This is a genomic window from Micromonospora sp. ZG13 (assembly GCF_059359355.1).
Window position 1 is genome coordinate 508,873 of record NZ_JCADBQ010000001.1, and the last position, 55,415, is coordinate 564,287.

The 55,415-nt window shown below is 71.1% G+C and carries 55 protein-coding genes (2 of these 55 only partly in view); 17 read left to right on the forward strand and 38 right to left on the reverse strand.

Annotated features, from left to right (window positions below):
• Positions 1-427, reverse strand: the beginning of a protein-coding gene (locus AC5L34_RS02445; RefSeq protein ID WP_441176059.1) for a DUF8832 domain-containing protein. 590 nt of this gene lie to the left of the window's left edge; only the first 427 of its 1,017 coding nucleotides appear in the window; its start codon is at positions 425-427; the stop codon falls past the left edge of the window.
• Between the two features lie 165 nt (positions 428-592).
• Positions 593-2,728: a RecQ family ATP-dependent DNA helicase gene (locus AC5L34_RS02450; RefSeq protein WP_441176060.1), complete on the reverse strand. Its 2,136-nt coding sequence runs from the start codon at positions 2,726-2,728 to the stop codon at positions 593-595.
• 141 nt (positions 2,729-2,869) lie between these two features.
• On the opposite strand from AC5L34_RS02450, the gene AC5L34_RS02455 reads away from it, so the two are divergent.
• Positions 2,870-3,721 carry a hypothetical protein gene (locus AC5L34_RS02455; protein WP_441176061.1) on the forward strand — a complete coding sequence of 284 codons (852 nt, stop codon included), beginning with the start codon at positions 2,870-2,872 and terminating at the stop codon, positions 3,719-3,721.
• 131 nt (positions 3,722-3,852) lie between these two features.
• Here the strand turns inward: AC5L34_RS02455 and AC5L34_RS02460 are convergent, their stop codons facing one another.
• The 6 genes from AC5L34_RS02460 to AC5L34_RS02485 form a co-directional block, all read right to left on the reverse strand.
• Entirely contained in the window at positions 3,853-4,980 is a 1,128-nt protein-coding gene (locus AC5L34_RS02460; RefSeq protein ID WP_441176062.1) for a branched-chain amino acid ABC transporter permease, read from the reverse strand.
• A complete protein-coding gene (locus tag AC5L34_RS02465; RefSeq protein ID WP_441176063.1) occupies positions 4,977-5,867 on the reverse strand; it encodes a branched-chain amino acid ABC transporter permease in 891 nt (296 codons plus the stop codon). The genes AC5L34_RS02460 and AC5L34_RS02465 overlap by 4 nt, the downstream gene beginning before the upstream one ends.
• Entirely contained in the window at positions 5,867-6,631 is a 765-nt protein-coding gene (locus AC5L34_RS02470) for an ABC transporter ATP-binding protein (RefSeq protein ID WP_088998287.1), read from the reverse strand. The genes AC5L34_RS02465 and AC5L34_RS02470 overlap by 1 nt, the downstream gene beginning before the upstream one ends.
• The gene (locus AC5L34_RS02475) at positions 6,631-7,374 is read right to left on the reverse strand and encodes an ABC transporter ATP-binding protein (RefSeq protein ID WP_088998286.1); all 744 of its coding nucleotides are present in this window, start codon (positions 7,372-7,374) and stop codon (positions 6,631-6,633) included. Before AC5L34_RS02475 ends, AC5L34_RS02470 begins: the two co-directional genes overlap by 1 nt.
• Before the next feature lie 5 nt (positions 7,375-7,379).
• Positions 7,380-8,579, reverse strand: a complete 1,200-nt coding sequence (locus tag AC5L34_RS02480; protein WP_441176064.1) for a substrate-binding domain-containing protein — start codon at positions 8,577-8,579, stop codon at positions 7,380-7,382.
• 1,112 nt (positions 8,580-9,691) lie between these two features.
• Positions 9,692-10,816: a glycerophosphodiester phosphodiesterase gene (locus AC5L34_RS02485; protein ID WP_441176065.1), complete on the reverse strand. Its 1,125-nt coding sequence runs from the start codon at positions 10,814-10,816 to the stop codon at positions 9,692-9,694.
• A gap of 141 nt (positions 10,817-10,957) precedes the next feature.
• On the opposite strand from AC5L34_RS02485, the gene AC5L34_RS02490 reads away from it, so the two are divergent.
• Together AC5L34_RS02490 and AC5L34_RS02495 are read left to right on the forward strand one after the other, a co-directional pair.
• On the forward strand, positions 10,958-12,292 hold the full coding sequence (locus AC5L34_RS02490) for a TrkH family potassium uptake protein (RefSeq protein WP_441176066.1): 1,335 nt from the start codon (positions 10,958-10,960) through the stop codon (positions 12,290-12,292).
• 28 nt (positions 12,293-12,320) lie between these two features.
• Positions 12,321-12,953 (forward strand): potassium channel family protein, encoded by a 633-nt coding sequence (locus tag AC5L34_RS02495; RefSeq protein ID WP_441176261.1) that lies wholly within the window; start codon positions 12,321-12,323, stop codon positions 12,951-12,953.
• Between the two features lie 11 nt (positions 12,954-12,964).
• Here AC5L34_RS02495 and AC5L34_RS02500 read toward each other — a convergent pair whose 3' ends face one another.
• The 7 genes from AC5L34_RS02500 to AC5L34_RS02530 all read right to left on the reverse strand — a co-directional run bounded on the left by AC5L34_RS02500 (position 12,965) and on the right by AC5L34_RS02530 (position 21,724).
• Positions 12,965-14,653, reverse strand: a complete 1,689-nt coding sequence (locus AC5L34_RS02500) for a serine/threonine-protein kinase (protein WP_494823694.1) — start codon at positions 14,651-14,653, stop codon at positions 12,965-12,967.
• A gap of 70 nt (positions 14,654-14,723) precedes the next feature.
• A complete protein-coding gene (locus AC5L34_RS02505) occupies positions 14,724-16,277 on the reverse strand; it encodes a fused MFS/spermidine synthase (protein WP_494823695.1) in 1,554 nt (517 codons plus the stop codon).
• Positions 16,278-16,313: 36 nt separating this feature from the next.
• Positions 16,314-17,348: a coiled-coil domain-containing protein gene (locus tag AC5L34_RS02510; RefSeq protein ID WP_494823810.1), complete on the reverse strand. Its 1,035-nt coding sequence runs from the start codon at positions 17,346-17,348 to the stop codon at positions 16,314-16,316.
• Positions 17,349-17,540: 192 nt separating this feature from the next.
• Positions 17,541-18,353 (reverse strand): inositol monophosphatase family protein, encoded by an 813-nt coding sequence (locus AC5L34_RS02515; protein WP_441176069.1) that lies wholly within the window; start codon positions 18,351-18,353, stop codon positions 17,541-17,543.
• On the reverse strand, positions 18,346-18,798 hold the full coding sequence (locus AC5L34_RS02520; protein ID WP_088998277.1) for a response regulator: 453 nt from the start codon (positions 18,796-18,798) through the stop codon (positions 18,346-18,348). The genes AC5L34_RS02515 and AC5L34_RS02520 overlap by 8 nt, the downstream gene beginning before the upstream one ends.
• Positions 18,795-20,507 (reverse strand): sensor histidine kinase, encoded by a 1,713-nt coding sequence (locus AC5L34_RS02525; protein WP_441176262.1) that lies wholly within the window; start codon positions 20,505-20,507, stop codon positions 18,795-18,797. The genes AC5L34_RS02520 and AC5L34_RS02525 overlap by 4 nt, the downstream gene beginning before the upstream one ends.
• Positions 20,508-20,545: 38 nt before the next feature.
• Positions 20,546-21,724, reverse strand: a complete 1,179-nt coding sequence (locus AC5L34_RS02530) for a PP2C family protein-serine/threonine phosphatase (RefSeq protein ID WP_089003194.1) — start codon at positions 21,722-21,724, stop codon at positions 20,546-20,548.
• Between the two features lie 305 nt (positions 21,725-22,029).
• Between AC5L34_RS02530 and AC5L34_RS02535 the strand changes: the two genes are divergently transcribed.
• Entirely contained in the window at positions 22,030-24,405 is a 2,376-nt protein-coding gene (locus AC5L34_RS02535) for a M28 family peptidase (RefSeq protein WP_494823696.1), read from the forward strand.
• 94 nt (positions 24,406-24,499) lie between these two features.
• Here the strand turns inward: AC5L34_RS02535 and AC5L34_RS02540 are convergent, their stop codons facing one another.
• The gene (locus tag AC5L34_RS02540; RefSeq protein ID WP_494823697.1) at positions 24,500-25,306 is read right to left on the reverse strand and encodes a helix-turn-helix domain-containing protein; all 807 of its coding nucleotides are present in this window, start codon (positions 25,304-25,306) and stop codon (positions 24,500-24,502) included.
• Between the two features lie 116 nt (positions 25,307-25,422).
• On the opposite strand from AC5L34_RS02540, the gene AC5L34_RS02545 reads away from it, so the two are divergent.
• On the forward strand, positions 25,423-25,584 hold the full coding sequence (locus AC5L34_RS02545) for a hypothetical protein (protein WP_494823698.1): 162 nt from the start codon (positions 25,423-25,425) through the stop codon (positions 25,582-25,584).
• 282 nt (positions 25,585-25,866) lie between these two features.
• Here AC5L34_RS02545 and AC5L34_RS02550 read toward each other — a convergent pair whose 3' ends face one another.
• From AC5L34_RS02550 to AC5L34_RS02610, 13 genes are all read right to left on the reverse strand, one after another.
• On the reverse strand, positions 25,867-27,090 hold the full coding sequence (locus AC5L34_RS02550) for a tyrosine-type recombinase/integrase (protein WP_494823699.1): 1,224 nt from the start codon (positions 27,088-27,090) through the stop codon (positions 25,867-25,869).
• A 1-nt stretch (position 27,091) separates the two neighbouring features.
• Entirely contained in the window at positions 27,092-27,280 is a 189-nt protein-coding gene (locus AC5L34_RS02555) for a helix-turn-helix domain-containing protein (RefSeq protein WP_425876838.1), read from the reverse strand.
• 32 nt (positions 27,281-27,312) lie between these two features.
• The gene (locus AC5L34_RS02560) at positions 27,313-29,094 is read right to left on the reverse strand and encodes a replication initiator (protein ID WP_494823700.1); all 1,782 of its coding nucleotides are present in this window, start codon (positions 29,092-29,094) and stop codon (positions 27,313-27,315) included.
• Positions 29,094-29,363: a hypothetical protein gene (locus AC5L34_RS02565; RefSeq protein WP_494823701.1), complete on the reverse strand. Its 270-nt coding sequence runs from the start codon at positions 29,361-29,363 to the stop codon at positions 29,094-29,096. The genes AC5L34_RS02560 and AC5L34_RS02565 overlap by 1 nt, the downstream gene beginning before the upstream one ends.
• Positions 29,360-30,157, reverse strand: a complete 798-nt coding sequence (locus AC5L34_RS02570) for a hypothetical protein (protein ID WP_494823702.1) — start codon at positions 30,155-30,157, stop codon at positions 29,360-29,362. The genes AC5L34_RS02565 and AC5L34_RS02570 overlap by 4 nt, the downstream gene beginning before the upstream one ends.
• A 2-nt stretch (positions 30,158-30,159) precedes the next feature.
• Positions 30,160-30,537, reverse strand: a complete 378-nt coding sequence (locus AC5L34_RS02575; protein WP_494823703.1) for an RRQRL motif-containing zinc-binding protein — start codon at positions 30,535-30,537, stop codon at positions 30,160-30,162.
• A complete protein-coding gene (locus tag AC5L34_RS02580) occupies positions 30,534-30,833 on the reverse strand; it encodes a hypothetical protein (protein ID WP_494823704.1) in 300 nt (99 codons plus the stop codon). Before AC5L34_RS02580 ends, AC5L34_RS02575 begins: the two co-directional genes overlap by 4 nt.
• The gene (locus AC5L34_RS02585) at positions 30,830-31,264 is read right to left on the reverse strand and encodes a DUF6197 family protein (RefSeq protein WP_494823705.1); all 435 of its coding nucleotides are present in this window, start codon (positions 31,262-31,264) and stop codon (positions 30,830-30,832) included. Before AC5L34_RS02585 ends, AC5L34_RS02580 begins: the two co-directional genes overlap by 4 nt.
• A gap of 87 nt (positions 31,265-31,351) precedes the next feature.
• Positions 31,352-31,561, reverse strand: a complete 210-nt coding sequence (locus AC5L34_RS02590) for a hypothetical protein (protein WP_494823706.1) — start codon at positions 31,559-31,561, stop codon at positions 31,352-31,354.
• Positions 31,558-32,418, reverse strand: a complete 861-nt coding sequence (locus AC5L34_RS02595) for an FtsK/SpoIIIE domain-containing protein (protein WP_494823707.1) — start codon at positions 32,416-32,418, stop codon at positions 31,558-31,560. Before AC5L34_RS02595 ends, AC5L34_RS02590 begins: the two co-directional genes overlap by 4 nt.
• Positions 32,419-32,501: 83 nt before the next feature.
• Complete coding sequence (locus AC5L34_RS02600; protein ID WP_494823708.1) at positions 32,502-33,428, reverse strand: hypothetical protein; 927 nt, start codon at positions 33,426-33,428, stop codon at positions 32,502-32,504.
• 97 nt (positions 33,429-33,525) lie between these two features.
• A complete protein-coding gene (locus tag AC5L34_RS02605; protein ID WP_494823709.1) occupies positions 33,526-33,669 on the reverse strand; it encodes a hypothetical protein in 144 nt (47 codons plus the stop codon).
• Between the two features lie 230 nt (positions 33,670-33,899).
• Complete coding sequence (locus AC5L34_RS02610; RefSeq protein WP_089003163.1) at positions 33,900-34,220, reverse strand: hypothetical protein; 321 nt, start codon at positions 34,218-34,220, stop codon at positions 33,900-33,902.
• Positions 34,221-34,397: 177 nt separating this feature from the next.
• On the opposite strand from AC5L34_RS02610, the gene AC5L34_RS02615 reads away from it, so the two are divergent.
• Both AC5L34_RS02615 and AC5L34_RS02620 read left to right on the forward strand, forming a co-directional pair.
• Positions 34,398-35,156: an XRE family transcriptional regulator gene (locus AC5L34_RS02615; protein ID WP_494823710.1), complete on the forward strand. Its 759-nt coding sequence runs from the start codon at positions 34,398-34,400 to the stop codon at positions 35,154-35,156.
• Positions 35,157-35,160: 4 nt separating this feature from the next.
• Positions 35,161-35,631: an NUDIX hydrolase gene (locus tag AC5L34_RS02620; protein ID WP_494823711.1), complete on the forward strand. Its 471-nt coding sequence runs from the start codon at positions 35,161-35,163 to the stop codon at positions 35,629-35,631.
• Here AC5L34_RS02620 and AC5L34_RS02625 read toward each other — a convergent pair.
• Positions 35,598-36,185 carry an HD domain-containing protein gene (locus tag AC5L34_RS02625; RefSeq protein WP_494823712.1) on the reverse strand — a complete coding sequence of 196 codons (588 nt, stop codon included), beginning with the start codon at positions 36,183-36,185 and terminating at the stop codon, positions 35,598-35,600. The two genes, AC5L34_RS02620 and AC5L34_RS02625, sit on opposite strands and share 34 nt — an antisense overlap.
• A gap of 647 nt (positions 36,186-36,832) precedes the next feature.
• Here AC5L34_RS02625 and AC5L34_RS02630 point away from each other — a divergent pair.
• Positions 36,833-37,711: a hypothetical protein gene (locus tag AC5L34_RS02630; protein WP_494823713.1), complete on the forward strand. Its 879-nt coding sequence runs from the start codon at positions 36,833-36,835 to the stop codon at positions 37,709-37,711.
• A gap of 333 nt (positions 37,712-38,044) precedes the next feature.
• On the opposite strand, the gene AC5L34_RS02635 is transcribed toward AC5L34_RS02630, so the two are convergent.
• The 6 genes from AC5L34_RS02635 to AC5L34_RS02660 form a co-directional block, all read right to left on the reverse strand.
• A complete protein-coding gene (locus AC5L34_RS02635) occupies positions 38,045-38,695 on the reverse strand; it encodes an adenylate/guanylate cyclase domain-containing protein (RefSeq protein WP_494823714.1) in 651 nt (216 codons plus the stop codon).
• Positions 38,696-38,736: 41 nt separating this feature from the next.
• Positions 38,737-38,985: a hypothetical protein gene (locus AC5L34_RS02640; protein WP_494823715.1), complete on the reverse strand. Its 249-nt coding sequence runs from the start codon at positions 38,983-38,985 to the stop codon at positions 38,737-38,739.
• An 89-nt stretch (positions 38,986-39,074) separates the two neighbouring features.
• Positions 39,075-39,794 carry a Crp/Fnr family transcriptional regulator gene (locus AC5L34_RS02645; protein ID WP_494823716.1) on the reverse strand — a complete coding sequence of 240 codons (720 nt, stop codon included), beginning with the start codon at positions 39,792-39,794 and terminating at the stop codon, positions 39,075-39,077.
• Positions 39,795-40,211: 417 nt separating this feature from the next.
• On the reverse strand, positions 40,212-40,466 hold the full coding sequence (locus AC5L34_RS02650) for a Smr/MutS family protein (RefSeq protein WP_088987488.1): 255 nt from the start codon (positions 40,464-40,466) through the stop codon (positions 40,212-40,214).
• Between the two features lie 216 nt (positions 40,467-40,682).
• Positions 40,683-41,051 (reverse strand): tetratricopeptide repeat protein, encoded by a 369-nt coding sequence (locus AC5L34_RS02655; protein ID WP_088998253.1) that lies wholly within the window; start codon positions 41,049-41,051, stop codon positions 40,683-40,685.
• A gap of 175 nt (positions 41,052-41,226) precedes the next feature.
• Positions 41,227-41,997 carry an ROK family protein gene (locus AC5L34_RS02660; RefSeq protein WP_441176072.1) on the reverse strand — a complete coding sequence of 257 codons (771 nt, stop codon included), beginning with the start codon at positions 41,995-41,997 and terminating at the stop codon, positions 41,227-41,229.
• A 74-nt stretch (positions 41,998-42,071) separates the two neighbouring features.
• On the opposite strand from AC5L34_RS02660, the gene AC5L34_RS02665 reads away from it, so the two are divergent.
• The 3 genes from AC5L34_RS02665 (at position 42,072) to AC5L34_RS02675 (ending at position 44,902) form a co-directional block, all read left to right on the forward strand.
• Positions 42,072-43,709 (forward strand): ABC-F family ATP-binding cassette domain-containing protein, encoded by a 1,638-nt coding sequence (locus AC5L34_RS02665; protein ID WP_494823717.1) that lies wholly within the window; start codon positions 42,072-42,074, stop codon positions 43,707-43,709.
• 38 nt (positions 43,710-43,747) lie between these two features.
• Positions 43,748-44,065: a hypothetical protein gene (locus AC5L34_RS02670; protein ID WP_441176074.1), complete on the forward strand. Its 318-nt coding sequence runs from the start codon at positions 43,748-43,750 to the stop codon at positions 44,063-44,065.
• A gap of 111 nt (positions 44,066-44,176) precedes the next feature.
• The gene (locus tag AC5L34_RS02675) at positions 44,177-44,902 is read left to right on the forward strand and encodes a methyltransferase domain-containing protein (protein WP_441176075.1); all 726 of its coding nucleotides are present in this window, start codon (positions 44,177-44,179) and stop codon (positions 44,900-44,902) included.
• 34 nt (positions 44,903-44,936) lie between these two features.
• On the opposite strand, the gene AC5L34_RS02680 is transcribed toward AC5L34_RS02675, so the two are convergent.
• The gene (locus AC5L34_RS02680; protein ID WP_494823811.1) at positions 44,937-45,944 is read right to left on the reverse strand and encodes a LacI family DNA-binding transcriptional regulator; all 1,008 of its coding nucleotides are present in this window, start codon (positions 45,942-45,944) and stop codon (positions 44,937-44,939) included.
• A 136-nt stretch (positions 45,945-46,080) separates the two neighbouring features.
• Here AC5L34_RS02680 and arfA point away from each other — a divergent pair, with 136 nt between their 5' ends.
• Genes arfA through AC5L34_RS02705 form a run of 5 tightly spaced genes read left to right on the forward strand, consistent with a single transcriptional unit; the run spans position 46,081 to position 51,873 of the window.
• Positions 46,081-47,595: an arabinosylfuranosidase ArfA gene (arfA, locus tag AC5L34_RS02685; RefSeq protein WP_441176076.1), complete on the forward strand. Its 1,515-nt coding sequence runs from the start codon at positions 46,081-46,083 to the stop codon at positions 47,593-47,595.
• Positions 47,596-47,652: 57 nt separating this feature from the next.
• Positions 47,653-48,978, forward strand: a complete 1,326-nt coding sequence (locus tag AC5L34_RS02690) for an ABC transporter substrate-binding protein (protein WP_494823718.1) — start codon at positions 47,653-47,655, stop codon at positions 48,976-48,978.
• A gap of 6 nt (positions 48,979-48,984) precedes the next feature.
• Positions 48,985-49,950, forward strand: coding sequence for a carbohydrate ABC transporter permease (locus AC5L34_RS02695; RefSeq protein WP_363896685.1), 966 nt, complete (start codon positions 48,985-48,987; stop codon positions 49,948-49,950).
• 10 nt (positions 49,951-49,960) lie between these two features.
• Positions 49,961-50,860, forward strand: coding sequence for a carbohydrate ABC transporter permease (locus AC5L34_RS02700; protein WP_088998245.1), 900 nt, complete (start codon positions 49,961-49,963; stop codon positions 50,858-50,860).
• Positions 50,857-51,873, forward strand: coding sequence for a glycoside hydrolase family 43 protein (locus AC5L34_RS02705; protein WP_494823719.1), 1,017 nt, complete (start codon positions 50,857-50,859; stop codon positions 51,871-51,873). The genes AC5L34_RS02700 and AC5L34_RS02705 overlap by 4 nt, the downstream gene beginning before the upstream one ends.
• 148 nt (positions 51,874-52,021) lie before the next feature.
• On the opposite strand, the gene AC5L34_RS02710 is transcribed toward AC5L34_RS02705, so the two are convergent.
• Positions 52,022-53,524 carry an amino acid permease gene (locus AC5L34_RS02710; RefSeq protein ID WP_441176078.1) on the reverse strand — a complete coding sequence of 501 codons (1,503 nt, stop codon included), beginning with the start codon at positions 53,522-53,524 and terminating at the stop codon, positions 52,022-52,024.
• A gap of 313 nt (positions 53,525-53,837) precedes the next feature.
• Between AC5L34_RS02710 and AC5L34_RS02715 the strand changes: the two genes are divergently transcribed.
• Positions 53,838-55,415, forward strand: partial view of a glycoside hydrolase family 10-like protein gene (locus AC5L34_RS02715; RefSeq protein ID WP_494823720.1) — the 5' portion only. The gene runs 87 nt beyond the window's last position; the window shows 1,578 of its 1,665 coding nt (coding positions 1-1,578); its start codon is at positions 53,838-53,840; its stop codon lies beyond the right edge, outside the window.

Below are 55,415 nucleotides of genomic sequence, written 5' to 3' on the forward strand. Positions count from 1 at the left end.
GTTGCGCGTCCCGCACCTGGAAGCGCAGCTCGCCCGGACGGCCGGCGGTGAACGCGGCGGCCACCGGGGTGAGGGTGTAGCCCGCCGAGCTGACCGAGAGGCCGCCCGCCTGCGCCGCCGCGGCCTGGTCGGCGCCGTGCTCGTGGGCGCCGGTGCCCGGCGCGTGGCTGTGCCCGGTGAGGGCGCTGTCGGGTCCCACCGCCGCGGAGGGGCCGCCGCCGTCGAGCCGGCCGAGGCCGAAACCGAGCAGGACGGCGAGCACCAGCCCGCCGACGACCAGCGCCAGCCGGAGGGTGCTCCGGTCCGGCACGGCCGACACCTGCTCCGGGGCGGTGGTCACGCTGTCCGGCACGTCCGGTGCGTGGTCGGGCGCCGCCGACACCTGGTCAGGCACCGCCGCCGTCCCGGTCACGGCCGTGCTGCTCATGGGTCATGCCGCCCACGCTACCGCCCGTCGGCACGACGCCGGCCCGCCGGCGGTGCGGCGTGGCGACGGTCGCAGTCCGCTCCCGCCGGGAACTTTCCCGATCGCTGCATGACCGACGTCGCCGCAGCTCGGGCCCTGCCGGGAAGCATCGGCGGCGCGGGCGGCTCAGCCGGCCACGGCCAGCGCGAGGGGGAGCACGTCGGGGGCGCCGGCCCGGCGCAGCTCCCGGGCGGCCATCGTCATCGTCCAGCCCGAGTCGACCAGGTCGTCGACGAGGAGCACCGGCCCGTCGAGCCCGGCGAGGGCGTCGGCCAGCTCGTCCGGCACGGCGAAGGCGCCGTGCAGGGCGCGTACCCGCTGGGCGCTGTTGCCGCGCGGGCCCCCGGCGGGCGCGCCGGCCGGCGTCACCTGCCCGAGCAGCGGCAGCCGGCCCACGGCGGCGATCCGCTCGGCGAGCGAGCCGACCAGGCGGGGCCGGCGGCGCGAACCGACCGCGACCACGCCGACCGGGCGCCGCGGCCACCGCTCGTCGCCGTGCGCCCACGCCTTCAGCACCTCGACCACGGCGGCGGCCACGTCGTCGGGGACGGCGACGTCCGCCGCCTCCGGCCCGACCAGGTCGCGCAGCCGGCCGCCCCACCCCAGGTCGGACAGCCGCCCCACCGCGCGCCCCGGCAACGCCTGCTCCGCCGGGGCGATCCGCCCCTTCAGGGGTACGCCCACCGCCTCCAGCCCGGTCGGCCAGAGCTTCTTGGGCGCGATCTCCACCCCGGGCCGGCCGAGGAAGGTCTGCGCGGCGCTCAGCGCGGCGTCCGACACGTCGGCCGTGAAGAGCGGGCCGGCGCAGCGGTCGCACCGGCCGCAGTCGGCGGCGTCGGCGTCGTCCAGGCACTCGCGCAGGTAGCGCAGCCGGCAGTCGGCGGTGGCCGCGTACTCCCGCATGGCCTGCTGCTCGGCGGTGCGTGCCTCGGCGACGCGGCGCAACCGGGCCTCGTCGTAGACCCAGGGCTCCCCGGTGGCGAGCCAGCCGCCGCGCACCCGGCGGACCGCGCCGTCGACGTCGAGCACCTTGAGCATCAGCTCCAGCCGGGCCCGCCGCAGGTCGACGATCGGTTCGAGCGCCTGGGTGGAGAGCGGCCGGTCGGTGTGCAGGGCGGCCAGGACGGCACGGACCTGCTCCTCGGGCGGGAAGGCGAGCGAGGCGAAGTAGCGCCAGATGGCCGCGTCCTCGGCCCCGGGCAGCAGCAGCACCTCCGCGTGCGCGACGGCCCGGCCGGCGCGGCCGACCTGCTGGTAGTACGCGATCGGGGACGGCGGCGCGCCGAGGTGCACCACGAAGCCGAGGTCGGGCTTGTCGAAGCCCATGCCCAACGCGCTGGTGGCGACCAGCGCCTTGATCTTGTTGTCCAGCAGGTCCTGCTCGGCGGCCCGCCGGTCGGCGTCCTCGGCCTGGCCCGTGTAGGAGGCGACGGCGTAGCCCCGGGAACGCAGGAACTCGGCGGTCTCCCCCGCCGCGGCGACGGTCAGCGTGTAGACGATGCCCGAGCCGGGCAGCCGGTCCAGGTGGTCGGCGAGCCAGCCCAGCCGGTGCGCCGGGCTCGGCAGCTCGACCACGCCGAGGCGAAGCGACTCCCGGTCGAGGCTGCCGCGCAGCACGAGGGCGTCGCCCAACTGCTCCGCCACGTCGGCGGTGACCCGGGCGTTGGCGGTGGCCGTGGTGGCCAGCACCGGGGTGCGCTCGGGCAGGTTGCCCAGGAACGTACGCAGCCGGCGGTAGTCCGGCCGGAAGTCGTGCCCCCAGTCGGAGACGCAGTGCGCCTCGTCGACCACCAGCAGGCCGGTGGTGGCGGCCAGCTTCGGCAGCACGGTGTCCCGGAAGTCCGGGTTGTTGAGCCGTTCCGGGCTGATCAGCAGCACGTCCACCGCACCGGCGTGGATCTCGGCGGTGATCTCGTCCCACTCGTCGAGGTTGGCGGAGTTGATGGTGCGGGCCCGGATGCCGGCGCGGGCCGCCGACTCGACCTGGTTGCGCATGAGCGCCAGCAGCGGCGAGACGATCACGGTGGGGCCAGCGACCTCTTCTGCGCCGGTAGCCTCCCGGTCCCGCAGCAGGGCGGTGGCCACGAAGTAGACCGCCGACTTGCCCCACCCGGTGCGCTGCACGCAGAGCACCCGACGGCGGTCGACCACCAGCGCCTCGATCGCCCGCCACTGGTCCTCCCGGAGTCGGGCGTGCTCGCCGGCCAACCGCCGCAGCACCGCCTCGGCCCGCTCCCGTACCGCCGTCCGATCCTGGCTCATCCGGCATTTCTACCAGCTACGACGGACGTCCCGTTTCCGTGAGCACGGCGGACCGGTCCGGACGGCACCTCGGGGGCCACGCGGCGGCAGGGTGGCGTGCCAAGATCTGCGGCGGCAACAGTCCAGCCAGAAAAGAGAATCATGCGAATCACGCAGCAGGCCGGCCCCGCCGGAAGGGTCCGGCGGGTCGCGGCGGCCGCCGTCTCCCTGGTGGCCGCGACCTCGCTGGTCGCCGGGTGCGGGGACGACGACGCCCAGGACGCCCCGGCCGCCTCCTCCCCGACCCCGTCGGCTTCCCCGTCTGCCAACCCGAAGAGCACGCTCCTGGCAGCGGTACCCACCGAGGAGGACCCGACCTTCCGGTTCAGCGGCAGCGACCCGAGCGGCGCCGTCACCGGCGTGGTGGACCCGGCGGGCAAGGGCATGGACCTCACCGTCACCGAAAAGGACGAGGAACTCGACTTCACGATGAAGCTGTCCTTCCGCCTGATCGAACAGCGCTCCTGGATGAAGGTGAGCTTCGACGGCGCCGACCAGCTCAGCAGCATGCTGAAGCTGCCAAAGAAGTGGATGGAACTCGACCACGCGAAGCTGACCGACCCGGCCAGCGTGCCGTACTACGAGGGCGCCGACCCGGGCAACACCGGCGCGATCCTCCGGGCGGCGGGAGACACCGTGACGGACCAGGGCGGCGGGACCTACACCGGCACCGTGGACCTGACCCACGGCGAGCACGTACGCCAGGCCATGGCGGACGCCGTGGACGTCGACGCGCTCGGCGAGGCGGCGAAGACGGTCCCGTTCACGGCCGTCGTCGGGGCGGACGGGAACCTCACCTCGCTCACCCTGGAGATCCCGGCGGCCGGCAAGCGGAAGGCCACGAAGTACGTCGTCAAGTACTTCGACTTCGGCAAGGCCCCGAAGGTCACCGAGCCGACGGGCAGCCAGGCGCAGAAGGCGCCGGCCTCGGCGTACGAGCTGCTGAACGGCTGACGTACGAGGACACGGGGAGACGGGGTCGCGGTCGCACGAGGGGACCGCGACCCCACGCGGAAGCCCCGCCGATGGGGAGCCGTCGCCGGGCGGCGGCAACTCCACGTCGGCGGGGCCGGGGCCCGCGACCGTCAGGGGCGGCGGGACGGGGCGCGCAGGGAGTGCCGCAGGAGCGCCACGCGCGGGGCGAGGCTGGCCAGGCCGCCGGGGAAGAAGTAGACGGCCAGGATGAAGACCGTGCCGAGCACGAAGAGCGGCTGCGACAGCGGGTTACTCAGGAACGCCGGCAGGGCCTCCACCGCGTCGGACGTGCCGAACGCGACCAGCCGGTGGTCCAGGTACATGTAGAGGATGCCGCCGATCACCGGGCCCCACCGCGTGCCCGGCCCGCCGAGCACCACCATGACCAGCAGCGCCAGGGTCCACTCGGAGGAGGTGATGTGCGGCGAGGCACCGCCGACGATCAGGACGTAGACCACGCCCCCGGCCGCCGCCAGCCCACCCGCCAGGGTGAACGCCACCAGCTTGAACCGGTACGGGTCGAGCCCGAGCACCCCGATCCGCCGCTCGTCGTCGCGCAGGCCGGCGAGCACCCGCCCGGTCGGTGAGCCCGACACCCGGTGCACCACGAAGACCACCACGACCAGGTACGCCAGCGCCAGCCAGTAGAGGTTGACGGTGTTGGTGACCCCGACCAGCCCCTGCGGCAGCCCGGACACGTCCAGCGGCAGCCCCTCCTCGCCGCCGGTGAGCCCGCCGAAGTCGCGGGCCACCAGGATCGCCCCGACCTGGGCGAAGGCGAGCGTCACCATGGCGAACGCGATGCCGACGGTACGCAGCGCCACCGCGCCGAGCAGCGCGGCGAGGATCGTGCCGCCGGTGACGGCGAGCAGCCCGGCCTGCCACAGCGGCAGTCCCGCCTTGGTGACGAGGATGTCGGTGCCGTAGACGCCGGCGGCGAAGTAGAGGGCGTGCCCGAAGGAGAGCATCCCGGTGCGCCCGAACAGCAGGTCGTACCCGGCGGCCAGGCCCCCGAAGACCAGACAGACGGCGAGCAGTTGCAGGGTGCCCGGCGAGTTCAGCGCCCCCTCGAAGACGCCCGGCAGGTGCAGCGTGGAGTACGGCAGGATCAGCGCCACCACCAGCGCGACCAGCGGCAGGTACGGGCGCAGCCCGTGCCACCGCCGGTGCCCCGGCGTCAGCTCGTCGGGCACCGCCGCGGGCGGCGCCGGAACCTCGGGGCTCTTGACCTCGGTCATGCCGTTGCCACCTTTCCGGCGATGCCCTGCGGGCGCAGCAGCAGCACCACGGCCAGCAGCGCGACCACGCAGATGTCGCCCAGCCCGGAGGTGCCGTAGTAGTTGACGAACTGTTGGGTCAGGCCGACGGCGACCGCCGCGTACGCGGACCCGATGACCGAGCCCATCCCGCCGATGACCACCACGATGAACGCGAAGATCAGCAGTGAGCCGCCCTGGCCGGGCGAGACGGTGCCGAAGTAGACGCCGCCGAGCGCGCCGGCCAGCGCCGCCGCCGCCCCGCCGATGGCGAAGACCAGGGTGAACGCCTTGCGCACGTCGATGCCGAGCGCGGTGACCATCTCCCGGTTCTCCACGCCGGCCCGGATGATCAGGCCGTAGCGGGTCCAGCGGAGGAAGGCCAGGATCGCGCCGAGCACCAGCACCGCGGCGATGATCAGCAGCAGGCCGCCGTTGGGCACGTTGGCGCCGAGGATCGAGGTGACCTGCCGGGTCCACTCGGGGCGCGGGAACGGCCGGGCGTCCGCGCCCCAGGTGGCCTGGAGCAGCGCCACGCCGGCCAGCGAGAGGCCGACGGTGACCAGCACCTGCTCGATGGTGCGGGAGTAGAGCGGCCGGATCAGCACCAGCTCGACGAGCACCGCGACCAGCGTGCCGGCGGCCACCCCGAAGGCGACCGCGAGCACGAAGCCGAAGCCGTCCGACCCGGCGCCGGGCAGGTTGTGCGCCGCCCACCAGGTCCCGTACGCGCCGACGCCGAGGAAGACGCCGTGCGCGAAGTTGAGCACGTCGGCCAGGCCGAAGACCAGGGAGAGCCCGCTGGCGACCAGGAAGTAGAGCGCCGCCAGGCCGAGCCCGGTGAGCGTCAACAGGATGACGGTGTCCATCAGTGCTGGTCCTTCCGCGCGCCGGCCGGCGTACCGGCGGGGTGGTGTCCCTCCGCCGAGCCGACGCCCAGCAGCGACTTCGTCAGGGCGGTCTCCAGCAGCAGTTCCTGCGCGTCGCCGGTCCAGGCGACCCGACCGGCGGCCAGCACGACCGCGTCGCGGGCGAGCCGCCGCACCACGGCCAGGTTCTGCTCGACCAGCAGCACCGGCACGGACTCGGCGACCCGTTCCAGCACCTCGGCCACCTCGGTCACCACCTTCGGCGCGAGCCCCTTGGTGGGCTCGTCGACCAGCAGCAGCCGGTTGTCGTTGAGCAGCACCCGGCCGATCGCGAGCATCTGCTGCTGCCCGCCGGAGAGCGAGCCGGCCCGTTGCCGGCCGCGCCGGTCCAGCTCCGGGAAGAGCGCGAAGACCTTGTCGTACGCCGGGGTGCTGCCCCGCCGCTCGGCGAGCCGGAGGTTCTCCGCGACGGTGAGCCCGGCGAAGACGCAGCGGTCCTCCGGCACGTAGCCCAGCCCGCCGCGGACCAGCCGGTGGGTGGGCCGGGCCAGCAGGCTCTGGGCGCCCATCCGGACGGCGCCGCGCACCTCGCCGGCGGGCGGGGTGAGGCCGACGATCGCGCGCAGGGTGGTCGTCTTGCCGACGCCGTTGCGCCCGAGCAGGACGGTGACGCCGGTCGGGGCGACCGTGAAGGACACCCCCTGGAGGATGTGCAGCCCGGCGATGCGGACCGACAGGTTCTCCACGCTGAGAATGGGTTCCACTAGAGCGACTCCCCCAGGTAGGCCTCTTGCACGGTGGGGTTGGCCATCACCGTCTCCGGGGTGTCGCAGGCCAGCAGCGCGCCGTGGTGCATCACGGCGATCCGGTCGGCCAGCTCCAGGATGACGTCCATGTGGTGCTCGACCATCAGCACCGACCGGCCGCTGTCACCGGTGAGCGAGCGGATCACCGAGACCAGCTCGGGCACGTCCTCGGCGCTGACCCCGGCCATCGGCTCGTCGAGCAGCATGACCCGGGGCTCCCCGGCGAGCAGCAGGGCGATCTCCAGCTTCCGCTTCTCGCCGTGGGCGAGGGTGCCGGCCAGCGCCGTACCCCGGTGGGCGAGGCCGACGCGGTCGAGCGCCGCGTCGGCGGCGGCGGCGACCTCCCGGTCGGCCGCCGCCCGCCGCCACAGCTTCATCGAGCCCCCGCGGTGCGCCTGCACGGCGAGCCGGACGTTCTCCCGGACGCTGAGCGAACCGAAGACCGAGGATGCCTGGAAGGTACGGCCGAGGCCGAGACGGGCCCGCTTGTGCGGCGGCAGGGAGCCGATGTCCTGCCCGTCGAGGGTGATCCGACCTTCCGTGGCCCGGCGTACGCCGGTGATCAGGTTGAACAGTGAGGTCTTGCCGGCGCCGTTGGGCCCGATGACGCCGAGGAACTCCCCGGGCGCCAGGTCGAGGTAGACGCCGTCGACGATGGCGACCTCACCGATCCGCCAGGTCAGACCGCGGGTGGCGAGCATCTTTGTCAGCCCTTCATCGCCACGGCCGGCGGCGCGGACTCGTCCCCGGTCAGCGCCTTCTGGGCGGTGGCCGTGAACGCGGTGCCGCTGCCGGTCAGCTTGGCCTGGAACATCGGCTGGAGCAGCGCGTGGTCCTCGGCGCGGATGGTCATCTTGCCCTTGACCCCGTCGAAGCTCCACCCCTCCAGGGCCTTGACCATCTTCTCGACGTCGTCGCCGCCCTCTTCGATGGCGCGGACGACCATCTGCGCGGCCGCGAAGCCGTCCGGGTGGAACAGGTCGACGGTGCCGACCTTGGCCTTCAGCGCCTTCACGGCCTCGTTGTCGGAGGCCCCGTCGAAGTAGTGCGACAGGAACGAGATCTTGCTGCCGGCGGCGCCGAACGTCGGCCACGAGGCCCGGATGTCCAGGCCGGTGACGACCGTGGTGGAGGAGAGCACGCCCTGCTGGTCGAGCGTCTGCCACATCGCGGGGGCGGTGGTGCCGGCCCAGGCGACGAAGAGCAGGTCCGGCTTGGCGGACTTGATCTGGCTGGCGAACGGGGTGAACTCGGTGGCGCTGGCCGGCGCCCGTACGCTGCTGACGGCCGCGCCCGCACCGCCGATGACGGCCTTCACGGCCGCCTCGTTGGCGTCGCCGAACGCGCCGTCCTGGGCGAAGACCACGACCTTCTTGCCGGCCGGGTCGCCGATGAACGACTTGGCGGTGACCACGTCCTGGTACGACTGCCGGCCGGAGCGGAACGTGTACTTGTTCGCACCGGTCACCGCGTCGGTGGCGGCCGGGCCGGAGATGAAGAGGACCTTGTTCTGCGCGGCGATCGGGGCGACCTGGAGTGCCACGCCGGACGCCGTCGAGCCCGCGATGATCTTGCTGCCCTTGCCGATCAGGTCCTTGGCCGCGGAGACCGCCTTCGCCGGGTCACCCGCGTCGTCGACCTCGGTGACCTCGATGGCCCGGTCGCCCACCTTGTTGGTGCCCTTGGTGGCGAAGTCGAGGCCGGCCCTGAATCCCTCGATGTACTGCTTGCCGTAGCTGGCCAGGGCTCCCGACTGGGAGTAGACCAGGCCAACCTTCACCGGGGCGGCGCCGTCGCCGCCACCGGAGGCGGTGTCCTGCGGGCTGCCACAGGCCGTGGCGGCGAGCGCCGCGGCCATCATCGTGGCGGCGGAGAGGAACACCCGCCGCGTCGTCCGGACCGTCATTGCGACTCCACGTGAGGACTCGGAGGTAGGGAACTCATATGACGGCTCACGCTAGAAGTGACGTCACCCACGGGCTATGTGGCTGAAACACACAAGTAACAGGGGTTAGGTGGCCGGAGGTTACAAGGATCACGGCGCGGCAACGAACCCACGCATCCGCCATGGGCGCCCCGACCATCGACGCAAGTGATGCTGTGTCGCCGCACGCCACCGATACCCACCGAATGCCGTATTCCTCCCGCCCCCGCCACCCCCGCCCGCACTCCCGCCCTCACCCCGCCCCGCCTCGCCCTCAGGCCGCCCGCGCCCCCGCCCTCACCCCGCCCGCGCCTCGCCCTCAGGCCGCCCGCGCCCCACCCTCAGGCCGCCTGCAGCCCACCCTTAGGCCGCCCGCGCCCCGCCCGCGCCCCGCCCTCGCCTCGCCAGCGGGTCGCCGCCGGGACACCCCTTCCGCAGCCAGCCGCCGGTCAGGCCGCCCCGACCCGCCGCGCCGACCCGCCTCCCGCTCCCGCTCCCGCTCCCGCTCCCGCTCCCGCTCCCGCTCCCGCGAGATCTTGGTGCGTTGACGCCCCTTGAGGGGCGGTTCCGTACCAAGATCTCGGGGCACACCGCCTGATACCCCGAGTGGATCATCGGTCGGTGGAGAACCACGGTCCGCGCGGGCTTGCACTGAACCATGGGGCAGCTCGACAGCGGTCGCGGGCAGCCACCCCGGTGCGCCTGAATCGTCTGCGACATCAGCTCGACAGCGATGGAGGTGCGGTAGTTCTTCTCCAGTACGCGATGCCGCGATCGCGGTCGCGCGGGCCCAGGGTGCCGGCTCAGGTGCCAGCCGTGGACTGCGACACGGCGCAGCACGGTCCGGCCGGTGGGAAGGCCGGTTGCCGGCAGGATGCCGGATGCCAGCGGGCCGGACGCCGGCAGGCCAGGTGGCGGGGCCGGGTGCCGGCAGGCCCAGGTGACGGCGAGGGCGGGTGGCGGCGAGGGCGGGTGACGGCGGGCCGGTGGCGGCAGGCCGGTGGCGGCGGCGTGGACTGGTGGGCCTCGGGAACGGGGCCGGCCCGCCACCCCGAGGAGTGGGGTGGCGGGCCGGCGGGCGTCGGCGGAGTCGGTCAGCGCCGGGCGAGGCCCTCGCGGGCGGCGACGGCGGTGTCCGGGTGGTCGGTGAAGACGCCGTCGAGGCCGAGGGCGAGGAACAGCTCGTACTCGGCCTGGATGTCGCCGCGGGCGTTCGGGTCGGTACCGATGCGCAGGTCGGCCGGGAGGAACTGGTTTTCGGCCCGGAACGTCCAGGCGTGCACGATCAGCCGCTCGCGGTGCGCGTCCCGCACCAGGGTCGTCGGGGCGAGCAGCCTGCCGGCGGCGTCCCGCGGCACGATCAGGTTCTTGTTCGCGCCGACGCCGTCGGCGTACGAGGCGATCCACTTCAGGCCGGCCGGCTTCGCCAGGTCCTGGTAGGTGCGGGCGTCGCCGGCAACGGTGAAGTCGTACGGGCGGCCGGTGGCGTCGAGGAGCTGCGCGAGCCGGACGTCGGTCATCCGGTCCAGCTTGCGGAGGTTCGCCGTCTCGAACGACTGGATGATCACCGGGGAGTTGCGGCGGGTCAGCCCGTTGCGCCGCAGCACCTCCACCAGCGGCTCCTCCAGCGGCAGCCCGATGGACGCGAAGTAGCTCGGGTGCTTGGTCTCCGGGTAGACGCCGATCGTGCGGCCCCGCGCCCGCCCCTCACTCCGGGCCAGGTCGATGACCTCCTGGAGCGTGGGCACCTGGTAGCGGCCGTCGAAGGCGGTGTTGGCGACGCGCACCTTGGGCAGTCGCTCCTTGGCACGCAGGGTCCGCAGCTCCGCGAGGGTGAAGTCCTCGGTGAACCAGCCGGTGACCGCGACGCCGTCGATGGTCTTCGTGGCCCGTCGCGCGGCGAACTCGGGGCGGACGGCCACGTCGGTCGTACCGCTGATCTCGTTCTCGTGCCGCGCGACCAACGCGCCGTCGCGGGTGGCGACCAGGTCCGGCTCGATGTAGTCCGCGCCCTGCCGGATGGCCAACCGGTAGGCCTCCAGGGTGTGCTCGGGTCGGTAGCCGCTGGCGCCCCGGTGACCGATCACGAGGGGCCGGTCCGTCGGCCGGGCGCGCTCGGCGGCGGGTGCCGGGGCGGCCGAGGCCGTCAGCGCCGGCACGGCCACGGCCGCCGCGAGCAGGGCGCCGGCCAGGCCGAGGGCGGAAAGGGTACGTCGCAACGCCGTCTCCTTGTCGTCGAGGAATCCGCCTCAGCAGACAGGCCCGGGTTGACGGCGAGTTGGTCGGTGCCTGGCCGGCGGGTGAACCCTCGGGATGCCGGTTTCCACACCCGACTCGCGGCAGAAAAGGAAGATTGTCTGGTGCGCCGGCTTCTTCGTCATCCCGTACGGCTGGTGCCGTTCGGCTTCCTGGTGACGATCCTGGTCGGCACCGGTCTGCTGATGCTGCCCTGGGCCACCAGCGAGTACCGGCACACCCCCTTCGTGACCGCCCTGTTCACCGCCACCTCGGCGGTCTCGGTGACCGGGATGGCGGTCGTGGACACCCCGAACTACTGGAACGAGTTCGGCCTCGCGATGATCACCGTCCTCACCCAGGTCGGCGGCCTCGGCATCGTGACCGGGGCGACCCTCGTGATCCTCGTGGTGGCCCGGCGGCTGGGGCTGCGCAGCCGGCTGCTGGTGCAGGCCGAGACGGCCGAGTTCGGCATCGGCGACGTACGCCGGCTGCTGCTGCGCATCGCCGGCCTCGCGCTGGTCTGCGAGGCGATCATCACCGCGATCCTGACCGCCCGGCTGTGGCTCACCTACGACTACCCGTTCGGCCGGGCCCTCTGGGGCAGCCTCTTCCACGCCGTGCAGGCCTTCAACAACGGAGGTTTCGCCCTCTACACCGACAGCCTGGTCGCCTTCTCGACCGACGCCTGGGTCACGGTGCCGCTCTCGATCGGCACCATCGTCGGCGGGCTCGGCTTCCCGGCGCTGTTCGAGGCCGTACGCGAGTGGCGGCAGCCGACCCGCTGGGCGGTCGCCACCAAGCTGACCGTCTGGGGCAGCGTGACGCTGCTGGTGGTGGGCTTCCTCGGCCTGCTCGCCATCGAGTGGTCCAACCCGCGCACCCTCGGCATCTACGCCTGGTCGGACAGGTTCCTGGTGACGTTCGCCCAGAACGCGTTCATCCGCACCGGGGGCTTCAACGTCGTCGACGTGGACAGCCTGGAGGAGGAGAGCTATCCCCTGATCATCGCGCTGATGTTCATCGGCGGCGGCAGCGCCAGCACGGCCGGCGGGATCAAGGTGACCACCTTCTTCCTGCTCGCCTTCGTCATGTGGGCGGAGCTGCGGGGGGAGCCGGACGTGACGGTCGGGCACCGCCGGGTGGCCACCGCCAGCCAGCGGCAGGCCATGACGGTCGCGCTGCTCAGCCTCGCGTTGGTGGCCTGCGGCACGGTGGTGCTGATCTTCCTCACCGAGGGGGTCCCCCTCTACGCCGCGCTGTTCGAGGTGACCTCGGCGCTCACCACCACCGGCCTCAGCGTCGGAGTCGCCGCGTCGCTGCCGGAGAACGGCCAGATCGCCCTGATCATTCTCATGTTCGTCGGCCGGATCGGGCCGCTGACCCTCGGGTCGGCGCTCGCCCTGAACACCCGGCGGCGGCTGTACCGCTACCCGGAGGAGCAACCCATTGTCGGCTAGGAAGACGGCGGCCGAAGGCAGCGTCGTGGTGATCGGACTGGGCCGGTTCGGATGCCACCTGTCCGGGGCGCTGACCGCGCTGAATCACGAGGTGCTGGCCATCGACCGCAACCCGGACCAGGTGCAACGGTGGTCGGCGCAGCTCGACCGCGTCGTGCAGGCCGACGCCACCGAGGAGGGGTCGCTGCGCCAACTCGGCGTGGCGGACTTCGGCCGGGTGGTGGTCGCCATCGGCGCCTCGTTGGAGGCGAGCGTGCTGACGGTCCTGGCGCTGGCCGAGCTGGGCGTGCCGCAGATCTGGGCCCGGGCCACCTCGACGAAGCACGCCAAGATCCTGGACTCGGTCGGCGCGCACCACGTGATCTTTCCCGAGGCGGAGACCGGCGAGCGGTTGGCCCACCTCATCGTCAGCAGGATGCTCGACTTCATCGAGTTCGGCGACGACTTCGCCATCGCCAAGGTGTGCACCCCGGAGACGATGGTCGGCCGACCGCTCGGGGAGCTGACCCCCACCGAGCGCTACGGGGTGCGGGTGGTGGGCGTGAAGCTGCCCGGTGAACGTTTTCGGTACGCCACGGACGCCACCGTGGTCGCCCCGGGCAGCATGCTGATCGTCGAGGGGGACATCGGGCAGGTGCAACGGTTCGCGGAACTCAGCTGACCCCGGCGGGCTCAGTCATCGTCGTCGTCATCGTCCCTTTCCGTGTCCCTTTCCCTTTCCGTTTCCTGACTTACTTTTTTTCCACCACCCGACCCCTTGCCCTTGCCGGAGTTGTCGGACTTGGCCTTCGACCCGGCAGAGCTGCCGCCCGAACTTCCGGCGGACGTGCCGGCCTTCTTCGTCGGCGCCTTCGTGGTGGGGGCCTTCGTGGGGGCCTTCGTGGGCGCGACGGATGGCGCCGCGCCGGCCACCCCGGAGACCTGCGCCCCGCAGGCCTCGTCGCCGAGGCGGAACTCCAGCGGCAGCGGGTTGAGGCCCGTGTGCCGCCCGGTCAGGGTGAGCTTCTCCGACGCGCCGGGGGCCAGCGCGGCGCGCTGCGGAGCGGGCTGCACGACCACCGTGCTCCCCTGCTGGCGTACCGGGGCGGGCGTCGCCTTCGTCACCGTCTGCTGGCCGGGGAAGGTGAAGCTCAGCCGCCAGTCCCGCAGCTCCCGCCCGCCCGTGTTGGTCAGGGTCAGCTCGGCGGCGAAGTCCTTGCCGGAGTCCGTACGCAGCGCGTACACGACCCGGCAGGGCGGGGTGGTCGGCGCCTGCGCGCCCATCCGCGCCTGGGTGGGCTGGTCGATGCCCCCGCTGGCCGGGCTGCGGGAGGTGAAACCCCACATTCCCGCCGTCACCGCCACCAGGCCGGCGGCGGCCACCCCCGCCTCGATCCGCCGGCGTCGGGTCGCCGCGCGCCGGTTGCGCGTACGGGAGAACGGCAGCGCGTCGGTCGCGGCGGACCAGGGCAGGATCGTGGTGCCGGCGGCGGCCAGCGCGGCCTCGTCCACGGGCCCCGCCGCCGGGGAGACCGGCACCGCGGCCACCATGCCGGCGGCCTCGGCGAGCGTCCGCGCGACCTCGGTGGTGGCGGGCCGGTCCATGGGGCGCTTGGCCAGGCAGCGACCCACCAGGTCGCGCACCTCGTCGGGGAGCCCCGCCACCGGCGGCATCGGTTCCGGGTCGTTGTACATGTGCGCGCGCAGCATCTGGGTGGTGGTGCTCGCCTGCCAGGGCAGCCGGCCGGTGAGCATCCGGTAGAGCAACAGACCGACCGCGTACACGTCGGTGGCCGGGGAGACCTGACCGTTGTCGAGCCGCTCCGGGGCGAGGTACGCGGGCGTGCCGAGCAGGGCGCCGTCCGGCCCCTTCTCCTTCTCCCCCACCAGCGCGGAGATGCCGAAGTCGACCACCTTCACGCCGGTGGCGGTCAGCATGACGTTGCCGGGGGTGACGTCGCGGTGCACCACGCCGCGGGCGTGCGCGGTGGCCAGCGCCGAGGTGACCTCCGCGCCGATCGTCACCGCCTCCCGCCAGGGCAGGCTGCCCCGGCGCAACCGCCCGGTCAGCGACTCGCCGTCGACCAGCTCCATGACGACGTACGGCACGGTCAGGCCGACCTGCTCGGACTCGCCGTAGTCGTAGACGTTGGTGATGTTGGGGTGGCACAGCCGGGCCGCCGCCTGCGCCTCGATCCGGATGCGGTGCCGGAACGCGCGGTCGCTGGCCAGCCGCGACGCGAGCACCTTGACCGCCACCTGCCGGCCGAGCACCTCGTCGTAGCCGCGCCAGACCACGGACATGCCGCCCGCCCCCAGCTGCTCGATCAGCCGGTACCGCTCACCCAGCAGTTGTGCGCCGTCCCGGTTCGCTCCACCCATGAGGTTCGTTGTTGCCCCGGACCGACCCGGCTACACCTCAAGGGTCGGAATCGGTCAGCGATTCACCCGTTCAGGCGGTGGCGAGGAGCTGGTCCACCGGCGCGTAGTCGTCGGTCAGCACCAGCGCCTCACCGACGAACGCGGTGAGGTCCGCGCCCGCCAGCAGGCTGGCGTCCTCCCGCAGCTCGGCCAGCCGGGCGCGGACCGCCTCCAGCGGCAGCGGGGCGTCGGAGGCGACGATCAGGAAGTTCGAGCCCTCCCGCCCGGCGAGCGCCGCCGCCGGGGCGATCAACGCGACGTGCCGGAACTCGGCGGCGACCGTGGCCAGCTCGCTGCGGATGAAGCGCAGCGGCGGGTAGTCGATGACGTTCTGCACGTAGACGCCGCCGGGGCGGGTCACCCGGCGGACCTCGGCGGCCATCTCCCGGGTGGCGAGGTGCCAGGGCACCACGAGGTGCCCGAACGCGTCGCCGACCACGAGGTCGCGGCTGTCGGTGGCCTCCGCGGCGACCAGCAGCCGGGCGTCACCCACGACCGCCCGCAGGTCCGGCCCCTGGCGTACGCCGAGCTGCCGCTCGCCCAGCTCCACCAGCCCGCCGTCGATCTCGAACACGACGTTGTCGGTGCCCGGACGGGTGGCGGTCAGGTAGCGGGGCACGGTGAACCCGCCCCCGCCCAGGTGCAGCGCGTCGAGCCGCTGCCCCTTCGGGGCGACCACGTCGGCCACCGCCCCGATCCACCGCGTGTACGCGTACTCCAGGTGGGTCGGGTCGGCGAGGTCCACGTACGAGTGCTGCGCCGAGTTGAGCAGCAGGGTGCGGCCGGAGTCCCGGCCGGGGTCGGACTCCACGCTGGCGCAGTGGTAGGCGGTCTCGATGTCGCACGGGTTCGGAGCGACCGTGGTCAGCCCGGCGCCGACGAGACCGAGCACCGCCAGGGCGGCCTTGGCACGGGCGGGGCCGGGCAGCTCCGCGCGGTCCTGGCGGCGCAGCCACACCCCGAGGCCGAGCCCGGTGAGCCCGAGCGAGGCCGCCAGGGCGAACAGGATGACCGTGCTGGGCAGCGCGGCCACCAGCACGAACCCGGTGCCAAGGGTGGCCGTGATCCCGCCCAGCGTGCCGATGCCGGAGAGCCGGCCGACCACCTGACCGGTGCGCCGCAGGTCGGCCAGCTGGAGCTTGACCACCAGCGGGGTGACGGCGGCGAGCAGGGCCGCCGGCACGAAGACGGCGAGCGCGACGAGCAGCAGGATGGCCGAGGCCGCCCCGCCGCGCAGCACCTCACCGGCGTACCGGACGACCGGCAGGGTGACCGCCGTGGCGATGCCGGCCAGCACCAGCGCCGGCGCCAGCAGGACCCGCGGGTTGCGCCGGTCGGCCAGCCAGCCGCCCGTCCACGCGCCGTAGGCGATGGCGGCCAGGGCGATGCCGATGACCGAGCTGGTCACCTGGAGGGTCACCCCGACGTACGGCCCGACCAGCCGCAGCGCGACGGTCTCCAGCACCAGGACGGCGCCGCTGGAGAAGAAGACCAGGAACGCGGCGAGGCCGTTGGGCAGGGCCCGGGCGGTCGAGGCCGCCGGTGTGGCGGGCGGGACCGTGACGTCGGAGGATGCGGAGCTCACCCGCGCGATGGTACGCAGGAAAACTGGGCCCGCGGGTCAGTACATCGAGAGATGAACATGGTTCGTGTGGTCGGCGGCGGGGCTGCCGCTGACGCCGTACGCCCGCCAGCCGGTGCCGGGGTGCCAGATCTGCCGGTACCAGATCACGTAGAGCACGCCGAGCCGGCTCGCGTTGCGCACGTGCCAGGCGGCCAGGCTGTCCCCGTACGCCTTGTCCCCGCCGGTGGCGGTCCTGTCCTCGAACCCGTTGGTGGCGGCCGAGAAGTCACAGGCGCGGCCCTTGGGGTGCTCGCCGGAGCCGCCGCTGCGGTAGCAGGAGACGTGCCGCTTGTAGCCGGCGGCCTGGGTCTGCTTGAGGGCGTTGAGCGTGCGGGGCGTGATGCAGCCGGAGGTGGTGGGGTCGTTCACCGAGCAGGACTCCGACGGCCACGAGCCGTCCGAGTTGCGGGGGGCCGGCCTCGCCGAGGCGGAGTTGCCGCCGCTGAAGCCGCCGCTGCCACCCGAGCTGACCGCCGCGAGCGCCGCCTCGGCCTCCTTCTTCTTCTTCGCCATCACCGCGAGCTGCTTCTGCTGCTCCCGGACCTCGGTGTCGATGGCGATCTTGGCCTGCCGCGCCTGCTCGCGCGCCTCGGTCAGGCTGCGCAGCCGCCTGCCGTCGCGCTGCGCCATCAGGTCGAGGCTGGCCGCCCGCTCCAGGAACGTCTCCGGCGAGGTGCTGTTGAGCAGCATCGACGTGGGCGTCAGCCGGCCCAGCCGGTAGGACTGGGCGGCCACCTCGCCGACCTGCGCGGTCAGCTCGACCAGGCGCACCTCCAGGGCCCCCAGCTGCCCCACCAGCCGCTTCTGCCGGGCCTTGGAGTTGTCCAGCCGCCCCTTGGCCTCGATGTGCGCCTTGGCGGTCGCCTCCAGGGCGTCCCGCAGCTTCTTGGTGCCGCCCTCGTTGGGCTCCGCGTACGCCGGCACGGCACCGACGCCGAGGAGCAGCGCCACGGCGACGAGCAGCGCGGCCAGCGGGCGGCGGGCACGCCGCACGGCGGTCAGCGGGCGGCGGCCGTCAGGCCCGGCGGGCATGGTCCTGCGCACGAAAGCATCCTTCCGTCGGCCGCCGGCCCCGGACGACGGCGTGGCGCGGCGGCGGCCCCCGCCGGGCGCCGGACGGCGGCCTGCTGGCGGAGACCGGCGGTCAGGATACCGGACGGAGCCGTCCCGACCAGGCCCACGAACGCCCGGAGCACCGAACGTCGACGCAGTGTCGCGTCGACGTCACGCACCGCCGAGCAGCGCCTCGCGTACCTCCGCCCAGATGTGCTCGCTCGCGGCCACCAGGAGGCCGTGGCCGTCGTCGCCCGGGCGGTAGTCGGTGCCGTCGAAGCGTCGGGCGACCCCGCCCGCCGCGCGCACCAGCAGGGAACCCGGGGCGTGGTCCCACGGCAGGGTGCTCCAGAAGAGCACGAAGTCCTGGTCCCCGGTCAGCACGTCCAGGTATTCCCGGCCGGCGCAGTGCAGGCCGGGCAGCAGTTCACCCAGCCGCGCGCCGCCCGCCTCGACCAGAGCGCGCGGCGCGGCCGGCAGGGCGTGCGACATCGCGGCGCCGCGCACCGCGTCGAGCGCGGGCGCGCGGTCGCCGGTCCGCACCGGCCGGCCGTCGAGCCGGGTCTCCTCGCCGGCGCGCGCGACGGCCAGCGTCCCGGCGAGCGGGTCGAGCACCCAGGCGGCGACGGGATCCCCGTCGGTCAGCAGCGCCACCATCAGCGCGAACGGCTGCCGGCCGGCCGCGAAGTTCGAGGTGCCGTCGACCGGGTCGACGAGCCACACGTCGCCGGAGCCACGCAGGTGCTCCAGCAGGGCCGGGTCGTCGGCGACCGCCTCCTCGCCCACGACGACCGAGCCGGGGCGCAGCCGGCGCAGGGCCGCCGAGATGATCTCCTCGGCGCGGCGGTCGGCGACGGTGACGAGGTCACCCGGCGCCTTCTCGCTGATGTCGGCGGCGTCGAGCTTGCGGAACAGGGGAAGCACGACCTGGTCGGCGGTCTCGCGCAGCAGACCACCGACGTCGTCGAGCAGGGTGTCAGCCACGCGGCGGCAGCTTCACCACGCTGACGAAGAACTCGTCGATCTGCCGGACCACCGAGATGAAGCGCTCGAAGTCCACCGGCTTCGTCACGTACGCGTTGGCGTGCAGCTGGTAGCTGCGCAGGATGTCCTCGTCGGCCTGGGAGGTCGTCAGCACCACCACCGGGATCCGGCAGAGCTGCTCGTCGGACTTGATCTCTTCCAGCACCTCCCGCCCGTCGCGGCGGGGCAGGTTCAGGTCGAGCAGGATCAGGTCCGGCTGCACGACGTCGGCGTACCGGCCCTCCCGCCGCAGGTAGGCGAGCGCCTCGGCGCCGTCGGAGACGACGGTCAGCCGGTTGCGGAGCTTGTGCTCCTCGAACGCCTCCTGGGTCATCAACACGTCACCCGGATCGTCCTCCACCAGCAGGACCTCGATCGGGCTCTTGCCGTCCGCCGGCGCGGTCATCCCACCGTCTCCCTCATGTCACCCGTTCTACCGCCTTCCGGTGCCCGGTCGGGCCCGTCCGTGGTCTCCGTCTCGTCGGCGCGTCGGTCGGCCTGCGCCGGGGTGCCCGCACCCGCCTCGGCGCCGGGCTCGTCGCCGTCCCCGGTCGTGGGCTCGTCGGTCGGCGCCTCGTCGGTCGCGGCGGACGCGGCGGCCGCCGCCTCGACGTCCTCGGGCAGCGCCGGGAGGGTGAAGCGGATCGCCGTGCCCTCCTCGGTGCCGGTGTCCACCCAGACCCGGCCGCCGTGGTATTCCACGATCTTCTTGACGATCGCCAGCCCGATCCCGGTCCCCGGGTACGCGTCCTTGGCGTGCAGCCGCTGGAAGATGACGAAGATCTTGTCGGCGAACTCCGGCTCGATCCCGATGCCGTTGTCCTGGCAGCTGATCTCCCACTCGTCGCCCACGAGGCGGGCCGAGACGTGCACCTTCGGGGGTACGTCGGGGCGGCGGAACTTCACCGAGTTGCTGACCAGGTTGGCCAGCAGGTTGGTCAGCAACGGCTCCTCGCCGCGGATGACCGGCAGCTCGCCCCAGGTCAGCTCCGCGTCGGCGTACTGCCGGGCCGCCTCGGTCTGGCCGGCCACGTCGCCCATGACCTTGTTCAGGTCGACCTCGGTGAAGCCCGTGGTGAGCCGGCCGATCCGGGAGAAGGCGAGCAGGTCGTTGATCAGGCGCTGCATCCGCTGCGCGCCGTCGACCGCGAACGCGATGTACTGGTCGGCCCGCTCGTCCAACTGCCCCGCGTAGCGGCGCTGGAGGAGCTGGCAGAAGCTGGCCACCTTGCGCAGCGGCTCCTGGAGGTCGTGCGAGGCGACGTACGCGAACTGCTCCAGGTCACGGTTGGAGCGGGTGAGTTCCTCGGCCTGCTTCTGGAGCTGGCTGTTGACCCACTCGATGCGCTCGCGGGCCTCCCGTACCTCGGCCAGGTCCTTGGCGATCTTGCGCCGCATCGCGTCCACGTCCTCGCCGAGCCGGAGGAACTCGGGTGGGCCGGTGCCGGAGATGCCGTGCTGGTAGTCGCCCTCGGCCACCTCGCGGACCTGGTCGGCGAGGCCGGTCAGCGGGCGGATCACCATCTTGTCCAGGGAGACCAGCAGCATGCTGCCGGCGATGATCACCACCGCGACCGCGACGATCAGCAGGACGACCAGCAGGTTGCTGGTCCGCCGGACGTCCTCGGCGCTCCGCTGCCGGGCCTCGAAGATCTCGAGCTGGAGGTCGTCCAGCGCGCTGCGGACCGCGTCGAACTGCTCCCGGGCCTGGTCGGTGATCAACGCCTGCCCCGCGGCGGTGCCGCTCTGCTGCGTCGCGGTGACCACCGGCACCGCCACCGCCTGGCGCCACTCCTCGGCCCGCTGCTCCACCTTCAGGAGCTCCTGCCGGATCTCCGGGTAGTCGCCGAGCAGCCGCTCCATCGAGGCGACCAGGTCCTGCTCCCGCTTGCGCCCCGCGTCGTACGGCGTCAGGTCGGCCGGGTTGCCGCTGACCGCGTAGCCGCGCACCGCGGTCTCCTGGTCCAGCAGCGCGTTCTGCACCTCCTGCGCCTGCACCCGCAGCGGCCCGGTCTTGTTGAGGATCGCGTCGATGTGCATGCGGTTCTTCGTCGCCACCGCCACCGCGCCGCCCGCCAGCCCGATCAGGAGGACGGCGACGACGGTGAGCAGCATGACGACCCGCTGGCGCAGGGTCCACTCGCGGATGCCCGTCACCGGCCACCGCCCCGGCTGACCAGCAGCATGGCGACGTCGTCGGCGAACGGGCCGCCGTTGAGCTGTTCGGCCCGCCCGACCAGCCAGGCCGGCAGCTCGGCCAGCGGCACGGCGAGGGTCGCCGGGTCGGCGAGCAGGCCGCTGAGGCCGGGCACGTCGAGGCGCTCGTCGCCCTCGCCGGTCCGCCCCTCGATCAGGCCGTCGGTGTACATCAACAGGGACCAGTCATCGGTGTCGAACTCCAGGTCGTAGGCCACGGGCCGGCGGGGTCGTACGCCGAGCAGCAGACCGCCGCGCGCCGGAACCGGCACCACCTTGCCCCCGGCGAGCAGCAGCGGCGGTGGATGCCCGGCCAGCCGGACGGTGGCCCGATTGGCGTCGAGGTCCAGCCGCACGGTGGCGACGGTCGCGAAGATCTCCTGGAGCCGGCGCTCGCTCATCAGCACCTGCTCCAGCGCCGGAAGCACCTCGTCGTCGGGCACGCCCGCGAGGATCAGCGCCCGCCAGGCGACCCGCAGCTCGACGCCCAGGGCCGCCTCGTCCACGCCGTGCCCGCAGACGTCGCCGACGATCAGGTCGAGCCGGTCGGGCCGGGTCTGCACCACGTCGTAGAAGTCGCCGCCGATCAGGGCGGCGTGCCGGCCGGGCCGGTAGAAGGTGTGCACCGCGACCACGTCGGTGGTCATCAGCGGCTGGGGCAGCAGGCCCCGTTCGAGGCGGGCGGACTCGGCCTGGCGCAGCTCGACCTCGCGCAGCCGCCGGGCGTTCTCGTCGGCGCGCTTGCGCTCCACCGCGTACCGCAGCGCCCGGGTCAGCAGCACCCCGTCGACCTGGCCCTTGACCAGGTAGTCCTGGGCACCCTCGGCGACCGCGACGATGCCGAGGTGCTCGTCGGAGCGGCCGGTCAGCACGCAGACGGCGGCGCCGCTGGCCATCTCCAGCACCTGGCGCAGCCCGTCGAGGCCCTGCGCGTCGGGCAGACCCAGGTCGAGCAGGACGCAGTCGACGCCCATCACGCGCTGCCGGGCCTCGCTGAGGCTGGTCGCCACGAGCAGGTCGATCATCGAATTGGTCTCGGCGAGCAGCTCACCGACCAGGAAGGCGTCGCCCTCGTCGTCCTCGACCAGCAGCACCCGCAGCCGCTCGCCGGGAGGCAGGTTGGGATGACGTCCCATCCCGCCGTGCGGGTACGGCGCGACGGAGGAACCGGCCAGGCCGGTCCCCCGGTACGGCCGGGTCACCGCCGCGAGACGCGGGAGATCGCTGGTGATGTCGGGCTCCTTCCGAGTGCCCTGCTGATCCTGTATTAGACAACGTTCGCACACAACACGACGGGCTCCGCATGCGCGGGGATGGGTCGGATCACTGCGCGGCGGGGGGCGAAACGGACGGGAGAGCCCCTGGTCCGCACCGGGAGTCCCGCCGACGGCCGCCGGGGTGCAGGATGGTGCCCACCTGAGACCCCTCCCGAGGAGACCCCGTGGGCGCACCCCCCATCCGCCCCGCCGACCGCGCGCTGGCCCGGCCCCGTCGCCGGCTGGCCGCCGCCGTGGCGGCGCTCGCCGCGCTCGCCGCCGTGGGCGCCGGCACCCTGCTCGACCTGCGCACCCCCGCGCCGCGCCCGGCCGACGCGCCGCCGGGCGAGTTCAGCGCCACCCGGGCGTACGAGCACGTCGAGGTCGTCGCCGCACGCACGCACGTGGCGGGCAGCCCGGCGAACGACCAGGTCCGCGCCCACGTCGAGGGGGTGCTGCGCGGCCTCGGCCTGGAGACCGAGGTGCAGGACACCGTCGCGCCCGAGGCCGGCCAGCTCAGCGGGGCGGCCGGCGGGGCCACCCTGGCCCGGGTACGCAACGTGGTGGCCCGGCTGCCCGGCACCGACCCCACCGGGAAGGTCTTCCTCGTCTCGCACTACGACTCGGTGCAGTCCGGCCCGGGCGGCAACGACGACGCCGCCGGCACCTCGACCATCCTGGAGGTGGCCCGCGCGCTGGCCGCCGGCCCCCGGCCGCGCAACGACATCGTCTTCGTGCTCACCGACGCCGAGGAGGCGTGCCTGTGCGGGGCGGCCGCGTTCGCGTCCAGCCACCCGCTGGCCGCCGCCGGCGGCGTGGTGCTCAACCTGGAGGCGCGCGGCTCCACCGGCCCCGTGATCATGTTCGAGACGTCGCGGGACAACGCCGCCCTGGTGGACGCCTTCGGCCGGGCCGCCCCGCACCCCGTGGGCACCTCGTTCGCCGTGGAGATCTACCGCGCGCTGCCCAACGACACCGACTTCACCGCGTTCCTCGACGAGGACTTCGTCGGGCTGAACTCGGCGTACATCGACGGCGGGGCGATCTACCACACCCCGTTGGACACCCCCGCCGCCATGGACCGGGCCAGCCTCCAGCACCACGGCGACAACGCCCTCGGCCTCGCCCGCGAGTTCGGCCGGGTCGACCTGACCGCCCTGGACGCCGGGCACGACGCCACCTACTTCCCGGTCCCGGGCGGGCTGGTCCGCTACCCCGGCTGGCTGGTGCTGCCCCTGGCGCTGCTGGCGCTCGCCGCCGTGGCCGCCCTCGGCTGGCTCGCCCTGCGGCGGGGCCGCACCACCGGGGGCCGGCTCGCCGCCGGCTTCGGGTTGGCGCTGCTGCCGCTCGTACTCGCCCCGCTCGGCGCGCAGCTGCTCTGGGCGGCGATCACCGCGCTGCGGCCCGGCTACGCCGAGCTGCTCGACCCGTACCGGCCCACCTGGTACCGGCTGGCCGTGGTGGCGCTCGCCGCCGCCGTCCTGCTCACCTGGTACGCACTCACCCGCCGCAGGGTCGGCCCGGCCGCGCTCGCCGTCGGCGGGCTGGGCTGGCTGGCCGTGCTCGGGGTGCTGCTCGCCGTGCTGGTGCCCGGCGGGGCGTACCTGGTCACCCTGCCGGCCCTGGCCGGCGCGCTGGCCGGGCTGGTCGCGCTGAGCGTGCGGATCGACGGCCCGTGGCCGGTGGTCGCGGCGACGCTGGCCGCGGCGGTGGCCGTGGTGGTCCTGCTGCCCACCGTGGTGCTGCTCTTCCCGGCGCTCGGCATGGCGATGGGCGGGGTCGCGGCGCTGGTGGCGGTGCTGCTCGGCCTGGCCGCGCTGCCGGTGGTCGACCTGCTGCACCCGCAGGCCGGCGGGCAGCGGGCGATGGCCGCCCTGCGCGCGCGCCGCCTCGGCGCGCTGCCGGCCGCCGCCACCGCCCTGGCGGCCGTGGTGCTCGCCGGGGTCGGGCTCGCCGTCGACCGCTTCGACGCCGCGCACCCCGCGCCCACCCACCTGATGTACGCCCTCGACGCGGGCACCGGGCAGGCCCGCTGGCTCAGCCACGAGGAGGATCCCCAGCCCTGGACCGACGGCTACGTCGACGGGGTGACCGAGGTCGCCGACTTCCCCGGCCTGGGCGACGCCGAACTGCGCGCCGGCCCGGCGCAGGCGGCGAACCTGCCCGCCCCGAAGCTGGAGGTGCTCGCCGACACCACCGCAGGCGCCGAGCGCACCCTGCGCCTGCGGCTGGTCCCGCAGCGCCAGGTCCGCCTCACCACCCTGCACGTGGACGCGGCTACGGCGACGGTGCTGCGGGCGGAGGTGGCCGGCCGCGCGGTGCCGGTGGAGGCCCGGGAGGGACGCTGGGGTTTCGGCCTGGTCTTCCACGCCCCGCCGTCGGAGGGCATCGAGGTGACGCTGACCGTCACGCCGAAGGCGGGACAGGTGGCGCTGCGCGCGATGGACGCCAGCGACGGCCTGGACGCCCTGCCCGGCTTCCGGCCTCGCCCGCCCGGCGTGGGCATCGTGGGCTCGCACAGCTCGGAGATGCTGGCCGTGGCCCGCACCTACCCGGTCTAGGCCGACGGTGACCGCCGGCGGTCTGCGGGCGGGGAGGGCGGGTAGCCCGGTGGGCCGCCGGATGACCACTGTGTTGAATTCGCCAGGAGTCGTGTCAGAGGGGACGCCCTGGGCCCCTGTTGACTAGGTAGACGCTGGAGCAGAGCGCCGTCACGAAATCGAAGACATGTTCCGCATCCTGCTGCGGGTACCCCTGTCTTTCGAAACGCTCCACCTCAACCCTCCGTCGAGCGACGGCCGCTCCCCATCTCTGCAGGCGGGGCTCGATGAGATCCCTGTGGACCATGTATTCGAGGCCCGTTTCGATCGCGGCGTACTCACTAGGCTCAGCCTGTTCCCTGACGACTGCTTCGAAGAGCCAGAAGGAGAGAGCGGCGGCTGCGGTGTACAGGCCTCCGCCGAAAGAGTTCCCGATCGACTCGTAAACTTCCCGAAAGTGAGGCGGGAGCGACTCCTCCAACGGTCGCCGGACAGTCGGTGGAGGTTGGGCAGGGGAACTGGTCGCCGTGACGCCGTAGTACACGTTTCCGTGATAGACATGGTTAATCGCCTCGCTGCGTCGATCCACGACTTGCGTCCTCAGCGGCAGCACCTTCAGCTCATGGGCGATCTCCGCAGCCCTGTCCCCCAAACCGAGTTGCCCGGCACGTGCAAGCTCGTGCAGCTTAAGGAAACGCTCGGTATCCCCGCCCAACGCCTCCGCGAGTTCCCGCACGACTCCGGCTGACGGTACGCGGTCCTCCCTGAGGGCCGCATGAACCGTGGAGGTGCTGAACCCGGTCTTCTCAGCCAAGCTCCGCATGGAGGGTTCGCCGCGGTCGAGGTAGAGCTGACGAAGCTCCTTAATCAACTGGGACTCGCCCAACCGTTCAAGATCGACATTCGACTCATAGGGACTCATCGGTAATATCCGTTCGAGCTTGTCCGGAGTTGCAACCGGACATTCGGAGACGTAGCCTTCAAGGATCGAACGCGACCGAACGAGGCCGCTGTCACGATCCGCCCTGGAGGCGAAGTATGGTCGATATCCGCTGGCTCGCGCTGGTCGCGGCCTTCGTCGCTGTCACCATGTTGGTCCGGAAGCGGAGCGAGTGGGCGAACGCACTGCTGACCGCCGCCGCGATAGCCACCCTGCTCATCACCATCCTCTTCTTCATCCCGGCACCGCCGTTCGGCTGACGTCCAGAGCTGTCCGAACGGTGCCGAACATCAGGGTACACCGGGGGTGCATGGGATCCGAGTACCCGGGCAAGCCGGGTCTCGGATCCACCCGTCAAGCTGCCGGGAGCCAGCGGAAGGCGGTATCGGCAGCTCAGCGGCCATGTCGGGACAGCGCAGGAGCCGGGCAACCGGGGCTCTTACTTCCAGCGGAAGTGCGCGAACCGGACCAGACCAGCGCGTTGACCTGCGACGCAACGCCACCGTAGGCTCGCGGGAACAGATTGGGCACAACTCGGCACATTACCGGGCTCCGGCCAGCCGGGTGCCGGACAGGGCCGCGTCGACCAGGTTCCGCGTGCGGTCGATCGCCTCCGGCCACTCCCCCGCGTACGTGTTCAGCGTGATGATCGGCGTTGCATGCCCCAGCGCCATCTGAACCGTCTTCACGCTCGCCCCGCCATGGATCAACAGCGTGGCGAAGTAGTGGCGCAGCCCGTGGTAGCCGAACCCCTCCGGCACCCCGTCGACGGCTTCCACGGCTTTCTTCCATGGGTAGGCCCAACCGGTACGCTGCATCGGGTTGCCCCGGCCGCTGGTGAACAGCAACTTCGCCTGTCGAGTCAGCGGCTTGCGCGGATTCGTCTCGTCGAGAATTTCCACGTCGACCGGCGGGAAGAGTTCGATGTGACGGGCGAGCGCCTCGGCGACGACCTCGCCCATCTCCACGGTCCGCCGACTGGTCGCAGTCTTCGGTGGTGCGAGCCGTGGCGACTTACCGGCTGGGGTGACCATCTGCTGAACGATACGAATCTCCCGGCGTAGGAAGTCGACGTGTTCCAGCTCCAGGCCCCACGCTTCGCCTTGACGCAGGCCGGCACCGGCAGCCAAGTACACCAACGCCCGATACCGCTCTCGACTCGGCTTGCCCGGATCCGGCTTCACGCTGAACGCATCGGCGAGAGCATGCACCTGGTCCGGCGTGGGAATGAACCGCTCAACTCGCTCGATCTCGGGTAGGCGAATGCCGATGCACGGGCTACGGCCGATCATCCGGTCGCGGGTCGCCGCGTCGAACATGCCGACCAGGACGTGGTACACGACTCGCAACGAGGACGGCGCCAGCACCTTTGCCCGGTCCTTCACCCACGCTTGGATGTGCGAGGGGCGGACCTGCGCGAGCTGCATCCGACCAAGGATCGGCTCGACGTGTACGCGTAGGGTCATCTCGATGCGCGCCGCAGTCGCGTCACGGTGCAACTGGTGCTTGCGCCACTGCTCCCCGTAGGCCATCACGGTGACCTTGCCGGCGGCCGGAGCGACGTACTGGCCCCGCGACACGTCGGCGCGGGTGTTTACGTCGAACTGTTCCGCGTCTGCCCTGCGCTCGAACAGCTTCTGTTTGGGCTGGCCAGTGTCGTCGACGTATCGGGCCCGCCAGCGCTTCCCCCGGCCGTGCCGTTTGGAGGGAAGCCGTTTGCCGTCCGGACCGCGCTTGCCCAAATACCAGAGATCATCGACGGGCATTTCAAGCCGCCTGCCTCTCGATGAGCCAGGCCCGTACGTCGGCCGGGTCGTAGCGCAGATGCCGACCGACGCGAGATGCCAGCGGGCCAACGCGACGGTGCCGCCACTGATACAGCGTGGCGACGGGCACGCCGAGGTAGGCCGATACCTCCTCGACGGTCCAGAGCGGTTCGATGGTGCGCCTAGCCATGGTCCTGTACTCCTTACTGATGCTGGGTCTCGTTACGCGGCTACCGGCGGACTGCCGGCGAGGGTCGATCCGGTTTCGTGGGCGAGTTCTTCGCGGCCGGTGGTTTGTCGCTCTCTGGCCATGGCGGCGGCGGTGTTGGCGAGCAAGGCGTCACCGGTGGTGTGCCAGCCGACGCCGGCGAAGGTGAGGGTGCCGACGATGAGGGTGGTTTCGTCGTCGAGGTGGTCGACGGCCCGGAGGGTGTCGGGGTGCTCGTGCTCCTGGTCCTCGTGGCGGCGGAAGGCCGTACGGGTGTCGCGCAGGAGTTGGAAGGTGACGGAGTAGCGGCGGGCTTTGGTGAGGAAGTGGCCGCCGAAGCCGAGCATGTGCGCCCAGCGGCGTAGCCGGGCGTACGGGTTGGCTGTGGCTGGGTTCGTCGATTTGGTGTCAAGGCTGGCTTGACGGTGGGCGACGCAGACGGGGCAGGCGGCGTAGCGGGTGTGGGTGCCGCAGTGGGGGCATTCCCAGGGCTGGACGAAGCCGGGCCGGGGTCGGTGGTCGCGGATCCGGTGGGAGAGCGGGACGGGTGTGCCGGTGGGTCGGCCGATGCGCCAGCAGGCGTCGACGAGGCGGGCGGTGTGGTCGCCGTCGGGGTCGGCGTATTCGCCGGTGGTGTCGGCGGTGAGCCTGACGGAGCGGTGCCCGGTTACCTCGGTGCTTTTGGTGGCGTATTTGGCAAGGTATCCGGCGACCATGCTGTCGGTGACCTCACCGCCCCCGGTCAGGCTGATGGGGCGGATGTCGAGCTGTTCACCCCAGGCGATCGGCCAGCCCTCGGGCCGGTCGGGGTGCACGGGGGTGGCGAAGGCGACTTGTGCGACGGCGTGCTGAATTGCATCGTCGAGGTCGGCGACGGTGAACCCGGCCGGCGGTGGGACGACGGCGGTCGGGTCGGTGGGGTGGACACCGTCGAGGCGCACCAGGGCGTGGAAGTGGACGGCTGCGCGTGCTTGGAACTCGGCGGCTTTGCCGTGCGACAGCCGTACCGGAGGAACCTTGCGGATGTTCCCGGAGGCGGTGATGACCTCGACGCGGGGGATGCCGCGGCGACGGGCGAGCTTCGCGAGGTGGCGTTCCGCGGCTTGTTTGGTGCGGTGCCACAGCTCCCCGGAGTAGAGGTTCCAGACGACTTGGTGAGCGTGGTCGTAGCAGTCCAGACACAAGGGCTGGCCGAGGACGGCGTCACCGGCCTCGTGGCGGGCCCAGCAGACGGCCGGTTGGCCGTGGGGACAGTAGCCGGCGTCGCGGCGGGCGTGGCAGGGCTCGGGTCGGCAGTCGCAGCGCTTGCGATTGCCGCAGGTATGCCGCTTGACCGCGCGGGCGTGGACGGTGCCGAAGGATGGTGCGGTGAAGGTGGCGAACACCGCCGGATGCTGTGCGACCGTTTCGGGGACGCCCTTGCCGCCGACGAGGCCGGCGCGCAGGAGTTGGTAGGCGTCGCGTTGGTAGGTGTGGGCGCAGGATGGGCAGACGGTGGCGCGTCGGTTTCCGCAGGCGGTGTAGATGGCGGCGTCGGGCATGGCGTCGGTGTGCCGCTGATCGAGTACCCGGCCGGTGGACGAGTCGACGGTGAGGAGTTGGCCGGCGAGGCGGATGGGGCGGGTGCAGCCGGCGGCGGCGCGGACGTGCTCGATCCAGCCGTAGTAGTCCGGCCGGGTGGCGCGGGCGAAGGCGGACCCGGCGGCGGTGTAGGTGTAGACGGGCGGGACGTCGGCGTTCGAGCCCACACCCCGGGCCGTGGTGGCTCGGGGTGTGAGGTCCAGCGTCGACGCCATCAGGCCGACACCTCAGGGGTGAGGGTGCGGGTGGTGATGGTGCGTTCGGTGACGATGACCCGGCAGGCGCCGCACTGGCGCGTGGCCGGCTCGTGCCGATGACAGGGAATCTGGACGGTGGTGTTGCCACAGCGGATGGTGACCGGGTTTCGGCAGGGTCCGCCGGGGATGACGTCGACGAGGGTCCGGCGAACGTCGTACGGGTGCCCGTCGGGGTGGACGGGGCAGGTGTGCTCGATCTGCTCGATGTCGACGAGGTGAATGGTCATCGGGCACCCCGCGCCATGACGAGGAGCTGCCCGGCAACGGCCGGAGCGACGTCGAGCCGGTCGGCCAGCTCGGCGGGGGTGATGGGTGCTCCGGTGGATTGTTCGTGCTGCACGGCGGCGAAGCGGGCCATGGGCAGCAGGTGGGCAGGGACGTCGACCGGCTCGGGGGCCGGTGCGGTGACGGGTTCCGGCTCGACAGCCGGCGTGACGGTCGGCTCAGCAGCCGGGACCGGCTCAACGACCGGGGCCGGCTCGGCGGCCGGGGTTGGGGTCGGTTCGGGGACGGTGGTGATGGCCGGCGGTGCCGGTTCGGCGGTGACCTGCTCGGCCACCTGGACGCGGATGGGCTCGACCTGCTCGACCGCATTGACGGCCGGCGTGGTGTCCGCCGACGTGGCGGGGGTGGGGGCGAGGACGAGTTTGACGAGGGCCATGAAGGCGAGGGCGGGAACAGCGGACAGGAGCCACCCGGAGATGCCCGGCTTGGCGACGGCGAGTTGTGCGGCGAGGGAGAGGCCGGCGGCGGCGATCAGGAGGAACAGCGGGTAGCCGATGGGTGCGCCGGTGCGGCGGCGTCGGCGGATGGTGAGGAGGCAGGCGATGGGGACGAGTTCGGAGATGACGGCGTTGGCCCAGCCGAACCACTCGCCCGTGCCGGTAGGGGAGTTGGCGAGGGTCCAGTCTTTGACGTGGGTGAAGGAGGCGGCTCCGGCGAAGCCGGCGACGGTGAGGAGGATGAGGACCAGGACGACACCCTCGATGCGGGTAGCGGTGCTCGGAGTCTTGGCGGACATGGTTAGTGGCCTCCGTGGCAGTCGAGGCAGCAGCCGTAGCGGCGGGGGATGTAGTAGGGCTGACTCAGCCCGCACACCCGGCAGGTCCGCCGGGCACGCAGCGCCTTAGCGATGGCCTCCCGCTGTGCGGGGGTGGCGACGCGCTTGGGTTGGGCGAGGTCGAGGCGGTAGAGGTAGGCGACGCGCTTGCCGCGACGCCAGAGGATCTGCGCGACCGGGTCATTGCCGCCCGGACGAAGGCCGGCGGCACGCAGTTGCCGGCGAGTAGCCAGCCCGGCGGGGGCGGACTGGAAGGGGTAGGTGGGGAACCCGTAGCGGCTGCCGGTCGGGTCGTAGTAGCGGCGGGCCAGGCCGGTGGGGATGTCGGTGAGGGTGGTCATGGCCGGTCTCCCCAGCGCTGCTGGGCGGCTTGGCGGGAGATGCCGAGGCGGGAGCCGATTTCGGCCCAGGAGTAGCCGAAGGCGCGGAGGCCGATGACGGCGTCGGTGATGGCCTGGTCGAGGTTGGCCGACAGGGCGACGAGGTCGCGGAGGGCTTCGACGTCGCCGGTGGCGACGCGGCGTCCGTGGGCGCGGATGATGCGCCGGGTGAAGGCGGCGAATGCGTCGTTCTCGACGACGTCCCGACGTCGCTGCTGTCGGGGCAGGGGCGTCAAGGTGTGCTTGACAGTGCTCATCGGTTCTCGCCTCCCTGGGTGTGGAGGCGGTCCCACTCGTCAGCGGCCTTCTCTAGGGCGGTGATGACCTGCTCGGCGGTGCGGCCGGGGTCGTCGTTCCACGAGAACGGGGAGGTGTGCTCGTCGAGCAGGTGGCCGTCTTCGTCGACGTGGAAGACCGGCGCGAAGGCGTCGAGGTAGTCGACGAGCGCGGCGATGCTCTGGTGGTAAATGTCCTCGTCGGCGGACGAGAGGAGGACCGGGTTCAGGAGCGGCTTTCCGGCGCAGGCCATGCCGATGGCTCCGACGGCGCAGGCCGGCGACGTGAGGGTGTCGGTGGTGGCGTAGTAGGTGCCCTGGGTCCAGCCGTGCCGGCGCAGGTAGAGGGCAGCCATCCGCAGCAGGTCAGCCGGGCTGACCTGGACGGTGGGTGGGTTGTGGGTAGCCTTCATGGCAGCCACGTCCTTTCGGTAAGGGCTGTTGGCGGAAGGTCGGCAGGACCGGGAAGCTTGCGAGGCAGATCCGGTCCTGTCGGCCGATTAGTGGGTGCGCAGCCGCAGGTAGCGGCGGTGTCGGGTGTCGCCTGCGCCCATGGGTTCGGGTGCGGAGACGAAGACGAGCCGCCCGGTTCGGGAGGCGGCCTGGATCATCACGGCCAGGTCCTCAGGACTGCCGACGATCCACATCTCGGTGTACTGGGCGGCCCGCTGGTTGTTGGCGCGGGCGTTGGCGCGTTCGCGGGTGGTCATGCCGCCACCGCCAGATCCGGCGCGGTGGTGGTGAGTCGGCCGGGTCGGCGGATCCAGGCGGCGTAGTCGGCGATGCCGGCGATCTGGGCGTCGGAGAGGTAGGCGACCTTGATTCGGCGGGGGACGCCGCCTTCGGCGATGAGGTACGCCGCGCCCTGGTTGGTGGGCTGGATGTCGGTAGCGGAGTAGCCCTGCTCGGCCCAGCCGTGACCGAGCACGATGTTCGAGCTGTTGGGGGTGGTGCAGCGGAACGCGGCCCGGTAGCCGAACAGGTCCCGCAGGCTGGTGGGGATGATGTCGAACGACGGCCGTTGAGTCGCGGCGACCACGGGGATTCCGGCAGCGCGGCCCCGGGCGACGAGGTCACGCAGGAGAGCGACGAACTCTTCCTGTTCCTGCTTGCTGCCGACGGTGGCGGAGTAAAAGGCGATCTCGTCGACGAGGACGGTGATGACCGAAAGCCCGTCGAGGGCGGTCACCTTGCGGCGCCCATGCGCACGCAGCCAGGCGTAGCGGTTGTTCATCACGGTTTGCAGCCGCCGCAGGACGGTGAGGGCTTCGGTGATGTCGGGGCCGATGAACGCGTCGGCGCAGGCTTCCCACTGGCCCAGCTCGACGAGCTTGCCGTCGAGGAGCACGAGCCGGGAGTCGACGGAGAGGGCGGCGTGGGCGGCGATGGTGTTGAGCAGACCGGATTTGCCTCCGCCGGGTTCGCCGCCGGCGAGGAGGTTGCGGTAGGCGAGGGTGATGTAGACGGGCTGACCGAACTCGTCGATGCCGACGAAGATGGGGTCGAACATCGACAGGCCAGGCCCCACCGGAACCCCGGCAGTCGGGGCGGTAGCGGTGGTGGTCATGGTGTGCCCTCCTTGGGCGTGGTGGGCGCGAGGAACCACACGAACGAGCCCGTAGGGCTCCTCGCGTCCGGGTCGGGTGTGGGTTAGATCCAGTCGGAGACGTCGTCGGCGTCGGTCGACGAGGAAGCCGCGGGCTTGCTGCCGTTGGCCGAAGTGGTGGCCGGCTTCTTTTGCGCCGGCAGGGTGACGGTGGGTACGTCGACGTCGGGCAGGTCCAGGGCGGTCGGGATGACCGGCGTCGGCCGGTCGACCTCCGGGGTGTCGGGGGTGATGACGTCGACCAGGGGCGAGCCCACCTGAGCGGTGAGGACTTCGCGGCGTTTGATGTCGAAGCGCAGGTAGGCGGCGTTGCGGTCGGAGGCCCGCTCGACGAGGGCGGAAGCGGCGTGGCAGGTGACCGCGATGCGGTCGAGGCGGCCTTCCAGGTCGGCCAGGGCGAGGCCGGGGCGCAGGTAGACCCAGACCCGCTCACCCACGGGGGTGGGGCGGGCCCAGAGGATCAGCGGCAGGCTGCCGGACTGGTTGGCGATGATGAACTGCGCGAAGCACACGCGCAGCCGGTGGCGCACGATCAGGCACCACGCCCACGCCACCACCTGGCGGCGAATGGTCGGGATGGCGGCGGGAACGCCGACGACCAGGGCGACGACGACGAGGGTCACGACCGCCGAGGTGTGGTTGGCCAGCTGCACCCAGAAGGTGAGCACCACGACCGTCAACACGGTCTCGGGAAGCCACCACCACAGCAGCCGCAGCACCGGCCAGATCCGCACGAGAACCCAGGCGAGCCCGCCCAGGGGAACACCGACGGCGACGGCAACGAACAGGGCCACGATGGGGTGCGTGTAGGAGGTCGCCACGGCGGCGGTCAGGATGCCGGCGATGACGGCGGTGAGGATGAACGCCAAGCGGGCGTTGCGGGCCGAGGAGCGGTGGACCTTGGCCTCGATGACGGTGATGGTGCCGTTGGACTTCCGTCCGAACGAGCGGCGAGAGCTAGACTTGGACACGACACGTCCTCCCAATCGCGAGTTGGGGTGGATGGGTTGGAGAGCACGGGGTCGGCAGGTGTAGGAGCCAGTACCGGCCCCGCGCTCGTTTCCTACGTCAGGAAATGACGGCCTTGCAGTCCTTGCAGACGTAGCGGATCTTGCCGCCGATCACGGCGATCCCGGCCTTGAGGTGAACACACACCGGCCGATACGCCGGCTTGTTCTTGTCGTTCTCCCGAGGGGAGCGAGGCTTGGACATGACACGTCCTCCCAAAGCGAGTGGGCTGGATGGGTTAGAGAGCACGGGGTCGGCAGGTGTAGGAGCCAGTACCGACCCCGCGCCATATCGAGAGGGCAACCATCGGTTGCCAGGGCCGGGAGAGTAGGAGCCAGAAACACTCCCGGACCGAAGATGGATCAGATCAGCGGACCATCAGGCCGCTTCACGCACGACACCAGAGGCTCACACAGCACGGGTGAGCGAAGGACCTACTTTGCCGCCGAGGTGCCAGCCTTCGGCTTCAGCGAGATCGCACGGAACGCGACGCCGTTACGCCCGTTGGTCGCCCACGGGATGGCCTCCAACTGCTCGACAGCGACGAGCTGTCCCACCGTCACGCCCGGCTTCTCACCCGCCGTGGTGATGGTGATGATCTCGCCGCCAGTCTCGTCGAGAACGAAGACCTGGGTCGACCACATGAGCCGGCCAGTGTTTTTCTCCGACCGCTGGTTGCCGTTCTGGTCGTTCTTCGGCTCCGGATCCTTCGTCACCTGGACCTGCTTGCTCTGGGTGTCCACGTACAGCTTCACGAGATACCTCCTGTGTCTCGGGCCAGTTGTTGAGCTTGTCCCCGGTGGACTCTTGCTCGTGGCCTCTGCGGATAAGGCTCCCGAAAAGCGGAGGACACCCCATCCGGTGAGCTGGACGACTATGGGACGTCTAGGATACTGTCTACTCGTCCCTAGCCGTCCCTTGAGGAGGGTCGAATGGCGAACGACCGACTACGCGATGCCATCCTGCGCAACGGCCTGACCCCCGGTGTAGTGGCCGACAAGATCGGCGTCGATCCGAAGACGGTGGAACGGTGGATCACGCAGGATCGGATTCCGTACCCCCGTCACCGGCACGCCATAGCCGCGGTGGTGCGCGAAGACGTGCCCTACCTGTGGCCGAACGCGGTGACCCCGGAGAAGGCTTCGAAAATCGGGCAGAGTGAATTGGTCCAGCTCTACTCCCGGCGTTCCTCAGTCCCATACGATCTGTGGGGCCGACTCATCGAACGGGCAGAGAAGCGAATCGACGTACTGGCCTATGCCGGCCTCTTTCTCGTGGAGCAGAACCCGAGGCTTATCGACGTCCTGCGTCAAAAGGCCGTTGACGGCGTCAAGGTGACGATCCTGCTAGGCGACCCGACCAGCGACGCGATCGAGCGTAAGAGCGTCGAGGAAGGTGCGCCCGGCGTGATGGCCGCAAAGATTCGTCAGGTGCAGCACTACTACAGCCGGCTTGAGGGTGCGCCCGGGGTGAAGGTGCTCTACCACGACACGACGCTCTACAACTCAATGTACCGGTTCGACGACGAGATGTTGGTCAACATGCACGTGCTCGGGTTCCCGGCGCCACACGCGCCGGTGATGCACCTGCGCAGGCTCAACGGCGGCGACCTGTTCGGCACCTACTCCGACAGCTTCGACCGAGTCCTGATGGCCTCGAAGCCTCAGCCAGGCGGCGAGGTGGCAGCCTAGGAGCATGGCGAGAACCGAGCACTACCACGACCCGAACGCGCCAAAGGCCAACAGCATCGTCGTGGCTGTCTCCGTCTTCGTGCGTGACGAGGATGGACGAGTGCTGCTCATCCAGCGCACCGACAACGGTCTGTGGTCACTGCCCGGTGGCGGCCAGGAAATCGGCGAGTCGGTCGCAGGGACGGCGGTCAGGGAGACCCGTGAGGAAACCGGCGTACGGGTCGAGGTCACCGGAATGGTTGGCGTCTACTCGGACCCGGGCCACGTCGTCGCCTACTCCGACGGCGAAGTGCGACAGCAGTTCTCCCTCTGCCTGCGAGCGGTACCCGTCAGCGGCACCCCGACGCCGAGCGACGAGTCAAGCAACGTTCGATGGGTCGCCCGCGACGAGCTGGGCGCGCTCGACATCCACCCGTCGACCCTGCTGCGCATCACCCACGGCTACGAGGAACGCCCCAGGCCATACATCGGTTGAGCGGCGCTGCCCGAGAGCCGGCGCTGAGTTCGCTGAACGGCGGCAACCATCTCCGGTTCCGCTCGGCAGATGAACCGGGTCACTAGGTGCTCCGGCCCATACCGCGACCGAATCTCCGCGAGCCGATCCAGCACCTCGAAGTCCTGACCGTCTGGCCCGGTCGTCATGTCCGAGAAGCAGAGCGCGTCGGTAACCGGCGTCTCTTCCCGAGGAAACTCGGCGGCCAGGACCTCACCGAGTCCACGTTCCTCCGCTTCCAGCCAGGCGCAGGAGTGGTGAGCCACCAGAGCAGCGATCCGCTCGTCGAACCGCTCGCGCCGAAGCCACCGACCGCCGTCGAGGGAGTGGAAGCCGGTATCGACCAGGTCGGGGCTGTAGCCCACGTCATGCAGCCACGCTGATGCCACGAGAACGTCCCGATCCTCAGCCGAAACTGCCCCGCTGATCCTGTCAGCCTTGGCCGCGACCGCTCGGACGTGACTCCACCGACGAGGCAATGGCGTCTCCAGCAGGTGTCGCGCAACTTCCCGGGCGGTATCGACGAAGGCGGCCATGCCGTCAGGGTACGGAGCGCACTCAGCCCACGCCATCCCGTGTCCGGACGGTGGCGGAGCGAGGCCGGCCGGCTGCCAGCGAAGTGGTTCAAACTTTCTGTACGTCTTCAAGGCGGCCCTGAACGGGCCGCACGCGCCGCCGCCAGGGCGCGTGTCCGTCGCTGCGCTGTCGCTCCGACTCCGGCCACGCAAGACGCCCGGCGGCTGGCGCGGAGGGCGGGTAGCCCGGTGGGCCGCCGCATGACGACAGGCCGTTGCCCGTTGGGGTGGTGGGGCCGGCAGCCGGCCGCGCCGCGCGGCGAGCACCGCGCGGCGTAGGGGAGCGCACGCCGTGTCCGTCGGCGGCTGCCGGGTCGGTGGCGGGGTGCGGTTACTGCGCCTCCGGCGGGGGCGCTCCGGCTCCGGGATGGCCGGGGGTCCGTCGGCGGCTTGCGGTCCGTGGGTGGTGGCGGTGGGGAGACATCCCGCCCGCCGTCGACCCGGGCGAGCCGAGCAGACCACCGCCCGACCCGCCAGCGTCCGTACGGGCGTCAAGGCCGTCTTGACGTGGCGGGCCGGGCGGCAGCCCGCTCCCCAGAGGGCGGGTCGACGGCAGACGGGATGGCAGACGTGCGCTGAATTCTTGACGTAGGTGTAAGACTGGCGGGATGCCAGCAGAACCCCCATTGCCGACTGCCGATCAAGTGATAGGCGCTCTAGACCGTACGGGCTTTCTCTTCGAACAGAGGGTCGCGGCGATCCTAGGGGAAAGGACCGACACTGGTTGGGCCTTTCAGGATCAAGACACAGGCACGAGCCGCGAAATAGACATCTACTCAACCGGCTTTGCGTTCTGGTCCACCGAGGGCAACACCAGTTTGCGCTGGACGGTGTTGGGTGAATGCAAAAACTATCAGTGGCCTTGGGTTGCTCTGACTAAACCTTGGGAACGAGAGACAAGGTTCCTCGACGCTCCTGAGCTCATGTTTACGGCGGCAACCAGAATTGAGCTGAAGGCGGACGAGGACTATTTTCTGGGCAGCGGATCGAAGCCCAACTTCGCCAGGAAGTACGAACGAGTTCGTTTCCGGAATCAGGCCCGAGCGGTCCAGCTGGCGAAGCTGAACAAGAAGTCGGGCGGCTGGGAAACCCATTCTAGCGACATATTTAATGAAGTGACCTACCCTCTAGCCAAGGCGGCCTCCTTCCTCGGGGAAGATTTTAAACGACGAGAAAAGGAAATCGATTTTAGGCATGTGAGACGTGAAGCCTATCTTCTTTTCCCGGCAATCTTCTTGTCGTCCCCGATATACGCAGTATCTGCCTCTGAGGCGGAGCCGAAGGTTGAACAAGTGCAGCATGTAACCTTGGAGCGACGACTTTCCTCCAAGTCGGTTACAGGGCGGTTCCGGTACGACGTGGTGCATGTGGACGGAATCAAGGATTGGTACAACAACCATGTCTTGCGCGTTGTGCAATTCTTTGCAGAGGAGTTGCAGCTTCCCTGGGAGCGCGTCAAGGGGAGAGGAACCAAAGAGTTGGTGTAGCCATGCGACAGCAAAAACATGCACGAAGGGTCGAGGGATGCAAAGAGCCGCGAGGCAGCTCAACCCACGGACAAGTCCATTTCATCGGGTTGCCGCCGCCTCTCAAGTTAGGGGTTGGGCCTCCGCTTCGCGATCGCATGCCCGATCCGTGCCCGATGCAGCGGGCAAGATCGGACAGCAGAGGGCCGTCCCGCCGCTTGGCGTGGGCGTGGTGCCTGCAGCTCTACCACCAGCAGGCACCACGCCCACCGGCCCTCACTCAACCCGATCCCAAGCTGACAGTTCTCTACAACTATTCAGGTGCCGCCCTCCGAGGAAGGGCGGTAGTCGCACTTAATCTAGTAGATGCGTAGTGGAGGAAGGGTATGGGGTCACGTGAACAATGCACTCCCTGCCGCCTATGATGTAACTGACAGATGATCCGGCAGGCAGCGTAGCCGCTTCGAGCTTCTTGATTGCTTGCTCCGTGATGGCAATGCTGTCCGGAGGCGCAAGACGAGACAGCTTTGCTGCGGTATGGACCCCGATTCCGGTCCAGGATGTAAATGGGTTCTTCTCGCTCCCAACCGCTACTGCAAAGATCGGGCTGTGATCTATTCCTATTGTGACATCGAGCCCTTCTTTCCCGAGAAGGTCTCGAACTTTAGCGGCAGATTCAGGAATGTGCTGCATCACATCGTTTCGCGCGCTGTGCAAGATCGCGCTCGCTGTTCGCAGCGCGGAGTCAGTAGCACCTTCCCCTAAGTACAGAACCAGGGCACCGTCGCCATTAAAATGCTGGATGGATCCACCTTCTTGCTCCACCGCCCTCACTGCACGGTGAATGAATACTTGCAGTATTCGAGCCATGGCCACTTCGCCGACATGAACAAGAAGGTCGGTTGATCTCCGCATATCAAAGAACAGACTTGTTGCCGAGAAGGTAACCGATACGTCAGAGGACCATATCTCTGCGGAAGTAGGTGGTCGCTTGGGCGTGTTCACGGGAGGCCATGCCTCGCCAGGCAAACCCGTCCGTCGATTCATCACTTGCCGTTGGTCGGGTCGGCGCTCGGAGCATGAACGCTGCCGTTGACTGGTTCGCGGTTCATGGCCCGCACGGACGACAGCTCCAGGTAAAGCCCTAGCGCCATGGTGACCACGCCGAAGCCGGCAAGTAGAGCGATGCGAAGCCGAGAAATGTTTGCGATCTGCAAGCCACCGATACGAAGCCCTCCACCCAGGATGGTGATGGCTACGAGTACGGCCCCTACAACGGCCAAGGTCAAGTTCATGGTGCGCGCCCCTCAAGACGACAGCAACGGCGGGTCCCGTGATGGAGAAACCATACCAGGACGGGTTCCGAAGGCGCATCCGTAGGGATTTAGCGATCTTCGGCTTCGCCGAGCCTCCCGAGGCCACTACGATCCGTAATAATGATCTTGCGATAACCGACTCTGATGACACCTTCGTTTCGAAGTGTCCGCAAGGATTTCTGGACAGTCACTTCGGCGGCCCCAATCATCGAGGCTAGGTCTGACTGCGTAATCGGGATGTCGATCACGGTGTCGCCCGCCTCGCTGTGGCCAAAGCTGTCGGCTAGCACCTCCAAGATGCCCGCAAGGCGCGCAGTCACTGATTGTGACGCAAAGCTGAGCCTTCGCTGATTCGCGGCGGTGAGTCGCTGGGCGATCATCCTGGTCAGCGCCAGTGCCACTGGAGGGTCGTCTAGGAGTAGCTGCGTAAAGTTCTGATTCCTGATGAGGCAGGCTTCTACGTCGAGAGCAGCCTCTACCGTGGCGGATCGCCCCTCCCCGGTAATAGCTGACAATTCGCCCACTACGTCGCCGGGACCGCGCCAAGCGAGAGTTACGTCATGGCCGTCTGGGGTGACGGCCTCGATCTTCACTACGCCGCTAGTTATCACGAAGACGTGGTCGGACGGATCGCCATGCCGTACCAGGGTCTGTCCGGCTCGGAAAGTTCTCATGACCCCGGCTTTGATGACCCGCTCCCGGGAAGCCGGACTGAGTGACTGAAGGAAGCTCCCTGCACGCCAGGGGTGCGACTCCGCGTCAGCGCTGACGACGCTATCGGCTTCCATGCTCAGCCCTCCGCTGGTCAACTTCGAACCAAGCCTAGTCGTAGGTCAGGCATGACTTGGGAGAGTGCGCCAGTGGAGTGGAGACGTAGAAGGCCCCGCCCAGCGGCCGTTCCGGACGGGATTGGAAGCGCTACACAGAGTTTGTAGGCGAGACGCTGAGCAGCGGTGAGGCAGCAACCCGACACCGGCTCGCAGCTTGTCTCCGCATCCCCAGGCGGGGTTGCCGACCTACTCGCGGCCTGCGTAACGGACCGTGAGCGACCACGTCGCCCGCCAATCCACGGGCTCAGGGCCGGGCACAGATCCGGAACAACCGGGCACGAGTAACGACGGAAGACGCCGGAAACCGCCGGAAGAAGTTTCAGCAGGTCAGAAGCTGTACCCGGGGTTGCGTGGGAGGTCGGAAGACCGGGGTTCTTACTTCCAGCGGAAGTGGACGAAGAGGCGGCCGAAGTTCTTCGAGTCCTTTTCCACCCGGTGGTAGAGCTGCTTGACGTCCTTCTGGTCGAGGAAGCGCAGCACCCGCTTCTTGAGCTGGCCGGAGCCTTTGCCGGGGATGATCTCGACGAGGGTGGCCTTCTTCGCCACCGCCTCGTCCATGATCCCGCGCAGGGCCCGGTCGATGTCCTGGCCCTTGTTGAAGATGTCGTGCAGGTCCAGCTTCAGCTTCATCGCGCACCCGCCGGCAGCTCACGTCCCATGACGCCGATGGTAGGCGCCCCGCGGCGCCCACCGCGATGCCCGGTGATCAGGACGGCATGGACGTCACCCGGCCGTTTCACGGTCCATGGCGTCCTGATCACCTCGGCGCTCCGGCGGCGCGCATTTCGGTGACGAGCGCGCGGGCGGGGCAGCTCTGCCGAGCTGCCCCGCCCCGTGCCCGCGCTGTCAGCGGTTGCCCTCGACCCGGGTCTGCACCCGGTCCAGGGCGACGCGGTAGTCGTCGTTGCCGCTGTGCATGGCCGCCGCGATGCGCAGGTGCCGCAGCGCGTCGGCGTGCCGGTTGAGGCGCTCCAGGGTGCGGCCCAGCACGTGGTGGGCGTAGTGGTCGGCGGGGTCCCGGTCGACCAGCTCCCGCAGCTGCGCCTCGGCCCGGTTGAGCTGCGCCGACTGGAAGTACGCCCGGGCCAGCAGCTGGCGTACCGAGGCGTTGCCGGGCTCGGCCTCGACGATCGGTTCGAGCAGCCGGGCCGCCCCGGTCGGGTCACCGGCCTCGAAGAACATGGTCGCCCGCCGGTACTCGGCCAGAAGGTCCATCCGACCCACCCCCTCGTGTCGCGCCACTGTCCCGACGCTGGCACAACATCCGCCGTACCGCGACTGTTCCCGACCGGGAACCGCGTGGGCCCGGCCGGCGACCACGACGCCGCCGGAGCCGGCGGGACGGGACGGAGGCGAAGGAAGGACGGAGGCGGACGGGGCGGAGGCGGCGTCAGGTGGCGGCGCCGTGCCGGTTGGCGGCCAGCTCCCAGGCGCGTACGCCGCCGACGATGCCGGCGGTGTTGGGCACCACCACCACGTCGTCGCCCATCCGGGCGAGCTGCTCGGGGCGGATCAGCCGGGAGTTGCCGCCGCCCAGGTAGAGCCGGTCCCAGCGGAACACCGGCCGCAGCCCTTCGACGACCTGCCGGATCCGGCGGGACCAGAACGCGTCCCCGAGGCGGCGCCGCTCCGGCTCCCCCACGTACGTGTCGTAGGTGGTGTTCCAGCGCACCGGGGCGTGGGACAGCTCCAGGTGCGGGGCGAGCACCCCGCCGTCGAAGAGCGCGCTGCCCAGCCCGGTGCCGAGGGTCAGCACCAGCTCGCAGCCGGTCCCGGCGACCACCCCGGCGCCGTGCACCTCGGCGTCGTTGAGCACCAGCGCGGGCACCCCGAACGCCTCGGCGAGCGCGGTCCGCGCGTCGTACCCGGACCACTGGGTCACCAGAGCCGGGTCGACCTTCGAGCGGGGCCCGGAGCGGGTCACGTAGTGCGGGGTGGCCACCACCACCCCGTGCCGGATCATGCCCGGCAGGCCGACGGTGAGCCGGTCCGCCGTGGGCAGCCGACCCGCCAGGTCCAGCAGCGTCTTGACGAAGAGCGCCGGCGGCAGGGGGTACGGGGTGGGCACCCGCAGCGGCCGGGCGCGCATCGTGCCCGCCTCGTCCAGCACCGATGCCTTGATCCCGCCGCCGCCACAGTCGATCGCGAGAGTGGTCACCACCCGAGCAGTGTGCCGCGCGCCTGCCGGGGCGCGGAGCAAGGGTGGGCGATCGGGGCGGATAGGGTCGGACACTGATGAGCGCGACGATGATCGTCAAGGGGCTGGCCGCGGGGCACGGGGACCGGGCGCTGTTCGCCGGGCTGGACCTGGTGGTCGCACCGGGGGACGTGGTGGGGCTGGTCGGGCCGAACGGGGCCGGCAAGTCGACGCTGCTGCGTACCCTCGCCGGACTGCTGCCCGTGGAGGCCGGCAGCGTGACGCTCAGCCCGCCCACCGCGAGCGTCGGGCACCTGCCGCAGGAACCGGAGCGGCGGCCCGACGAGGGCGTAGGGGAGTTCCTGGCCCGGCGCACCGGGGTGACCGCCGCGCAGGCCGCCCTGGACGCGGCGACGACGGCGCTCACCGACGGCGCGCCCGGCGCCGACGACGCCTACGCCGAGGCGCTGGAGCGCTGGCTCGCCCTCGGCGGCGCGGACCTGGAGGAGCGGGCCGAGCAGGTGGCCGCCGAGCTGGGCCTCACGGTCGACCTCGACCACCCGATGACGGGACTCTCCGGCGGCCAGGCGGCCCGGGCCGGCCTGGCCTCGCTGCTGCTCAGCCGCTACGACGTCTTCCTGCTCGACGAGCCGACCAACGACCTGGACCTGGCCGGCCTGGAGCGGCTGGAGGAGTTCGTCACCGGGCTGCGCGCCGGCACGGTGCTGGTCAGCCACGACCGGGAGTTCCTCGCCCGCACGGTGACCCGGGTGCTGGAGCTGGACCTGCACCAGCAGCAGATCCGGCACTACGGCGGCGGCTACGCGGGCTACCTGGAGGAGCGCGAGGTCGCCCGCCGGCACGCCCGCGAGGACTACGAGGAGTACGCCGACACCCGGGCCGGGCTGGAGGCGCGCGCCCGCACCCAGCGGGCCTGGATGGAGAAGGGCGTGAAGAACGCCCGCCGCAAGGCCACCGACAACGACAAGATCGGCCGCAAGTTCCGCGCGGAGGCGACCGAGAAGCAGGCGGCCAAGGCGAAGCAGACCGAGCGGCTGATCGAGCGGCTGGATGTGGTCGAGGAGCCGCGCAAGGAGTGGGAGCTGCGGATGGAGATCGCCGCCGCACCCCGCGCCGGCGCCGTCGTGGCCTCGCTGCGCGACGCCGTCGTACGCCGGGGCGACTTCACCCTCGGCCCGGTGACCCTCCAGATCGACTGGGCCGACAAGGTGGCGGTGACCGGGGCGAACGGTTCCGGCAAGTCCACCCTGCTCGCCGCCCTGCTGGGCCGGCTCCCCCTCGACTCGGGGCACGCCGCGCTCGGCCCGGGCGTGGTCGTCGGCGAGGTGGACCAGGCCCGGGGGCTCTTCCTCGGCGACGCGCCCCTGATCGACGCGTTCGGTGCCGCCGTACCGCAGCTGTCGCCGGCGGACGCGCGGACGCTGCTGGCCAAGTTCGGCCTGCGCGCGGGGCACGTGCTGCGGCCGGCGGCGACCCTGTCGCCGGGCGAGCGGACCCGGGCGGCGCTGGCGCTGCTCCAGGGGCGCGGGGTGAACCTGCTGGTGCTGGACGAGCCGACGAACCACCTGGACCTGCCCGCCATCGAGCAGCTGGAGTCGGCGCTGGCCAGCTACCCGGGCACGCTGCTGCTCGTCACCCACGACCGGCGGATGCTGGACGCCGTGACGACCAACCGGCGGCTGCGGGTGGCCGCCGGACGGATCGCCGAGGATTGATCCGTGCCGACCCGCCGGTGGCGGGTGAGAATGACTCCATGCTCAAGTGGGAGTACGCGCTGCTGGTCCGCCGCCGCCAGGCGGCCACCACCGACATCGGCTGGGAGATCGTCTTCGTCTGGTACGGCCCCGACGGCTCCATGGTCGACGTGACGCCCTACGGCGACACCGCGCTGGCGCACCTGAACCGGGCCGGCGACCAGGGCTGGGAGTTGGTGGCGATGAGCGAGGACCCGTCCCTGCCCGGCAACAGCGAGTTGCACCGCTACCACCTCAAGCGGCCCAAGCCGGCCGCACCGCAGCCCCGGCAGCGGATGCGCGGCGGCGCCCGCCCCCGCCGCACGATCACCGGCTGACCCGGCGACAGGCCACCCCGCCGCACGATCACCGGCTGACGCGGCGGCGGGCGGGGTGCCGTGGGCATAACGGGCGGGGATCCGGGTATCGGCCGGCGGGAGGTGGCCCGGATGGTCGCGCTGGCGCAGCATCCGCCCTCGGCCGAGCGGCTGCGGGCGATCGACGGATTCCTCGCCGAGGCGTGGGCCGACCAGGCCCGGCACGACGACCGGCTGCGCGACCTCGCGGTCGAGGTGCGCTTCGACCGGGGGGTGGCCCACCTCGGCGGGGAGGTCGCCGAGGAGGCCGAGCTGCGGCTGGTCCGGGACCGGGTCGGCCGGCTCGCCGGGGTGCTCGGCGTCTGGTGCCGGGTACGCGTCGGCGGGCGCGACCCGGTGGTGGTCGACCTGGGCTGCGGCGCCACCAAGCAGTGGCCGGGCAACCTGGGGCTGGACATCTTCCCGGCCCCGGGGGTGGACGCGGTGGCGGACCTCTCCGGCTCGTTGCCGCTGGCCGACGACTCGGTGGACGTCTTCTTCGCGGTGCACATCCTGGAGCACCTGATCGACTTCCTGCCGCTGGTCGACGAGTGCCACCGGGCGCTCCGGCCGGGCGGGGTGCTGCACGTGATGAGCCCGTGGTGGCGGCACGTGAACGCCGTCGCCGACCCGACCCACGTACGGCTGCTCGACGTGCAGACGGTCAAGGGCATCTGCCTCCAGCGCCCGCCGGGCACCCCGCGCTGGTACCCGCTGCACGTCGGCTGCGACGGCTCGTCGATCTTCGCCGACCTCACCCCGCTGCCCCCCGACGCGGACGGCCCCACCCCCGCCCACCTGGCCCGCTTCTTCGACTGACCCGCCTCCCACCCGCCCCGAGGGGGAGAGTGGGTCAGGGGCCCTGGGTGCTTTCGCGGGGGGTCAGGGTCCAGGGGGCGGAGAGTTCGCGGGGTGGGGCGGTGCGGTCGCCGTCGATGCGGCCGGCCAGCAGCTCCACCGCCAGCCGGGCGATGCGCTCCTTGTCGGGGGCGATGGTGCTCAGGGTGGGCACGGAGAAGCGGCCGTCCTCGATGTCGTCGAAGCCGGCCACCGCCACGTCCTCGGGCACCCGCAGGCCCGCCTCGTGCAGCGCGCGCAGGGCGCCCAGGGCGAGGGTGTCGTTGAAGCAGAAGACGGCGTCGGGGCGTACGCCGGAGGCCAGCAGGCCGCGCATCGCGGCGGCGCCGTCCGCGCGGTGCCAGGCCGTCGCGGGCGCCACCAGCCGTTCGTCGTAGGCGAGCCCGGCGTCGGCGAGCGCGGCGGTGTAGCCGGCGAGCCGGAGCCGGGCGCTGACCCCCTCCGGGGTGCGTTGCGAGCCGATGGCGGCGATCCGGCGCCGGCCGAGACCGGCCAGGTGGGCGGTGATCGCCCGGGCGGCGCCCACGTTGTCGATCCCGACGTGGTCGGCGGGACCGTGGTCGACGCGCTCGCCGAGCAGCACCATCGGGGTGCCGGCCAGGCCGGTGAGGTCCTCGGCGGTGAGCGCCAGCGGGCTGAAGATCAGCCCGTCGATGAGGTGCTCGGTGATGCCCGAGGCGGCCACCCGCTCCTGCTCGTGACCGCCGCCGGTCTGGTCGATCAGCACCGTCCAGCCCAGCTCGGCCGCGGCCGTGACGACGTGCCGGGCCAACTCGGCGAAGTAGGGGATGTCCAGCTCGGGAACCGCGAACGCGATGACGCCGGTGCGCCCCTTGCGGAGGTTGCGGGCGGAGAGATTGGGCCGGTAGTTCAGCTCGGCGATGGCCTCCTCGACCCGGGCGCGGGTGTCGGGACGGACGTGCACGTAGCCGTTGACCACGTTGGAGACGGTCTTCACCGACACGCCGGCCCGCTCCGCCACGTCCTTGAGCCTGTGCCGCACCACGCCGCCTCCCCCCATGGGTGCGCACTTTACCTCGTGGACGGCTCTTTACAACGTTGCTTACAACGTTGTAGAAACCATGGGCACCGGGTGACCGTGGTCACCCGGTACCCGGCAACCAGGAAAGGTGGCACCCTTGCGGACCGCGCAGCTCACCATCGACCCGGCCTTCGCCGTCGGACCGGCCGACCGGCGGCTCTTCGGCTCCTTCGTCGAGCACATGGGTCGCTGCGTCTACGGCGGGGTCTACGAGCCCGGGCACCCCGCCGCGGACTCGCGGGGGCTGCGCGGCGACGTGCTGGAGCTGACCCGTGAGCTGGGCGTGTCGGTGGTCCGCTACCCCGGGGGCAACTTCGTCTCCGGCTACCGCTGGGAGGACGGCGTCGGCCCGGTCGGCGACCGCCCCCGCCGCCTCGACCTGGCCTGGAAGACGATCGAGACGAACGCCTTCGGGCTCGACGAGTTCATGACCTGGGCCGCCGCGGCCGAGGTCGAGCCGATGATGGCCGTCAACCTCGGCACCCGGGGCGTGCAGGAGGCCTGCGACCTGCTGGAGTACACGAACCATCCCGGCGGGACCCACCTGTCCGACCTGCGCCGCAAGCACGGCGCCGAGGAGCCGTACGGGGTGCGGCTCTGGTGCCTGGGCAACGAGCTGGACGGCCCGTGGCAGGTCGGCCACAAGACCGCCGACGAGTACGGCCGGCTCGCCGCCGAGACCGCCCGCGCCATGAAGATGATCGACCCGTCGATCAGCCTGGTCGCCTGCGGCAGCTCCAACCGCACGATGTCCACCTTCGCCTCCTGGGAGGCGACGGTGCTGGAGCACACCTACGAGCACGTCGACTACATCTCCGCGCACACCTACTACGACCCGTCCGACGGCGACCGGGCCAGCATCCTCGCCTCCGCCGTGGACATGGACAACTTCATCCGCGAGGTCGTCGCCACCGCCGACCACGTGGCCGCGAAGCAGCGGCACCGGCGGAAACTGAAGATCTCCTTCGACGAGTGGAACGTCTGGTACCAGTCGCGTCTCCAGGCCGACCTGGACCGGCGCGGCTGGGTCGAGGCCCCGGCGCTGATCGAGGACGACTTCACCGCCGTCGACGCGGTGGTGGTCGGCGACCTGCTGATCACCCTGCTCCGGCACGCCGACCGGGTCGGGGTGGCCTGCCAGGCCCAGCTCGCCAACGTGATCGCCCCGATCCGCACCCGCACCGGCGGCCCCGCCTGGCGGCAGAGCATCTTCCACCCGTTCGCGCTCACCGCCCGGCACGCCCGCGGCACGGTGCTGCGTACGGAGCCGGTCGGCCCGACCTACGAGACGAAACGGTACGGCGAGGTGCCGGTGCTCGACACGGTCGCCGTGCACGACGAGGAGACCGGCGAACTCACCGTGTTCGCGGTCAACCGGGGCGACACGGACCTGGAGTTGCACCTCGACCTGCGCGGTCTCGCAGGACTATCCGCTTCATCGCACGTGAGCCTCGCCGCCGGGGACGACCCGACGGCGACGAACACCGAGGCCGAGCCCGACCGGGTGACGCCTCGGCAGCTACCCACCACCACCACCGACGGCGGCCGGTGCTCCGTGCGCCTGCCGGCCGTCTCCTGGAACATGCTGCGTTTCTCCCCCGTCGGCGGCTGACACCGCACCTGTCCTGAGCAGGCACAATTCATCCCGTCCCCCAAGGAGCAAAATCCCATGATGCAGAACGAAATGAGCCGGCGGCGGCTGCTCGGCCTCGGCCTCGGGCTCGGCGCCGCGGCCTCGCTGACCCTGGCCGGGTGCGGCGGCGACGACAGCTCGGGCCCGGCGGCCGGCAACGGCGGCAAGGACTACACCGGCCCGAAGGTGGACCTGAAGCTGTGGAACGGCTTCACCGGCGGCGACGGCGACATCTTCAAGGCGCTGGTGAACCAGTTCAACACCGAGCACCAGAACATCGCCGTCGCGATCGCCACGTACCAGTGGGAGGACTACTACAACAAGCTCCCCGGCGCGGCCTCCAGCGGCGCCGGCCCGGACATCGCGGTCATGCACATGGACCAGCTCGCCACGTTCGCCGCGCGCGGCGTGATCACCGAACTGGACGACGTCGCCAAGACCCTGGAGCTGTCCGAGGGCGACTTCGCCCCCACCGTCTGGAAGGGCGGGCTCTACAACTCCAAGCGGTACGGCATCCCGCTGGACATGCACCCCCTCGGCTTCTACTACAACAAGGGGGTCATGCAGAAGGCCGGACTCGACCCGAACAAGCCGCCGGCGACGAAGGACGACTACACCGCCGCGCTGACCGAGCTGAAGAAGTCCGGGGTGCAGGGCTTCTGGGTCAGCCCGTTCCAGTTCACCGGCGGCATGACCTTCTACTCGCTGCTGCACCAGTGGGGCGGCAGCGTCTTCGACGCCGAGGCCACCAAGGCCACCTTCAACTCCGACCAGGCCGTCGAGGCGTGCACCTGGCTGACCGACCTGATCAAGCAGGGCCACTCCCCCGCCAACGTCGGGCAGGACGCCGACTACCTGGCCTTCAAGAGCGGCAAGAACGCCTTCAACTGGAACGGCATCTGGCAGATCAACGACCTGAAGAAGAGCCCGGAGATCCAGTGGGGCGTCGCGCCCCTGCCGCAGATCGGCTCGCAGCCGGCAGCCTGGGCCAACTCGCACAACTTCACGATCGTCAAGCAGCGGGCCAACGACGCCAACAAGGTCTCGGCGGCAAAGGTGTTCATCAACTGGCTCAGCCAGCACTCCCTGGACTGGGCCAAGGGCGGCCAGGTCCCGGCCCGCAAGGCCGTCCGCGACAGCGCCGACTTCAAGGCGCTGACCGAGGTCAACGCCCTCGCCCCCGAGCTGGAGTACGCGGCCTTCCCGCCGGCGGCCCCGGGCCTGGGCGAGGTCATGACGACCTTCTACAACTCGTTCAACGAGGCGGCGCTGGGCAAGAAGTCGCCGAAGCAGGCGCTGGACGACGGGGTGGCCAAGGCGAACAAGCAGCTGGAGGACAACCGCAAGAAGTACGGGAGCTGAGTTCCCGTGGCGGACGTGATCGAGGTCGGGGCGGCGCGTGGTGACGCGCCGCCCCCGGCGGCTGGCGCCGCCCGCCGGGGCACCCGGCCGGGCCGGGCCGGGCGGGCCACGCCGTACCTGTTCCTCGCGCCGTACCTGCTGCTGTTCGGGGTCTTCGGCCTGCTGCCGATCCTGCTCGGTCTCTGGCTCAGCGTGCACCAGTGGGACTTCCAGCTGCCCAACCGGCCTTTCGTCGGGCTGGACAACTACGCCGAGCTGTTCTCCAGCGAATCGGCCGTCTACGGCGACTGGTGGCAGAGCGTACGGGCGACGGCGGTCTTCACCGTCTTCGCGGTGCCCCTGCTGGTGGTCGTACCCCTCGGGCTGGCGCTGCTGCTGAACCGCTCGTTCCCCGGCCGGACCTTCTTCCGGGCGGTCTACTTCGCGCCGTACGTGCTGGGCGTGGCGGTGATCGGCCTGCTCTGGCGTTTCCTACTCGACGCGAACCTGGGCCTGGTGAACCGGCTCGCCGGCATGGTCGGGCTGCCCGCCGACACCCCGTGGGTGACGGACGTGCCGTGGGCGTGGGTCTCGTTGGTGGGGGTGACCGTCTGGTGGACCTCCGGCTTCAACGCCGTGATCTACCTGGCCGGGCTCCAGGACATCCCGCAGGAGCTGTACGAGGCGGCGAAGGTGGACGGCGCGAGCGCCTGGGAACGGTTCCGGCACGTCACGCTCCCCGGGCTGCGTCCCGTGCTGCTCTTCGTGATCACCACGACCGTGCTCGCCTCGGCGAACGTGTTCGGTCAGTCGTTCCTGATCACCCAGGGTGCGCCGGGCACGGAGACCCGCACGGTGGTCTGGTTCATCGTCGAGGAGGGGCTGCGGGACAACGACGCGGGCCGCGCCGCCGCGATGAGCATCGTGTTCGCCCTGATGCTGGCGGTCGTGAGCATCGCCAACTTCCGCCTCTTCCGCTACCGGGAAGACTGAGGGGACCGCCATGACGACGCCCACGCGCACCACGCGCGCCCCCGAGCCGGGCCGGGTCGGTGTCCCGGCGGCCGGGCGCGCGCCGGGTACCGCGCTGCGCCGGACCGCGCTCTACGCCACCCTGGTCGCGCTCGCCCTGGTCTTCCTGCTGCCGCTGGTGTGGATGGTCATCACCTCGCTGAAGACCTACACCGGGGCCCAGCAGATCCCGCCGACCTGGCTGCCGGAGCCGATCTCCGGGTACGGCTACGAGCAGATCCTGAACAACTCGGCCAACCCCGTGCTGCGCTGGTTCGCCAACAGCATGCTGGCCGCCACCGCGCACGCGCTGCTGGTGCTGGCGACGGCCTCGATGGCCGCGTACGCCCTGGCCCGGATGCGCTTCCGCGGCCGTGGGGTGTTCTTCGCGCTGATCGTCGGGACGCTGTTCATCCCGCCCACCTCGCTGATCATCCCGAACTTCCTGATCGTCGACGAGCTGAACTGGATCGACACCCTGACCGTGGTGATCGTACCCGGGGCGGCGAGCGCGTTCGGGGTGTTCTTCCTGCGGCAGTTCTTCCTCTCCCTCCCCCGGGAGCTGGAGGAGGCCGCGGTGCTGGACGGGGCCAACCAGTGGCAGATCTTCTGGCGGGTGGTGCTGCCGCTGTCCCGGCCGGCGCTGGCCACGCTGGCGGTGCTGTCGTTCCTCACCAACTGGAACGATTTCCTCTGGCCGATCTTCGTGCTGTTCAGCCCGGAGACGCTCACCCTGCCGCCGGGCCTGGGCCTGCTCCAGGGCGCCTACGTCACCGACTACCCGGTGATCATGGCGGGGGCGGTGCTGGCCAGCGTGCCGGTGCTGGTCCTCTTCGTGCTCGCCCAGCGGCACATCATCCAGGGCGTCTCCCGCAGCGGGCTGAAGGGATGACGGTCGGAACGACCCGGCGGCGCGGCGCGGCGGCGGTGCTCGCCGCCGCGCTGTTCGCCGCCGGGTGCGGTGGTGGAGAAGAACCCTCGAACACGGGAGACGACGCGCGCATGTTCACCAACCCGGTCGTACGCACCGACGCGCCCGACCCGCAGGCGATCCGGGTGGGCGACACCTGGTACCTGTTCCACACCAACGCCGGTGGCCGCAACGTCCCGGTGCTCACCTCCCGGGACCTGGTCGACTGGACCCCGGCCGGGGACGCGCTGCCGGAACTGCCGGCCTGGGCGGACGCCGGGAAGACCTGGGCGCCCGAGGTGATCGAACTGGCCCCGGGCCGGTTCGCGCTCTACTACACCGTCGCCGGGCGCGAGTCGGGGCGGCAGTGCGTCGGGCGGGCCGTGGCGAGCGCGCCGCAGGGGCCGTACCGGGACGACTCGACCGGCCCGCTGATCTGCCAGGCGGAGCTGGGCGGCGCGATCGACGCCAGCCCGTTCCGGGACGCCGACGGCAGCCTCTGGCTGCTGTGGAAGAACGACGGCAACGCCATCGGGGTGGACACCTGGATCTGGTCGCAGCGCCTCTCGGACGACGGGCTGCGCCTGGTCGGCGAGCCGACGAAGCTGCTGAAGCAGACCGAGCCGTGGGAGGGCACCCTGATCGAGGGCCCGTTCCTGCACCGCCACGACGGCAGGCTGTTCCTGTTCTTCGCCGCCAACGCCTACGACCGCGCCGAGTACGCGGAGGGCTACGCGATCTGCGAGTCGCCCGCCGGGCCGTGCGTGAAGGCCCCGGAGAACCCGATCCTGAAGACCAACGAGGTCGCCTCCGGGCCGGGGCACGCCTCGATGGTGGTCAACGACGGGCGCACCTGGCTGCTCTACCACGCCTGGCCGCCGGGCCAGGAGGGCACGGTCGACCCGGGCCGCCAGGTCTGGCTCGACGAGGTCGTCTGGACCGACGGCAAGCCCGTCGTCAAGGGCCCGACGGCGGGGCCGCAGCAGAGGCCCTGACGGCCGGAGACGCCGACAGCGCGGCACCCGACGGATCGGGTGCCGCGCTGTCCTCGTACACCAGGGGAAGCGCGACCGGACCGCGGCGGGCGACCCCGGAGGGTTTCCGGGGAGCTCGACCCGCGACGAGCCGGAACCCCGCCCGAGGTCAGACGGAAGCCGGTTCCCGGGAGTCGGCGGACGAGGAACGCCGGGCGAGGCGGTTGCGGCGGTAGCCGTAGCCGAAGTAGATCAGGACGCCGAGCAGCATCCACGCGGCGAACCGCAGCCAGGTCTCCACCGACAGGTTCAGCATCAGGTAGAAGCAGGCCAGCGCCGAGAAGACCGGCAGCACCGGGGAGAACGGCACCCGGAACGGCCGGTCGAGGTCCGGGCGCTTGCGGCGCAGGATCGGCACCGCGACGGAGACCAGCACGAACGCCGCGAGCGCGCCGATGCTGACCAGGTCAGCCAGGGCCGACAGCGGCAGGAAGCCGGCGAGCAGCGCGACCGCCACCGTCATGACGGCCGAGATCCGGTACGGGGTGCCCCAGCGCGGGTGCACCCTCGCGATCGACGGCGGGATCAGCCCGTCGCGGCTGATGGCGAAGCCGATCCGGCCCATGGCCACCAGGTCGACCAGGATCACGCTGGTCAGGCCGGCGACGGCGGCGATCGAGACGAGGATGCCGGCCCACTCGGCGCCGACCGCGTTGAAGGCCGCCGCGATCGGGGCGCCCCGGTCGATCTGGTCGTACGGGACCATGCCCACCACGACCAGCGAGACGCCGATGTACAGCACGGTCGAGATCAGCAGCGTGCCGAGCAGGCCGAGGGTGAGGTCCCGGCGGGGGCGCTTCGTCTCCTCGCCGAGGTTGGCCACGGCCTCGAAGCCGGTGTACGCGAAGAAGACCACGGCGGCGGCACTGAGTACGCCCACGAAGCCGAACACCGAGGGCTCCAGGCCGAAGAGCGCCTGGGTGACGGGCTGCTTGATGCCGTCCTCGCTGCCGTCGGCGGGCTCCGCCGGCGGGATGAACGGGGTGAGGTTGGCGGCCTTCACGAAGAACAGGCCGGCGACCACGATGAAGACGCAGATGGCGACCTTGACCAGCACCAGCAGGTTGGTCACCCGGGCGGACTCGCGGATGCCGACGATCGCCACGACGCCGAGCAGCAGCACGATGCCGATCGCGCCGACGTTGACGACGCTGCCCTCCTCGCCGAACCAGGCGGTGGGCAGGCCGACGAGTTCGGCCAGGTAGCCGGACCAGCCGCGCGCCACCACCGCCGCGCCGAGGGCGAACTCCAGCAGCAGGTCCCAGCCGATGATCCAGGCGACGATCTCGCCCATGGTCGCGTACGCGTAGGTGTAGGCGCTGCCGGCGGCCGGCACGCTGGAGGCCAGCTCGGCGTAGCAGAGGGCGGCGAGCAGGGCGACCAGGCCGGCGATGGCGAACGAGATCACCACGCCGGGTCCCGCGCTGTCGCGGGCCTCGATGCCGGTGAGCGTGAAGATGCCGGTGCCGATCACGATGCCGATGCCGAAGCCGGTGAGGTCGCGGGCGCCGAGCCGTCGTTTCAGGCCGGGTCCGCCGTCCTCGCCGTCGGCTTCGCTCTGCGCGATCACGTCCCCGATCGGTTTGGTACGCAGCACGGACACCGCCGTCACCCCTCCCACCGTCCGGACCACCCCTGTGGCGGCCGGTGACCGGCGATGCTACCCAGCGTGAGCCCTCCTCAATCCTGACGATCTCGGGCCAATCGGGCCGACACCCGGCGTGTGCGGTCCAGCACCCTGCGCGCCGTGGCCCCGGCCACAGGGACGAGCGGACGTGGACGGACGGATCGATCCCGTCCAGACTCTTGCGCAGAGCCGTGAGGTGTGAAAATTTCCTACCAGCGGCAGATTGTCAACGGCGAATCTTGCCGTCTGTGCCGCGATGAACCCCTGACACGGGAGCCCCAACGAAGGGACACACCGCATGAAGGCAACTCGGCTCGGAGCCGCCGGGCTGGCCGCCGCACTGCTCGGCGCGCTCGTCGCCGCCACCCCGGCGAGCGCGGCGCCCGACGCGGCGACCACCGCCGCCTCCACCACCACCTGCGTCACCGACCCGGCCACCCCGAAGCGGCAGTTCCGGGCCATGTGGATCTCCTCGGTCGTCAACATCGACTGGCCGAGCAAGGCGTCCCAGACCGCGCCCGACCGCATCGCCGCGCAGCAGGCCGAGTACCGCCAGCTGCTCGACCTCGCCGAGCGGCTCAACCACAACGCCGTGGTCGTCCAGGTCCGGCCGACCGCCGACGCGCTCTGGCCGTCGCCCCACGAGCCCTGGTCGGAGTACCTGACCGGGGTGCGTGGCGAGAACCCGGGCTGGGACCCGCTGAAGTTCGTGGTCTCCGAGGCGCACAAGCGCAACCTCGAGTTCCACGCCTGGTTCAACCCGTACCGCATCTCCATGCCCGCCCCGGGCGGCGCCGGCGCCGACATCAACCAGCTCGCGCCGAACCACCCGGTGCGCGAGCACCCGGAGTGGACCTTCGCCTACCCGCCGGCCGGGGTCGCCGGCAGCCGGCTGTACTACAACCCCGGCATCCCGGAGGTCCGCGAGTTCGTGCAGACCGCGATGATGGACGCGGTCAAGCGGTACGACGTCGACGGCGTGCACTTCGACGACTACTTCTACCCCTACCCGAGCGGCACCCACCAGGTGCCCGACGACGCCACCTTCGCGGCGCACAACCGGGGCTTCACCGACAAGGCCGACTGGCGGCGGGACAACATCAACCTACTGATCCAGGAGATGAACGCCAAGATCAAGGCCGAGAAGCCGTGGGTGAAGTTCGGCGTCAGCCCGTTCGGCATCTGGCGCAACCAGTCGGCCGACCCGCTGGGCTCGGACACCACCGGCAGCCAGTCGTACGACATCATCTCCGCCGACACCCGCAAGTGGGTCAAGGAGGAGTGGATCGACTACATCGTGCCGCAGCTCTACTGGTACATGGGCCAGTACCCGGCCGCCGACTACACCCGGCTGGTGCCGTGGTGGGCGGACGTGGTCAAGGGCACCCGGGTGCAGCTCTACATCGGGCAGGCCGACTACAAGAGCGGTGACCCGGTCTACGGCTCGTTCTGGATGAACCCGCGGGAGCTGTCGAACCACCTGACGCTCAACCGGCAGTACCCGGAGGTCCTGGGCAACGTCCACTTCTCGGCCGTTCAGGTGCGGGCCAACCGCCTCGGCGCGACCGACATCTACGCCGCCGAGCACTACTCCCGCCCGGCGCTGGTCCCGACCATGTCGCACCTGCCGAAGAAGCCGCTGCTCATGCCGGTGGTCACCAAGGCCGCGCGGCAGGACGACGGGGTCCGCCTGAGCTGGCTCCAGCCGGCCGACGGCGTGGGCCCGCTCGGCACCGCCACCTCGTACGCGATCTACCGCTTCGACGGGACCGGCCTGGCCGGCCGGTGCGACTTCGCCGACGCCGCGCACCTGGTCGACACGGTCCGCGCCGACGCGGGCACCCGGACTCAGTCCTGGGTGGACACGACGGCCGAG

What these genes read in the sequence shown, in the direction of transcription:
- AC5L34_RS02690 (WP_494823718.1), top strand. Translation starts at nt 47,653, where the DNA reads ATGATGCAGAACGAAATGAGCCGGCGGCGGCTGCTCGGCCTCGGCCTC.
- AC5L34_RS02605 (WP_494823709.1), bottom strand. Translation starts at nt 33,669, where the DNA reads ATGTCCAAGCCTCGCTCCCCTCGGGAGAACGACAAGAACAAGCCGGCG.
- AC5L34_RS02650 (WP_088987488.1), bottom strand. Translation starts at nt 40,466, where the DNA reads ATGAAGCTGAAGCTGGACCTGCACGACATCTTCAACAAGGGCCAGGAC.
- AC5L34_RS02550 (WP_494823699.1), bottom strand. Translation starts at nt 27,090, where the DNA reads ATGCCCGTCGATGATCTCTGGTATTTGGGCAAGCGCGGTCCGGACGGC.
- AC5L34_RS02595 (WP_494823707.1), bottom strand. Translation starts at nt 32,418, where the DNA reads ATGACCACCACCGCTACCGCCCCGACTGCCGGGGTTCCGGTGGGGCCT.
- AC5L34_RS02480 (WP_441176064.1), bottom strand. Translation starts at nt 8,579, where the DNA reads ATGACGGTCCGGACGACGCGGCGGGTGTTCCTCTCCGCCGCCACGATG.
- AC5L34_RS02545 (WP_494823698.1), top strand. Translation starts at nt 25,423, where the DNA reads ATGGTCGATATCCGCTGGCTCGCGCTGGTCGCGGCCTTCGTCGCTGTC.
- AC5L34_RS02675 (WP_441176075.1), top strand. Translation starts at nt 44,177, where the DNA reads ATGGTCGCGCTGGCGCAGCATCCGCCCTCGGCCGAGCGGCTGCGGGCG.
- AC5L34_RS02705 (WP_494823719.1), top strand. Translation starts at nt 50,857, where the DNA reads ATGACGGTCGGAACGACCCGGCGGCGCGGCGCGGCGGCGGTGCTCGCC.
- AC5L34_RS02640 (WP_494823715.1), bottom strand. Translation starts at nt 38,985, where the DNA reads ATGAACTTGACCTTGGCCGTTGTAGGGGCCGTACTCGTAGCCATCACC.
- AC5L34_RS02565 (WP_494823701.1), bottom strand. Translation starts at nt 29,363, where the DNA reads ATGACCATTCACCTCGTCGACATCGAGCAGATCGAGCACACCTGCCCC.
- AC5L34_RS02620 (WP_494823711.1), top strand. Translation starts at nt 35,161, where the DNA reads ATGGCGAGAACCGAGCACTACCACGACCCGAACGCGCCAAAGGCCAAC.
- AC5L34_RS02560 (WP_494823700.1), bottom strand. Translation starts at nt 29,094, where the DNA reads ATGGCGTCGACGCTGGACCTCACACCCCGAGCCACCACGGCCCGGGGT.
- AC5L34_RS02575 (WP_494823703.1), bottom strand. Translation starts at nt 30,537, where the DNA reads ATGACCACCCTCACCGACATCCCCACCGGCCTGGCCCGCCGCTACTAC.
- AC5L34_RS02630 (WP_494823713.1), top strand. Translation starts at nt 36,833, where the DNA reads ATGCCAGCAGAACCCCCATTGCCGACTGCCGATCAAGTGATAGGCGCT.
- AC5L34_RS02625 (WP_494823712.1), bottom strand. Translation starts at nt 36,185, where the DNA reads ATGGCCGCCTTCGTCGATACCGCCCGGGAAGTTGCGCGACACCTGCTG.
- AC5L34_RS02540 (WP_494823697.1), bottom strand. Translation starts at nt 25,306, where the DNA reads ATGAGTCCCTATGAGTCGAATGTCGATCTTGAACGGTTGGGCGAGTCC.
- AC5L34_RS02655 (WP_088998253.1), bottom strand. Translation starts at nt 41,051, where the DNA reads ATGGACCTTCTGGCCGAGTACCGGCGGGCGACCATGTTCTTCGAGGCC.
- AC5L34_RS02500 (WP_494823694.1), bottom strand. Translation starts at nt 14,653, where the DNA reads ATGGGTGGAGCGAACCGGGACGGCGCACAACTGCTGGGTGAGCGGTAC.
- AC5L34_RS02615 (WP_494823710.1), top strand. Translation starts at nt 34,398, where the DNA reads ATGGCGAACGACCGACTACGCGATGCCATCCTGCGCAACGGCCTGACC.
- AC5L34_RS02570 (WP_494823702.1), bottom strand. Translation starts at nt 30,157, where the DNA reads ATGTCCGCCAAGACTCCGAGCACCGCTACCCGCATCGAGGGTGTCGTC.
- AC5L34_RS02645 (WP_494823716.1), bottom strand. Translation starts at nt 39,794, where the DNA reads ATGGAAGCCGATAGCGTCGTCAGCGCTGACGCGGAGTCGCACCCCTGG.
- AC5L34_RS02455 (WP_441176061.1), top strand. Translation starts at nt 2,870, where the DNA reads ATGCGAATCACGCAGCAGGCCGGCCCCGCCGGAAGGGTCCGGCGGGTC.
- AC5L34_RS02465 (WP_441176063.1), bottom strand. Translation starts at nt 5,867, where the DNA reads ATGGACACCGTCATCCTGTTGACGCTCACCGGGCTCGGCCTGGCGGCG.
- AC5L34_RS02670 (WP_441176074.1), top strand. Translation starts at nt 43,748, where the DNA reads ATGCTCAAGTGGGAGTACGCGCTGCTGGTCCGCCGCCGCCAGGCGGCC.
- AC5L34_RS02460 (WP_441176062.1), bottom strand. Translation starts at nt 4,980, where the DNA reads ATGACCGAGGTCAAGAGCCCCGAGGTTCCGGCGCCGCCCGCGGCGGTG.
- AC5L34_RS02590 (WP_494823706.1), bottom strand. Translation starts at nt 31,561, where the DNA reads ATGACCACCCGCGAACGCGCCAACGCCCGCGCCAACAACCAGCGGGCC.
- AC5L34_RS02510 (WP_494823810.1), bottom strand. Translation starts at nt 17,348, where the DNA reads ATGCCCGCCGGGCCTGACGGCCGCCGCCCGCTGACCGCCGTGCGGCGT.
- AC5L34_RS02450 (WP_441176060.1), bottom strand. Translation starts at nt 2,728, where the DNA reads ATGAGCCAGGATCGGACGGCGGTACGGGAGCGGGCCGAGGCGGTGCTG.
- AC5L34_RS02700 (WP_088998245.1), top strand. Translation starts at nt 49,961, where the DNA reads ATGACGACGCCCACGCGCACCACGCGCGCCCCCGAGCCGGGCCGGGTC.
- AC5L34_RS02525 (WP_441176262.1), bottom strand. Translation starts at nt 20,507, where the DNA reads ATGCTGCTCACCGTCGTCGCCGTCCTCCTGATCGGGCTGGCGGGCGGC.
- AC5L34_RS02520 (WP_088998277.1), bottom strand. Translation starts at nt 18,798, where the DNA reads ATGACCGCGCCGGCGGACGGCAAGAGCCCGATCGAGGTCCTGCTGGTG.
- AC5L34_RS02555 (WP_425876838.1), bottom strand. Translation starts at nt 27,280, where the DNA reads ATGGCTAGGCGCACCATCGAACCGCTCTGGACCGTCGAGGAGGTATCG.
- AC5L34_RS02585 (WP_494823705.1), bottom strand. Translation starts at nt 31,264, where the DNA reads ATGAAGGCTACCCACAACCCACCCACCGTCCAGGTCAGCCCGGCTGAC.
- AC5L34_RS02665 (WP_494823717.1), top strand. Translation starts at nt 42,072, where the DNA reads ATGAGCGCGACGATGATCGTCAAGGGGCTGGCCGCGGGGCACGGGGAC.
- AC5L34_RS02475 (WP_088998286.1), bottom strand. Translation starts at nt 7,374, where the DNA reads ATGCTCGCCACCCGCGGTCTGACCTGGCGGATCGGTGAGGTCGCCATC.
- AC5L34_RS02530 (WP_089003194.1), bottom strand. Translation starts at nt 21,724, where the DNA reads ATGGGACGTCATCCCAACCTGCCTCCCGGCGAGCGGCTGCGGGTGCTG.
- AC5L34_RS02580 (WP_494823704.1), bottom strand. Translation starts at nt 30,833, where the DNA reads ATGAGCACTGTCAAGCACACCTTGACGCCCCTGCCCCGACAGCAGCGA.